The sequence below is a fragment of the Yersinia alsatica genome (assembly GCF_025133195.1).
GTDB classification, from domain to species: Bacteria; Pseudomonadota; Gammaproteobacteria; order Enterobacterales; family Enterobacteriaceae; genus Yersinia; species Yersinia alsatica.
The window spans coordinates 2,652,885-2,710,555 of record NZ_CP104006.1 but is presented as its reverse complement, the minus strand read 5'-3'; the positions used below and the strand labels follow the sequence as shown (position 1 = coordinate 2,710,555).

The following is a 57,671-nucleotide window of genomic DNA, read 5'->3' as shown; positions in this document are numbered from 1 at the left end:
TTTATTCAAGGAAAAAGCAGTGCTGATTGATTACCAAAGCCAGCGTCTGTCTGTTGCTGATACTACCCAAGCATTGGGCATTAATATGGCTGATGGGTGGGTTTCACTGCCGCTGCGGATGACGCAAGAAGGGGTTGCAATCAACGTGTTGAAGAATTCTAAAGAATACAACATGGTGGTTGATACCGGCGCAACCGTCTCTGTTTTTTGGAAAGAAAGAATTAAAAACCCTTTTGTTAGCATTTCTTGCCAAACGGTCATGGTTGGGATGGAACATGAAGGTTGTGTCGCCTCAGATTTTCAGCTTAATGAAAAAGGGGTCAAGGAAATTAGTTTCAATGCAGTCCTGTTAGACGGCGCATTTAATCAGATGGATACAGATGGGCTAATTGGCAAAAATTTTCTCGACAAATTTGCCTTATTAATCGATTTCCCTGCCAAAAAAATACTCATCAAGAAATTTAAAAACGCGTAAAGAAATACAGCCCTCTTGAGAGTTATTGAGACTTTCTGAGCACAAAAAAAGGGAGGCTTTCGCCTCCCTTTTGCACTCCCCATACCTGAATTAATGGTTACGAATGTATTCGTCCATATCTGTTTTCAGGTTATCAGATTTAGTCCCGAAGATAGCTTGAACGCCTGAGCCTGCAACCACAACGCCCGCAGCACCCAATTTCTTCAGACCAGCCTGGTCAACCTTGGATACATCCGCCACGCTAACGCGCAGACGAGTGATACAGGCATCAAGGTTAGTGATGTTTTCTTTACCACCGAACGCATTGACCAGTGCTGCTGACATTTCTGTGCCGCCTTGTACAGTTTGCTCAGTAGAGTTCTCTTCACGACCGGGTGTTTTCAGATCCAGTTTGGCAATCAGTACACGGAAGATGGTGTAGTACACCAGACCGTAGCAGATACCCACCAGAGGGAACAGCCAGATACGGCTGCTGTTGCCACTCAGGACGACGAAGTCAATCAAGCCGTGGGAGAAGCTGGTACCGTCACGCATCCCAAGCAGGATACAGATTGGGAACGCCAGACCAGCCAGAATTGCATGGATAACATACAAGATTGGCGCCACGAACATGAAGGAGAATTCGATTGGCTCGGTAATACCGGTTAAGAAGGAGGTCAGTGCCGCAGAGATCATAATCCCGCCCACTTTCGCCCGGTTTTCCGGTTTAGCGGAATGCCAGATTGCAATTGCAGCCGCTGGTAAGCCGTACATTTTGAACAGGAAACCGCCAGACAGTTTGCCCGCAGTTGGGTCGCCCGCCATATAACGAGGAATGTCACCGTGGAATACCTGACCCGCTGCGTTGGTGTATTCACCAATTTGCATTTGGAATGGTACGTTCCAGATATGGTGCAGACCGAATGGTACTAACGCACGTTCAACCACGCCGTAGATACCAAAGGCAACAACTGAGTTCTGATAAGCAGCCCACTGAGAGAATGTCTGGATCGCAGTGCCGATAGGTGGCCACACGAAGGACAGAATCACACCCACGAAGATCGCGGTGAAACCAGAGATAATCGGAACGAAACGTTTACCCGCAAAGAAGCCCAGATATTCAGGTAGCTGAATACGGTAGAAGCGGTTAAACATGTACGCGGCTATTGCACCAGCAATAATCCCGCCCAGTACCCCGGTATCAGCTAAATGCTTGGCAGCAATTTCTTCTGCTGGAAGATGCAAGACCAGCGGTGCGACAACAGCCATGGTTTTCACCATGATGCCGTAAGCAACAACTGCCGCCAACGCGGATACACCGTCGTTATTGGTAAAGCCAAGTGCAACGCCAATAGCAAAGATTAATGCCATGTTAGCAAAAACGGAACCGCCTGCTTCTGCCATTACGTGAGAGACTACCGTTGGTAGCCAGCTAAAATTCGCGGAACCGACACCCAGCAGAATACCTGCGATGGGTAAGACGGATACCGGTAGCATTAGCGATTTACCTACCTTTTGCAGGTTTGCAAATGCGTTCTTAAACATAGTTGAGTGAGCTCCTGAGTAAATAGTGCTTTTTCTGCTTTTTTCTCGCGTTTATTGGCATTACAAAGGGGGGAGTAAGCCTTTGCGAATAAGGGTGTCTAAAGCACCCTTTTAATTTTTACGAAGAGTAAAATAAATAGCCTGCTTAATGTTTGATGGCAGTCACGTTTCTTTCAAGAAAGCGCCTAATTTGATTCAAATCGCGCATTTTTTGTAAAAAAACGTCAATAAGCCCTGCCCTCACCCACTAAATCGGGTGAGAACATTACTCGTTTCGGCGATTAATTACGAGCTTAAAAAAAAGTATTATTAAGGAAGTTGCTGCGTATCACTGGAGAGGATCGACGATTCCAGATGAAACAACCGGCAGAAGTTATCTGTCGTGGCTTGAGCCAGGGATTCAAGACTTACGCCTTTCAGTACCGCCATATACTCTGCAACATCACGGACATAGGCCGGTTGGTTCTCTTTACCACGATGAGGAACTGGCGCCAGATAAGGCGAATCCGTTTCAACTAACAACCTGTCCAGCGGCACGTAGCGGGCAACATCTCGCAGTTGTTCTGCATTGCGGAAAGTCAGGATCCCAGAGAAAGAGATGTAAAAACCCAAGTCCAATAAGGTGGCTGCCGTCGCTTTATCTTCTGTAAAGCAGTGTAAAACGCCGCCGCACTCTTGTGCCTGTTCCTCACGCAAAATAGCCAATGTGTCTTCACGAGCATCGCGCGTATGCACAATGACCGGCTTATTTAATTTGCGGCCAATACGAATATGTTCGCGGAAAGAAGCTTGTTGCAGTGGGATATTATCTTGCTGATAGAAGTAATCCAGCCCGGTTTCCCCCATCGCAACTACATTATCTGCCGCTGCCAGAGTAGCAAGTTGCTGAAAATCATAGCCGCCATCAAGGTTCAGCGGGTGAACACCACAGGAAAACGCGACATTTTTTCGCGCCCCGATAAGGGATATCATAGCCGAAAAGCCCGGCAATGTGGTGGCAACCGCCAGAACAAAGCCGACATCTCGCGCCTGTGCTTTGGCTAATACATCATCGACACTGCTATGCAGCGTCTGGTAATCAAGGCTATCAAGGTGGCAATGAGAATCTACTAACAACATAATAATCCAAGTTTTCTAGGTATTTAATGAAGATGAGGTGGAATAGGCACCGGTCGTCAGGGCGGTTTCCCAGTTAAGCAGCAACTCGGTGAGCAATAATTCACGATTAACCCCCACCACCGTTAATAATTGATGGCGGCAATGGCTCAGTTGTTTCGCTGACTGAAGCAATACCGGTGTCGTAGCGGCTTGCGCCAACTGCTGTACCAGCGGTAATTGGTCCTGATTGACGGCGAACTCACCCGCGCCTTGTTGCCATTTCAGAGCATCAAGCACTAACGAAGAGAGCCATTGGATGCGCTCAGGGGCGTCATCATGGTTAAGCTGCGGCAACAACGACAATAAATCTGAACTGTTCAGTGCACTACCCAGCGCGCCACATAAGGTGGTTCTGATGCCCCAACGTTCGAGTTGCAGCAAACGCTCGGCCGCCAACGGCGCGCCCTCACTCAATTTCAGCGCAGCCAGCATCGAGATGGGTTCAGCCTGAATTTGCCGATTGAGCCATTGTAAACTGAGCGCCGTATCCGGGCAGGCCAGATGCCAGTAAAAACAGCGGCTGCGCAGAGTGGCTAACAAACTGGCAGGCTGATGGCAATCTAGCAGGAAATAGGTTTTCTCTGGCGGCTCTTCTAAGGTTTTCAGCAAGGCATTCGCTGCGGCATCGGTCAGCAACTCAGCATGAGGCAGCCACACCACTTTTGCCCCCCCTTGCTGGGCATGAGAATAGAGTTTTTCAATCTGTTGGCGCACCAACTCAACACCGATACTGCTTTTGCCTTTATCTGGCGCCAGCACATACCAATCGGGATGATTACCCGCCAACATTAGACGGCAGCTGTGGCATTCACCGCAGCTTTTCTCGCCTTGTCGCTGCTGGCACATCAACCAGCGGCTGATGCCATAAATTAGCGCTTCCTCGCCATTTCCGGGCAAAGAGTGCAGTAATAATGCATGATGACCACGCCCGGCAATCTGCTGCCCTACCCACTGACGGTAAGGCGCGGTAAGCCACGGGTACCATTTCATTACGCTGTTTCCCGGTTGATTAGCCACTGCTTAAGCACCTGACTGATAGATTCACTTACCTGTTCAATAGGCTGGGAAGCATCAATAGTTTTAATACTGGAATCTGCGGCGGCCAACTCAAGATAACGCGCACGAGTGCGTTCGAAAAAGGCCAATGACTCTTGTTCAATACGGTCTAATTCGCCACGGGCGCGAGCACGCGCGAGACCAACCACCGGGGGGAGGTCCAGATACAGTGTTAAATCGGGGCGAAACTCACCTAATACCGTGTCACGTAATGATGTCATCAGCTTGCTATCAATCCCGCGCCCTCCGCCCTGATAAGCCTGTGATGACAAATCATGGCGATCGCCGACCACCCAACTGCCGCGGGCCAGCGCCGGTTTGATAACATTTTCAACCAATTGCACCCGAGCGGCATATAACATCAACACTTCGGCTTTATCAGTCAGAACCTCACCGTCGATACCTTGCTTAATCAAATCACGCAGTTTTTCTGCCAGTGGCGTCCCTCCCGGCTCGCGGGTAAAGACAATATCGTTAATCCCCTGGGCGCGTAGCGTGGCAACCACGGTGTCTTTGGCGGTGGTTTTCCCTGCCCCTTCAAGCCCTTCAATAACGATAAATTTACTGTTCATTTTTATCCTTGAGCGATTGGCGATAAACCCGCACCGCTTGGTTATGGCTGGCTAAATTGGTGGTAAAAGTGTGCCCGCCCTTGCCGTCAGCCACAAAGTAGAGATAAGCCGTCTTGGCCGGATGAGCGGCAGCAGTTAACGAGGCCAGCCCCGGCATGGCAATCGGCGTCGGCGGCAAACCAGAAATTGTATAGGTATTATAAGGCGTCGGGGTATCTAAGTCTTTACGGCTAATGTTGCCATTATACTTATCGCCCATGCCATAAATTACCGTCGGGTCAGTTTGCAGACGCATGCCAATACGCAAGCGGTTGATAAATACTGACGCCACTTTGGTTCTTTCTTCATTGACGGCGGTTTCTTTTTCGATGATTGATGCCATGGTGACCAATTCACCCGGCGTTTTATAAGGCAACGATTTATCACGCCCTTGCCAAATTTCATCGACTGTTTTTTCCATCTTCACATGGGCACGTTTGAGCAATGCCAAGTCAGTGGTTCCAGCAGTATATGAATAGGTATCCGGGTAGAGCCAACCTTCAGGATGCTCGCTATCTTTCAGCCCCAGCAAGACCGCGATTTCCGCATCGCTCTTACCTGCCAATACATGCTTTATATATTTTGATTGCTGTAATTCATCCAGCCAATCACGCAGCCGCTTACCTTCCACAAAGCGCACCGTAAATTGTGCTTCTTTGCCGCTGGCGAGCAGCTCTAACATGCCGCGAACTGTCATTCCGGGGGGAAAACGGTAGGTACCCGCTTTAAATTTGGCCAACTCTGGCTCAATACGCAGTAACCATGGGAACCAGCGGGTGTTCTTAATCAGATGATCACGTTGCAGTAAATTCTCCAACCCAACCCGGCCGGTCCCCGCAGGGAGCTTGAATAGGGTCTCTTGCTGGATAGCCAATGGCTGGTCCGCAAAATCTTGTACTCTCTGGTAACCCAACAGCAGTAATCCCAAACAGATCACAACAAACAGGATTATTGCTCTGGTGCTTTTTATTTTCATCGGGCGGCCATCTTCAAATTAAAGGTAGTCATAAACACAAAGAATCAGAACTTTTGTCAACCATGACTCAGATATCACAGCAATGCTGGCTGAGAAAATCAAACAGCTGCCGCGAGTGATACTCCCTCTCGTGGGTGCGACTCACTGGCAGTATCGGCATCAGTGCATTACACAGCATAACTTCATCGGCATCGGCCAGCACCGCTGGAGGTTGCACCACCATCGTCACTGACCTGCCGAGAGCAGCCAGGCAGGCGATTATTCTCTGGCGCATAATGCCATCGACACCTGATTGACTCAGATCCGGGGTAAAGATTTCATCACCTTTGCGCCAGAATAAATTAGCCGCACAGCATTCCACCAGCATGCCTTCAGTGTCAAGTACCAGTGCCTCATCAGCCTCTGTGTGCTCAAGATGCGCACGAATCAAGACTTGCTCCAGCCGATTCAGATGCTTAATGCCAGCCAATAAAGGGCTGCGCGCCAAAGGAACAGGACTGAGTGCCAATACTATGCCCCGCTCACGCCAGCTATTATATTGAGTTGGATAATCACTAAGAGAAATAATTCTGGTCGGATGCTGACATGCAGTACCGCTATAGCCACGTCCGCCGGTTCCCCGGCTGATAATGACCTTTAGCACGCCATCTTCTGTATGATTTGCCGCCTCAACCATTTCCTTGGTCAATGCATTCCAATTTACCGCGGGCATCAATAGCCGCTCTGTCGCCTGCTGCAAGCGTAATATGTGTTTATCAAGCCACACAACTCGGCCACGAGAGACTCTTGCGGTAGTAAAACAGCCGTCACCAAACTGCACAGAGCGGTCTGAAGCTGAAATCAAACTTTGTTCAACACCATTAATCCAGAACATTCAGATTCTCTTTAAATGGAATGGGTACAGTATCAGATTTAAGCCAATAGCTATTTTAAGACAATTTTTATGGCGGGATGTTATGAAGAACGGGTGGTGAACTTAATAAAAGACCCGGAAAACCGGGTCTTTTAGCCACTGGCGCTTAACAGTTATGATTATACCTTACGGAAAACCAAAGAACCGTTAGTGCCGCCGAAGCCGAAGGAGTTACACAGGGTGTACTCCATATCTTTTACCTGACGAGCTTCATGCGGTACAAAGTCCAAATCACAACCTTCATCTGGGTTATCCAGGTTAATGGTTGGCGGAATGGCCTGATCACGCAAAGCTAACACAGTAAAGATAGACTCAACTGCACCTGCCGCACCTAACAAGTGCCCAGTCATGGATTTGGTGGAACTGACCATCACTTTATAGGCATCTTCACCAAATACAGACTTAACTGCCTGCGTCTCGGCTTTATCGCCAGCAGGAGTTGAGGTACCGTGGGCATTGATATAGCCGATTTGAGACGTGCTCACACCCGCATCACGTAAAGCATTAACCATGGCCAGAGCTGCGCCAGAACCGTCTTCCGGTGGCGAGGTCATGTGATAAGCATCGCTGCTCATCCCAAACCCAACAACTTCTGCATAGATTTTCGCGCCACGTTTCTTCGCGTGTTCGTACTCTTCCAGCACCATCATGCCAGCGCCATCACCCAGCACGAAACCGTCACGGTCTTTATCCCATGGGCGACTTGCTGCCTGTGGGTTATCGTTGCGAGTTGATAATGCTCGAGCAGCACCAAAGCCACCAACACCCAGTGGTGTACTGGCCTTTTCAGCCCCACCGGCCACCATAACATCAGCATCATTGTAAGCAATGATACGAGCTGCGTGACCGATGTTGTGCACACCAGAAGTACATGCTGTCGCGATAGAGATGCTTGGCCCACGCAAACCATACATAATGGTCAAGTGGCCGGCAATCATGTTAACAATGGTTGAAGGCACGAAGAATGGGCTGATTTTACGTGGCCCACCGTTCACCAGCGAGGTGTGGTTTTCTTCAATCAGACCCAAGCCACCAATACCAGAACCAATAGCGGCACCGATACGTGAAGCATTGGCTTCTGTTACTTCAAGCCCGGAGTCTTGCATGGCTTGCATGCCAGCCGCGACACCGTACTGTATGAAGGCATCCATTTTGCGTGCATCTTTACGCGAAATGTAATCTTCACAATTGAAATCTTTTACTAAGCCAGCAAATCGCGTTGCATAGGCACTAGTATCGAAATGGTCGATCAGGCTGATGCCACTCTGCCCGGCAAGAACAGCTTTCCATGTGGATTCGACTGTACTACCGACAGGAGACAACATGCCCAGTCCAGTCACAACAACTCGACGCTTAGACACGGTTGTCCTCCAAGGAGGGAAAATAACACTTAGGACAAAAAAAACTTAGGCGGTCGAGTGACCGCCTAACTATCTAAACTTAAAGCATGTACGCTTACTGCTGGTTAGCGTTGATAAAATCAATAGCTGCCTGAACAGTAGTGATTTTTTCTGCTTCTTCGTCTGGAATCTCAGTATCAAATTCTTCTTCCAGAGCCATTACCAGCTCAACGGTGTCCAGAGAATCCGCGCCAAGATCTTCAACGAAAGAAGCACTGTTCTTCACTTCGTCTTCTTTAACACCCAGTTGTTCAACGATGATTTTCTTAACGCGTTCTTCGATAGTGCTCATACTCTTAAATTTCCTATCAAAACTCGCTTTCGCGATGGTTTTCGTAGTGTATAAAATGTTGAAAAAGATGCAACTAAATCTCGGCTGGTCAAACCACGATTTTACGCTATTTTGCGGTTTTTACCTCAAATAACGCAAATACTTTCGTGATTTTTAAATCATATACATGCCGCCATTGACATGTAACGTTTCACCAGAGATGTAGCTGGCCTCGTCAGAGGCTAAAAATGCAACAGCGCTGGCGATTTCTTTTGCTTGCCCAAGCCGGTTAGCTGGTACTTGGGCTAAAATGCCTGCGCGTTGATCATCTGTCAACGCCGTCGTCATGTCTGTCTCAATAAAGCCAGGTGCCACAACGTTGACAGTAATGCCACGTGAAGCAACCTCACGCGCCAAAGACTTGCTAAAACCGATCAGACCCGCTTTAGCTGCCGCGTAGTTAACCTGCCCCGCATTGCCCATTGTCCCAACCACAGAACCGATGGTGATGATGCGCCCAAACCGCTTTTTCATCATAGCGCGCATTACCGCTTTTGACAGGCGGAATACGGAAGTCAGATCGGTGTCAATAATATCCTGCCACTCTTCATCCTTCATACGCATCAGCAGGTTATCACGCGTAATACCTGCATTATTCACTAAAATGTCGACTTCTCCAAATTCCGCACGAATCGTTGCCAAAACTGACTCGATTGACGCGGGATCTACGACATTCAGCATTAAACCTTTGCCATGCTCGCCCAGGTAGGCGCTAATTGCTTCTGCGCCCTTTTCACTGGTCGCCGTACCAATAACACGGGCACCACGTTCAGCCAATAATTCTGCAATCGCACGGCCGATACCGCGACTAGCGCCAGTTACTAGCGCAATTTTTCCTTCGAAGCTCATGTTACCCTCTTTCTTAGTTTTCAAGCGCGCTGGTTAGCGTGGCAACATCGTTTACCGGTGCTGCAGCTAAAGTATCAACGATACGCTTGGTCAAGCCAGTCAAGACTTTACCCGGCCCAACTTCTAACAGCAGCTCAACGCCTTCTGCTGCGATAAATTCAACACTCTCAGTCCAACGTACCGGATTATATAACTGACGCACCAGTGCGCTGCGGATAGCTTCTGGTGACACTTCAGTTTTCACATCTACGTTGTTAACAACAGGGAATAATGGTGCCTGGAATTCGATCTCTTCCAGTGCAATGGCCAATTTGTCCGCTGCGGGCTTCATCAGCGCACAATGGGATGGCACACTTACCGGCAGCGGTAATGCGCGTTTGGCACCGGCGGCTTTACAAGCAGCACCCGCACGTTCTACCGCATCTTTATTACCCGCAATGACCACCTGACCCGGTGAGTTAAAGTTTACTGGCGAGACCACCTGCCCTTGCGCTGACTCTTCACAAGCTTTAGCAATGGATTCATTATCCAAACCGATAATGGCATACATTGCGCCGGTACCTTCAGGTACCGCTTCCTGCATCAGCTTGCCACGTAACTCAACCAGACGAACCGCCTGTTTGAAATCCAGAACGCCAGCACAAACCAGAGCCGAATACTCACCCAGACTGTGGCCTGCCATCATCGCTGGCAGTTTGCCGCCCTGATGTTGCCAAACACGCCAGATAGCCACAGAGGCTGTCAGCAATGCTGGCTGCGTCTGCCACGTTTTGTTCAATTCTTCAGCTGGGCCTTGTTGCACCAGCTGCCAGAGTGAGTAGCCCAGAACAGATGAGGCTTCACTGAAGGTCTCTTCAACTATCGGAAATTGTGCGGCCAAATCAGCCAGCATGCCAAGGGATTGAGAGCCCTGGCCTGGAAATACCATTGCAAATTTTGACATTTTGCTTTCCTGTTAAATCAAAAGACTTTCTGTTAAATCAAAAACGAACCAGCGCAGAGCCCCAGGTAAAGCCGCCGCCAAACGCTTCTAGCAGCACTAACTGCCCACGTTGAATACGCCCATCTCTTACCGCTTCGTCCAGCGCAGCAGGTACAGATGCCGCAGAGGTGTTGCCATGACGATCAAGCGTGATCACCACTTTATCCATCCCCATGCCTAATTTTTTAGCCGTTGCGCTGATGATACGCAGGTTAGCTTGATGCGGTACCAGCCAATCCAGCGCTGAGCGATCCAGATTATTGGCCTGCAACGTCTCGTCCACAATGTGGGCAAGTTCCGTCACCGCAACTTTAAATACTTCATTCCCGGCCATCGTGACATAGGCGGGTTGGTCTTGTTGTTGGCGATCCTGATACGGTAACGCCAGCAAATCACCATAACGACCATCAGCATGCAAATGGGTCGAAATAATACCTTGTTCTTCAGATGCACCTAATACAACAGCACCCGCGCCATCACCAAACAGAATAATCGTGCCGCGGTCTTCAGGATTCAATGCGCGAGACAACACATCTGAACCAATGACGATGGCATTTTTGACCGCACCACTTTTAACGTATTGATCAGCCACACTCAGTGCATAGGTAAAACCAGCACAGGCTGCTGCTAAATCAAAAGAGGCTGAATCTTTAATGCCCAGCATTTGCTGCACCTGACAAGCCGAGCTTGGGAAAGCATGACTTGAGGAGGTGGTAGCAACGATAATCAGCCCGATATCGTCCTTATCAATACCGGCCATCTCCAGCGCTTTTTCAGCTGCATGGAAACCCATGGTTGCGACTGTTTCATCCAAACCAGCGATACGTCGCTCACGAATACCTGTCCGAGTCACAATCCACTCGTCCGAGGTATCCACCATTTTTTCTAAATCAGCATTACTGCGCACTTGTACGGGCAGATAACTCCCCGTACCGAGAATCTTAGTATACATGTACGATCAGTCACTCTTGGGTAATACCGCTTCAAGGCGCGCGGCAATCCGCTCAGGGACTTGCCGCTGCACCGCCTGCACAGCCTGTTCGATTGCGACGGCGAATGCTCGTTGATTCGCCGCGCCGTGGCTCTTGATTACGATGCCCCGTAATCCTAACAGACATGCACCATTATACTGGTCGGGGTTCAAATGACCGAACCGCTTCGCCACGCGTTTTTGCAGCCAACGCCCAATGAGTTTAAGCCACCAGGACTGTTTACCGCCATCGCCCGATGATTTGAGCAGTGACAAGAACATTCTTATCACACCTTCCATGGTCTTTAGAGTGACGTTACCCACGAAGCCGTCACAAACCATTACATCGGTCTTCCCTGTCAGCAGATCATTGCCTTCCAGGTAACCAATATAGTTGATCGCCGGTGTATTTTTTAATACTGCGGCGGCTTCGCGGATATTATCTAGCCCCTTGGTTTCCTCTTCACCGATATTCAGCAAAGCAACACGGGGGTTGGTTATCCCGACAACTTCTTCTGCCATCACCGAACCCATGACAGCAAATTGCACTAACATCGTGCTATCACATTCAACGTTGGCCCCTAAATCCAACACCACAGTTTTGCTGCGCTGTTGATTTGGGATGACGGTCATCAACGCCGGGCGCTCTATTCCATCCAATGGCTTGATAGTCATCTTCGCCAACCCCATCAATGCCCCAGTATTCCCTGCACTCACGCAAGCTTCGGCTTCGCCGTTTTTAACCAGTTCCAATGCTATGCGCATGGAAGTACCACGGCTGGCACGGATAGCTTGTGAGGGTTTAGCATCGCCAGCAATAACATGCTCAGCGGCGATTACCTGTAACCTTTCCAGCAACAAAGGATCGGCATTAACAAGTAACGGAGTGATGGTGTCGGGGTTCCCGACCAGCAGGAGTTTAAGCTGTGGATTAGAGGCCAGTGCCTGCAATGAAGCAGGCACTGTGACGCAGGGACCGAAGTCCCCACCCATTGCATCTAACGCTAGGGTTAGACAAGTCAAGGTATCGCCTTGCTAAAGATTAGCAAGTACTACTCAGCCGATAACCTTGCGGCCGCGGTAGAAACCGTCGGCTGTGATGTGGTGACGCAGGTGAGTTTCACCGGAAGTTTTGTCCACAGACAGAGTGGCAGTGGTCAGCGCATCGTGTGAACGGCGCATGCCACGTTTGGAACGAGTTGGTTTGTTCTGTTGTACGGCCATTGACCTTACTCCTTAATTACTTTCTTTAAACTGGCTAATACGGCAAATGGATTAGGTTTCTCCGCCTCTTCAGGCAGTTTGCCAAATACCATGTCCGCCTCGGACACTTCACAGTGTTCAGAATCATGTACCGGAACGACAGGCAGTGAAAGAATAATTTCGTCTTCAATCATTGCCAGCAGATCAACTTCGCCAAATTCGTCGACTTCGATCGGCTCGTACGCTTCCGGTAATGCTTCAGCCTGCTCATCATTGACGATCGGGCTAAAACAATACGTTGTATGAACATGGTGTGCAAACGTGTTACCACAGCGCTGACACATCAATGTTACATCGACGTCTGCATGACCTGTAATAACCGCCAGGCGCTGATTATCGATATTAAACGATAATGAGGCCACGACATCGCTGTCCACACTTACCACTGAGTCGGCTACACGTGTAACCTGCTCAGGTGAATAGATACCTGCGTAATCTAAACGTTTCTGAGCGGTACGAACCGCATCAATGGTCAGGGGTAATTTTACCTTTTGCATAGGGCGCGCATATTAACTTTGTAACGACATAGAGTCAAAGAAAAAGGCCTTTTTACCGCACCTTTCACCAATATTCGCTTCCGAAGCGGTAGACAGTTTAAAATGCCTGATAAAATTACGCTACGATTTATGGAAAATATTATGCCGCAACTGGTTCTTGCCTCAACATCATCTTATCGCCGTGCGCTGCTGGAAAAGCTGCAATTACCCTTTATTACTGATGCACCAGACGCAGATGAGACCCCATTACCCGCAGAAACCGCCAGTGCGTTGGTGCAACGATTAGCCTTGGCTAAGGCCAAAGCGTTGGCAGCACGTTATCCGCAGCATTTAATTATCGGCTCTGACCAAGTCTGTGTTATTAACGGAGAAATTGTTGGAAAACCGCATAACCATACAAATGCAGTCAAACAATTAGAACAAGCCAGCGGTCAATGTGTCACTTTTTATACTGGACTGGTGCTGCTAAATACAGCAACAGAAAGTCATAATTGTCTTTGCGAGACATTTGATGTTTATTTCCGCACGTTAAGCAAAGCAGAAATTGAAGGCTATTTAGTACGGGAACAACCGTGGAATTGTGCGGGTAGTTTTAAAAGTGAAGGTTTGGGGATTACATTATTTGATAGGTTATCAGGCCGCGATCCAAATACGCTCATCGGCCTGCCATTAATTGCCCTCACCCAAATGTTGATTGAGCAAGGGCTGAATCCATTACTGGTAAAATGACCGTTTTTTAAACTGCGGCTTTTTTACGTAATACCGACAGGCAATGGCGCAACTGATTATCTAATGGTGCTTCAATGCGCATTGTCTCTCCGGTATTAGGATGCTCAAAACGCAGGGCCGCCGCATGCAGGAACAAACGGTGTAGACCGGTCCCTTGCAATTGCTGATCAAATTCACGGTCGCCGTAACGATCATCAAAGGCAATCGGGTGGCCAGCATGCAGGGCATGAACACGAATTTGGTGTGTCCGGCCAGTAATGGGGCTGGCTTTGACCAACGTAGCATGTTCAAAACGTTCTTCTATTTTAAAGCGCGTTTCTGAGGGTTTGCCTTCGCTGCTGACTTTCACCATGCGCTCGCCACTCTGCATAATATTTTTAAGCAAAGGTGCCTGTACCGCTTTGCAATGAGGTTGCCATTGACCACGCACTAACGCTAAATAGTCTTTCTGCATTCCTTTCAAACGCAACTGTTCATGCAACGAACGTAAAGCCGAGCGTTTTTTGGCGACCAACAACACACCGGAAGTATCGCGGTCAAGGCGGTGGACCAATTCCAGGAAGCGAGCCTCCGGGCGCAATGCCCGCAATGCTTCAATAACGCCAAAACTCAAACCGCTGCCGCCATGCACCGCAGTGCCAGAAGGTTTGTTCAGCACTAACAGATAGTCATCTTCAAATAAAATGCACTCGGCCAGCGCGGCAACTTTATCAAGTTTAGCTGATACCTGAATCTCTTCGCGCTCAGCAACACGTACCGGCGGTACACGCACCACATCACCGTCAACCAGTTTATATTCTGGCTTAATACGCCCTTTATTAACGCGGACCTCACCTTTGCGAACGATTCGGTAGATCATACTCTTTGGCACACCTTTCAATTTAGTGAGCAAAAAGTTATCGATCCGCTGACCCGCTTCGTCGGCAGAAATGGTGATTAATTGTACTACTGGATTATTCGTTTTCATGGGGCGCGATTCTAAATACACCGAGGAATTAGCGCCACCCCTTTTTATGTGCTTAACTGTGAATCTGGCTATTTAAAGATAACGTTTGCGTGCATTTATTGTTTAATAAGACAACGATAGCCGTCAACACTGTGAAAACAGTAAAAGAATCTTTACGTAGGTAGGTAAAGTCATCTTGCTATATCAGTGTCAGCAATGGAATAATGTGATTAATTCTGCGTTGATTCTCGTTAGACCAAGAGACTAGTGGAATAATAAACTTTGCCTGATCACACAAAAACGCAGCAATGGCGTAAGACGTAATGTGAAATCAAGCAATTAGCGGGCTGCGGGTTGCAGCTTGGTCGGCAAGTGGGTAAAGCTCTGTTGTCTTATATTCAGAAGCTGCCCTTTATATAAAAGCGCTGTTTTTCAGAAAGAAACACAGGCTTACCGAAATAATGCGCCCCTATGCAGGCGACAACCGTGAGGTTGACGGCTTTGCTAGAAGACTCGGGGTCATCGGTTTACCCGACCATGAGGTTATTTTGCCCGCAGTTCTAATGACAATGTAAAAATAACGAGTAAGTTAAAGATGAAAAGAATGTTGATTAACGCAACTCAGCAAGAAGAGTTGCGTGTTGCCCTTGTAGATGGACAGCGGCTGTATGATTTGGATATTGAAAGCCCAGGTCATGAACAGAAAAAAGCGAATATTTACAAAGGCAAAATCACCCGAATCGAACCCAGTCTGGAAGCCGCTTTTGTTGATTACGGCGCTGAACGACATGGTTTCCTCCCACTAAAAGAAATTTCTCGCGAATATTTCCCTAGTAATTATTCCTCCCATGGCCGCCCAAACATCAAAGATGTGCTGCGCGAAGGCCAGGAAGTTATTGTTCAGGTTGATAAAGAAGAGCGCGGTAATAAAGGTGCTGCACTGACGACGTTTATCAGTCTGGCCGGTAGTTATTTAGTTCTGATGCCAAACAACCCACGTGCCGGTGGTATTTCTCGCCGCATCGAAGGTGATGACCGTACTGAACTGAAAGAAGCCTTATCCTCCCTGCAATTGCCTGATGGCATGGGTCTGATTGTGCGTACCGCAGGTGTTGGTAAATCTGCTGATGCGCTGCAATGGGACTTATCATTCCGTCTTAAGCACTGGGATGCGATAAAAAAAGCCGCTGAAGGTCGCCCTGCGCCATTCTTGATTCATCAGGAAAGTAACGTGATTGTCCGTGCTTTCCGTGATTATCTGCGCCCGGACATCGGCGAAATCCTGATCGATAACCCAAAAGTTCTCGAACTGGCTAAAGAGCATATCGCTGCACTGGGTCGCCCTGATTTCAGCAGCAAAATCAAATTGTATAGTGGTGAAATTCCATTATTCAGCCACTACCAGATTGAGTCACAGATTGAATCTGCATTCCAACGTGAAGTGCGTCTGCCTTCCGGTGGCTCTATCGTTATCGATACCACAGAAGCCTTGACCGCGATTGATATCAACTCCGCGCGAGCAACTCGTGGTGGCGATATCGAAGAAACCGCTTTCAATACCAACCTTGAAGCGGCAGATGAAATTGCCCGTCAGTTACGTTTACGTGACTTGGGTGGCCTGATTGTTATCGACTTTATCGATATGACCCCGGTGCGCCACCAGCGTGAAGTGGAAAACCGGTTACGTGATGCCGTCCGTCAAGACCGCGCGCGTATCCAGATTGGCCGCATCTCACGCTTTGGTTTACTGGAAATGTCCCGTCAGCGCCTCAGCCCATCACTAGGTGAGTCGAGCCACCATGTGTGCCCACGCTGTAGCGGTACCGGTACCGTACGTGACAACGAATCTCTGTCACTTTCTATTCTGCGTTTGATTGAAGAAGAAGCGCTGAAAGAAAATACCCATGAAGTTCACGCGATTGTGCCGGTACAGATTGCCTCGTACCTGCTGAACGAAAAACGTGAATCCGTTAATGCCATCGAAAAACGCCAAGGCGGTGTACGTGCAGTGATCGTGCCAAACGATCAGATGCAAACCCCGCATTATTCGGTGCTGCGCGTCCGTAAAGGTGAAGAAGTTCCTTCTCTCAGCTATTTGCTGCCACAACTGCATGAAGCAGAAATGGCACAACCGCAGGAAGAAGCTGCTATTGAACGCAAACGTCCAGAACAACCGGCGCTGGCAACTTTCTCTCTACCAACTGAAGTGCCACCAGAAGCCACGCCTGCTACTGCGACGGTTAAGCCAACAGTGGCACCACAGGCTGCGGCATCAACAACGCCAGAGCAACCAGGCTTCTTTAGCCGTCTGTTCAGTGGCCTGAAGGGTATTTTCGCTGGTTCAGCAGAAGCTGAAGTCAAACCGGTTGAAGCTGAAAAAACTGAAACCAGCGAAAATCGCCGTAATGACCGCCGTAATCCTCGTCGTCAGAACAATGGCCGTAAAGATCGCAATGACCGCACACCACGTGAAGGTCGCGATAACTCAGGCCGTGACAACACCAATCGTGATAATTCCAATCGCGAAGGCCGTGAAGATCAGCGTCGCAACAAACGTCCTACTCAACAAGCTGCGGCACCACAGGCACAGACTGAAGTGGTTGATGCGGATAAAGCACAGCGTGAAGAGCAGCAGCCGCAGCGTCGTGGTGATCGTCAACGTCGTCGTCAAGATGACAAACGCCAGGCTCCACAAGATGTTAAAGCTAAAGTTGATGTTGCCGAGGTCAGTGTTGTAGAAGAGGTACAGCAGCCAGAGCAAGAAGAACGTCAACAGGTAATGCAGCGCCGTCAGCGTCGCCAATTGAATCAGAAAGTCCGTATTCAATCTGCCAATGATGAGCTGAATGTTTTGGAAAGTCCTGCTAGCGAGCCGGTGGCTAACATTGCCGCGCCAATCGTACAGGAAGAAGTGAAATTATTGCCACAAGCAACCCCTCAAGCTGATGATGACGTGGCTAACGATCGTAATGCCAATAATGAAAATGGCATGCCGCGTCGTTCTCGCCGTTCACCTCGCCATCTGCGTGTCAGTGGTCAGCGTCGTCGTCGCTATCGTGATGAACGTTACCCGACACAGTCTGCTATGCCTCTGGCGGGCGCTTTTGCCTCTCCAGAAATGGCATCGGGCAAAGTGTGGGTGCGTTACCCAGTAGCTCAACCGATCGAACAAGCCGCCTTTGTGGAAAATCCGGTTGAAGAGCAATTGCCTGTAGAGCAAGTGCAAGAAGTTGCAGTCGCCGCCGTTACTACTCCGATGATTGCAGCCCCTGTCGTCGTCGCTCCGGTTGTTACCACGGTTGCTGAAGTTGCCGCTCCGGCCCCAACCCCAGTAGCATCGCAGCATAAACCAGGCGGTTCTTCATCTTCAGCTGCAGCTGTACCTGGCCGCGCACCTGTGGTTGTCGAGCCAGCGATTGCTGTTGAAGCTGTAGCACCAGTGGCTGAAATTGCACCTGAAACTGAAGCCATCGCCGCAATTGCACCTGCTCCAACCGCGGTCGAGCCTGTAGTTGAAGAGACAGTAGTTGAAGAAACTGTAGCTGCGGAAACTGTGGTTGAAGAGACCATCGCGCCAGCAGCTGTAGTTGAAGAGACAACAGTTGAAGAGACGGCGGTTGAAGCCACTGTAGCGGAAGAAGTTGCAGTGGAAGAGACGGTTGTGGCAGCACCAGCACCAGAAGTTATTGCTGAAAAAGCCCCAGTTGAAGAAACCGCCGCGACTGAAACGCCAGTGGCAGAAGTTGCCGCTGAAGAGCAAATCGCGAGCGAAACTGTTGCAGAGAATGTGACTGAAGAAGCGAGTGTTACTGAACCAGTAACCGATGCCGCGCCAGTTGTCGTATCTCAACAGCCAGTGGTTGCTCAGCCTGACGGCGTGTTATTCAAGCACTATGCTTCAGCTCCAATGACTAAAGCTCCGGCACCTGATTATGCTCCGGCATCACCAGCCCAAGGCCATTGGGAACGTCCAGCCTTTGATTTTGCAGGTAAAGGCTCTGCGGGTGGTCATGCTGCAGCAACGCAGGCAACAGCACCAGCGACAAAACCACAATCGGTCGATTAATCGCCGCTTGAACAATACAAAAACCCGCCATCCGGCGGGTTTTTTATTTTGATGAGATTCTCAAGCAATCTGCTTCACTTTCTTTATCTCAATGCTCTCAAGCTTGCCTTCTATCGATTTGACAAACTCTTTGAAGTGCGCAGTTTTATTATGTTTTTCCAATGCTTCGTCAGATTCCCAGCGCTCGAAAAACACAAAAGAACCTGGTTTATCGCTTTCGGCATGGAGATCATATTGCAGATTTCCTTGCTCCTCACGGCTGGGTTCTATCACTTGATAAACCGCAGCTTTAACCGCAGCAGTAAATTCAGGTTTTGCCACTAAACTGGCGATGACACGGACTTCCATAGTTATTCTCCCATGTTATACATTCAATTAGCGTATTTGATGGCTAATTAATCGCTCACCCTGTCGGGCAAATTTTACCCCGAGCCCCTCTATAAGATGCCCTTTTTACATTGTTTTCAACTTAACCCTAACAATCAGATGCATCCTGAGCACTTTCCGCTTATCCTTAGACCCCGCCAGAAACAGCATAAAAACCCCGATATCTCATCATGACTGCGGAGCCCGTTGAATGACTGCACAATCTAACACCCTGAAAATTCGCCGCCCAGATGACTGGCATATTCACTTACGTGATGACGAAATGCTCAGTACCGTGCTGCCCTATACTTCCGAGGTGTTCGCCCGGGCCATCGTTATGCCAAATCTGACGCCACCGATTACCACAGTCGATAGCGCGATTGCTTACCGGGAACGTATTTTAGCGGCCACACCGGCGGGCCATAAATTCACGCCATTAATGACGTGCTACCTGACTAATACACTGAAAGCGAGTGAACTGACGCGTGGTTTTACAGAAGGCGTATTTACCGCAGCCAAGTTATACCCTGCCAACGCCACCACCAACTCAACGCACGGTGTATCAGATATTCCGGCAATTTATCCTCTGTTTGAACAAATGCAGAAGATCGGCATGCCATTGTTGATCCACGGTGAAGTGACGGATGCAGCAGTCGATATTTTTGATCGTGAAGCGCGTTTTATTGATCAAATTCTGGAACCGATTCGCCTTAATTTTCCTGAATTAAAGATTGTCTTTGAGCATATTACCACCAAAGACGCTGCCGATTATGTGCTGGCAGGCAATCGTTTCCTTGGGGCTACCATTACTCCACAGCACTTGATGTTTAATCGCAATCATATGTTGGTGGGTGGGATTCGCCCTCACCTGTTCTGCTTACCCATACTGAAACGTGGTACTCACCAAGCGGCATTGCGCCAAGCGGTGGCCAGCGGTTCTGAGCGTTTCTTCCTTGGAACTGACTCTGCACCTCATGCCAAACATCGTAAAGAGTCTTCTTGCGGCTGTGCCGGTGTCTTCAATGCACCATCTGCGTTACCGGCTTACGCCACCGTGTTTGAAGAGATGCATGCATTGCAACATTTGGAAGCTTTCTGTTCCTTAAATGGCCCACGCTTCTATAACCTGCCTGTTAACGAAGATTTTGTTGAGTTGGTTCGGACTCCGTTCCAACAACCAGAAGAAATCCCATTGGGAAATGAATCAATTATTCCTTTCCTCGCTGGCCAAACTATCAATTGGTCAGTAAAAGCCTAATAATTTTCACTGTGGGGAAGCGCCCTTCTCTACAGTAAAATTTTTTATCTCTGCTAGTTGCGGCCTGAATATTTATACTGTATAAATAAACAGTATAAATATTCGGAGGGCCAAATATGCGTGTTGAAGTCAGTATTGATAAAAGAAACCCATTACCCGCAGGTGCTATCGAAGCGCTAACTCATGAATTGAGTAAACGACTGAATACCAAATTTCCGGACACCAGTACCGCCGTACAAGTGCGCTATGCGGGTGCTAATAATCTGTCTGTTTTAGGCGGAGCCAAAACAGATAAAGATCTAATCTCTGAAATATTACAAGAAATATGGGAAAGCGCTGACGATTGGTTTGATGCAGAGTAACCCACAGTAATGCTGTTTTGCCGGGGAGTCGCTCCTCGGCTTTTTTATATACATATTTAAACTGCGCATTGTTATTTTCTTCTTGTCACTTTCCTCGTCGCTTAATTAATCATCAGAAAATAAATAATTTGTAAAGATCTGTGGATAATCTCCAAATTTAGCGGCGGTTGCGTATACTAAAAAAGCTCACTCAGTATTGAGCCGCATTGATCCTCGTTAGTCACTCCAGTCAGTAACTACTATATAAGGGGTCTTTATGGACAGAAATGATGAAGTTATCCAGACTCACCCGCTCGTAGGTTGGGATATCAGCACTGTAGATGCATATGACGCGATGATGATACGTCTTCATTACCTGTCTTCCATGGATCAACCGCCAGAAGATGCACTCGTTGATAGAACACTCTGGCTGACGACTGATGTTGCACGCCAATTAATAAATATCTTAGAAGCAGGCATTGCTAAAATTGAGTCATCAGAATATCAAGATTTGGATTATCGTAAGCATTAATTCTTTATGCCAGTTCATTTTCAGCGTTGTAAAAAGGCACCCGTGAATATCACTTGGTGCCTTTTTATTAACCGCTTCCACCCTAATATGGCTAACATCCCTTTTTCTCCTCTAAGTCCCGTGTTATTACTATCGTTTTAATTTTTATCGCTCGTTGCTAGCTTTCATTTTAATATCTCTGTTCAATGCCACGATAAAGATATGCGGCAAATCAGAGAGTGCTAAATAAGGCCTGCAGTGATATTCCCCAAGGTGGAAAATATGGACTACGATTTGATTGTCATTGGTAGCGGCTCTGTTGGCTCTGCCGCAGGTTACTACGCCTCACAAGCCGGTTTAAAGGTGTTGATGATTGACAGTGCAATGCCACCACATCAAACGGGAAGTCACCATGGCGATACCAGAATCATTCGCCATGCTTATGGTGAAGGCGAGAAATATGTTCCCTTAGTATTACGCGCCCAAGCCTTGTGGAATCAACTGTCGTCCCAAACAGGTGAAAAGTTATTCCAGGACTGTGGCGTGCTCAATTTGGGGCCAGATGATTCGCTTTTCCTGCAAAATGCCCAACACAGCGCCCAACAATATAATTTGCCAGTAGAAACCTTAAGTGCAACACAGGTGCGTGAAAAGTGGCCAGTGTTTACCGTGCCGGACAATTATATTGGTGTGTTCGAACCGCAAGCGGGTTTTCTGCGTTCTGAATTAGCCATAAAAACCCTGATCAAAGCCGTGACTGACGCCGGTTGTGGCATTCTCTTCAACTGCCCTGTCACTGCGATTGAGCCGTTAGATGACGGTGTCGATGTCGTGACCATAGATGGCACCTACAGTGCCCGTAAAGTGGTTGTTACCGCTGGGACTTGGGTCAAAGAGCTGCTACCAGAGTTGCCGGTGACAGCAGTGCGCAAAGTCTTTTCCTGGCATCATGCCGATGGTCGCTACAGTGAAAATAACCATTTCCCAGCATTCACCGTCGAAACTCCGGATAATATCCACTATTACGGTTTCCCTTCACAAAATGATGAGCTAAAACTCGGTAAGCACAATGGTGGACAACCCATTGAATCTGCCGCGCAGCGGAAACCTTTCGGCAGTTATGCCGAAGATGGCACTGAAGTTTTTGGCTTTTTACGCAATTTTTTACCTGGCGTTGGCGTCTGCCTCCGTGGAGCCGCCTGCAGTTATGATATGAGCCCTGATGAAGATTTCATCATCGATACCTTACCTGATAACCCCAATATCATGGTGGTAACTGGCTTAAGTGGTCATGGCTTTAAATTTGCCACTGCTCTGGGTGAAGTCGCAGCGCTATTTGCACAAGACAAAGCCTCGCCTATTGATATTTCAGCATTTTCCTTGTCTCGCTTTGCGAGTTTGTAGTATCAGTACGCACAAATTATTCTCATGACGCCTGCCGATGACCATTTCTATTTCAAATGAGTCATCGGTATTTTATTCAATTTGCTGACATTTTCTTTTTAGTGTGAAATACTGCTATTCAAATTATTATCAGGTAGTTTATTCGTTATATCCGCAAAAAAACCTCGTAAATCCCGAATTGACGTCTTAGTCGTCAGGGGATTACCTTATCCTTGTATGCAGTCAGGTATGGTTGCTGTTAGACAAGGATGTATGTCACATGAAAATATTAATTATCGACGAATGCTTTTATACCCGTTCTGGGGTAAATACTTATTTAAATAACGCTATATCTCTTAATTTAATGGATGTGCCTACCGTTGCCCAGGCAACATTGGCTATTCACGATTTTAATCCTGAGATAATAATTGTTAATCTTACGCAATATTGTCGATTCGGTGGACATTGCCCTTTATTAGAGAAATTTATCAGTTGCTGTAGTAGTGCAAAGGTTTATATTTATCTGGATGCATCATACCCATTTAGTGAAACACCTATTCCTCTTACTGATTCAGTCTCAATCCTGGCTAAAAGGCATTTGCCTGAGCTATTAAAAATGTTATCTGGCTCTTCAGATGATATCGGTGAAGAACTCCCATCATGCTCCTCATCACTGTTCAGCCCGCAAGAACATAAAGTCATGTGTTATTGGATGACAGAAATGCCTAATTATCGTATCGCTAGAAAGTTGAATATTAGCGACAGCACAGTTTACTCACACAAACGTCATATCACCGAGAAAATAAAAGTCAGAAATCGTCTGGAACTGTGTTTTATTTATAACGTCTTTAAGTATTTATACTGAGGTTATTTATATAACCAAGTCGTCTTCTATAAAAAACATGACAGAATTAATTGATAAATGACCTTGGCGAGTGAATGTAGCTAACCCCCTGCAATTTCAGGTTCGAAGAGTATATAATGGGGGATAATTTTAGCCGCAGGCAGTCGCATGTTAAATAAATTGCTCTCAATGGTTATCAATAATGTGCGGGAGCATCTGGTGCTCTATATCTGCTTATGGCTGATTCTGCTAGCACTAGATATTTATTTCTTTTTCTATTAATTCAGGCTTCCAACATCTTACTTATTTTCAGTCAGGGCCAGCAGATATCCATCTATCTGTGGCCCTTTTCGGCTTAAGCTCGCATTATCAGCTAACTTTATCCGACTCGATTTTAGCCGGTTTACCATCACTCAGTAACACCGCAAATTTATAACCGGCAGGCGTTAACTCAAGTGCAATCTTGACAATAATAGTCAAAGGTACTGAAAGCAACATACCTACCGGCCCCAATAGCCATCCCCAGAAAATTAACGATAGGAACACCACCAGCGTTGATAAACCTAAACCCCGCCCCATCATCCGTGGGTCAATGATGTTACCGCCAATCAAGTTAATGAGAATATAACCGCAGGTAACGGCAAACGCATCGGCAAAACCGTTAAAGAGTAAGGCTTGAATGATGGGCGGAATGGCGGCTAATACTGACCCGATATTGGGAATGTAATTCAAAACGAAAGCCAGTAACCCCCACAGGAAAGCAAACCTCACCCCCATCGCCGCCAGGAATAACCAAATAACAATCCCTGTTGCAATGCTAATAATGGTCTTAATGACCAGATAATGTGTCACGCCATTCAGTGCGCGTTTGAGAATCGCATTGCCTTTTTCTGGATTATCAAACATCAACTGCATTTTATAAGGCAGGCGTTCCACTTCAAATAACATAAAGACCACGGTCATTAGCAGCAAGAACGTGCTAGCCATAGCACCAGACAAGTGGCTAAGCAGGCGGGTAATAAAGTTCATGGCGGTACTGGGATCGACATGCTTCATAATGTCATCCACCGAGAACTCAATATTAAAGCGCATTGAGAATTCTTGCAGATCGCGCATTTTCTCCAGCATCATGCCGCGATATTGCGGTAATGAGCGGGCAAATTCATTGAGTGAAGAACCTAAGCGACTAAAGAGTAATGCCATCAGTAATACAATAATGGTGACTAATAAGACAATCGCCAATGTTCGGGGGATTTTTATTCTCTGTAATAATTTAACCAAAGGGTTCAATACGATAGCGAGGAAGATCGCCAATAAAAACGGCACTACAATAGGTGATGCGGCCTTAATTCCAGCCATAATCACTACCAGCATTGCCAACATTGCAACTAACCGTAAACCTTGGTTACTTACCACAGGTGTTGTCATTATCAATCCTTGTATTGGAACCGCCACCGCTCAAAATGGCAAAAAAAAGACGCTACCGGATAAAATAACCGACAACGTCTTATTTTAATAGCACAGCCAGCAGGTTAAGTGATGTATTTCCTTTCAACCTCAAGTTGCAGCAGTGTTAGCTGCAATACCGATAACTTTAGGTATGATTATTTCTTGTCTGTGCTGTTATCTGGCACTGGAATATGCATTGTTGTTTGTAGCAATCCCTTCGACTTATTAAAAATCTTAATGCCATTTTCGCGCCCTGCCCGGCGAGAACGTTGTTCTTCCTGCGGCAGCTGCAATTCTTCCTGGCAAATCTCGCTACAACAACCTTCGAATTTTGCCGCACAACTTGGGCACTGAATAAACAGTAAGTGGCAACCATCATTCTTACAGTTAGTGTGTGTATCACATGCCGTTCCACACTGATGGCAATGCGCAATCACATCCTCAGAGATCCGCTCGCCCATCCGCTCATCAAACACAAAGTTTTTACCGATAAATTTCAGCGGCAACCCCTGTTCTTTGGCTTTACGGGCATATTCAATAATCCCGCCTTCAACGTGATAGACGTTTTTGAAGCCATTATGCAGCATATAAGCACTGGCTTTTTCGCAGCGAATCCCGCCGGTGCAATACATAACAATATTCTTATCTTTGTCATGTTGGAGCATATCGACCGCCATAGGCAGTTGCTCGCGGAAGGTATCTGATGGCACTTCTATCGCGTTTTCGAAATGACCCACTTCGTATTCATAGTGATTACGCATGTCGACAAATAGGGTATCAGGGTCATCAATCATCTGATTAACCTGATCGGCCTTCAAATAGTGCCCGATATTGCTGGGATCGAAACTGTCATCATCGATACCATCAGCCACAATACGTTCGCGAACCTTCATGCGCAGCACCCAAAATGACTTACCGTCATCTTCATGAGCAACATTTAGCCGTACTTGGTTCAACGCCGGATGTGAAGCAAACAGCGCGACTTTAAATTCGTCATAGCGATTAGCGGGTACGCTAATTTGTGCATTAATCCCCTCTTTTGCCACATAAACCCGGCCAAAAACACCGAGCTTAACAAATTGGCTATAGAGGTTATCGCGGAAGGCTTTTGCATCTTCCAACGTGAAATATTTATAAAAAGAAACTGTGGTACGCGGTTCGGTTTCAGCCAACATGCGCGCTTTAAGTTCCTCATTAGAAATTCGGTTATGTAACACTGGCATGGTGTACGTTCCTGTTTTTCAGAGAGGTTACTGATAATAGTTTATTACTGCTCAATGGGTTACGTAACTACGTAAACAGCTAACCACGGTAAATCATCGCGCAATAGAACTGATATTCTGGCACCGGTCACCCCGTGCGGCACATATAATACCCGAAACATCGCCATCACACATCTTTAGCGTTTTTTGCCATAGAGCAAAACTTGACGCCAACGGTAATTACCGATATTCCTGTTTTATTCCTTTCAGCGCTAATGAGTAAAATAATGCGCGCGATTTGTTATGGTCTTGCCGCTTCGTTGTTTTTTGCTTTTACTTTTATTCTTAATCGCGCCATGGATCTCGGTGGGGGGAGCTGGGTTTGGAGCGCCGCACTGCGTTTTATTTTTATGGCCCCCATGTTGTTGTTATTGGTATTGCTGCGCGGCCAGCTAGTACAAAGTCTGCACCATTTATACCAATATTGGCCGGGCTATCTGCTGTGGAGCACAGTCGGTTTCGGGCTATTCTATGCCTCACTCAGCCTGGCGGGTGCTTATGGCGAGGGCTGGCTGGTTGCCGGTTCTTGGCAAATAACCATTATTGCTGGCTCTCTGTTGATCCCACTTTTTAAGCAACCAATATCGACTCCTGCTGGCTTACAACGGGTGCGAGGGAAAATCCCCTTTAAAGACCTGCGCTGGTCACTGTTGATTCTCCTCGGCGTAGCATTAATGCAGTGGCAACATGCCCAAACACTCAGCCTACAACAAACTTTATGGTGTATTTTGCCGGTAACTTTGGCGGCATTTATGTATCCATTAGGTAATCGCAAAATGATGGATATCTGCCAAGGCGATGTGGATACCTTACAGCGGGTGCTCAATATGACCCTCGCCAGTTTACCTTTTTGGTTGTTGCTGTCGTACTACGGTTGGTCACAGACCGGTTGGCCGTCAGCGGCACAAATCAACCAATCCTTGCTGGTCGCGTTGTTCTCTGGCGTCATCGCCACTTTGCTGTTTTTTGCCGCCACCAATCTGGTTAAAAAAGATTATTCGAAACTGGCGGCGGTGGAAGCCACCCAATCCGGGGAAGTGCTGTTTGCTTTACTTGGCGAGATGCTTTGGCTGGCAGCGCCACTGCCGACGGGGTTATCGCTGTTGGGGATGGGATTAGTGATGGTAGGAATGATTGTGCACAGTATCGCGCCATTCATTGGCCGCCGGGCGGCTTTTAAAGCTCCAGTGACTATTTGCCGCGAGGAGCGCGATCAGTAAAACCGGAGGCGACAACCCCCGCCAGCAGTGCAATGGCGGCCGCAATCAGTAATGATTTGCTCTGCCAATCGGCACCGAAGTAGCCCAACAGACCGCCAAGTACCAGTAAGCTGGCACTGAGTTTCGCCACTGACATTGGCTGTTTTCCCGTAATTATTAGCATCGCTAATTTATACACTGAAAACATCCTGATTTAGAAATAATAAATCCCTCTTTAACTGCGAGGGATTTATACACACTCATGACAAAGCCACCACTCGATGCTGCCGCCCGACTAGAAATTCATGTCCATTAGCTTATCAATTGTAATTTGGCCGGTAACCCCTGCCGCACCGCCGCGCCGCTCACCCAATCCAGCCAAGTGTTAGGCACTTCGCGCGTTGGATCAGTAAAACCTAAATCATTCAAATTGGTTCCTTGACCAATGCGCGGGTCTGCCGCCATTTTTACCCCATCCAGTAAATGGGTTCTGGCCCCCATTTCACGATGTCCATAACCATGCTCAATAGCAACAACACCCGGCATTACGCCATCCAATAAACTGACCTGAACTTCCATCTGGCCCCCCGGTGTCATCAGTTGCACCACATCACCGTGTTGTATCCCATAGCGGCGGGCATCAGACGGATTAATCGCCACCAAATTGGTCGCTTTAACCGCCCGTAAGCGCTCAATCATCGCGGTAGAGCTGCTCATCAGATGGGATTTAAACGACATCAAGCGCAGTGGCCAGTCCGTCGCCGGGTAATGTTCAAACACATCCGAGCCATCAGCCAGACGAGGAGGATACCAAGTCGGGCAGCCGCTATAGCGCTCACCGGTAATGGCATGATGATGTTTCGCTACATTCTCATTCCAGATTTGCAGGGGTTTTTTCCATTGCGGGCCGGTGGCATCGCCATTCCAACTTTTCTCGTAAGGAGCAAAGCGCCCGCCACGCGCCAACAAATACGCCACTCGGCGCTGCTCATCAGCTTGTAAACTCTGTTGCAAAGCGGGCCATAAACGATCCACACCGGTTAGCCGCAGTTCATCATCTACTGCTGGTGGCAGTGGTTTTTCACCACCATAAGCAATATTCGCCGCCGCCCGTAAGTAATAATCTTCTGCCCGATCCAGCGACAAATAATTACCTTGGTTGTCTTGCATCGCATTGGCACCAAAGCCCGGTAATTGCAGGGCTTTGGCCACCGCAATCAAGAAGCTTTCCATTGCCACCGGCTCGCCCTGCGCAGTGCGAGCAGTGCGCGACTCGACCACCGGCCACCGGGCAGTACTGGCTTTTACCAACACTCCGGCCCAAGGTGCACTGAATCCCCAGCTCTCGAAATTGTGGGTATCCGGCACGATATAATCCGCCAAGGCGGTGGTTTCATTCATAAAAGCATCAATGGCGATAAACAGCGGTAACTGACGCGGATCTTGCAGTTTTTCCTCAATCAGATTGCGCAAACCCGCGACCCCATACAGCGGGTTGGTCATATGGCTTATCCAAGCTTTCAAGGGATAAGGATAACCTGCCAGTGCCGGAGCTAGCTGTTCAGTTAATTGCCCGCCGACAAAGGGATACCACGGCCCACGAGCCGGATAACCCGGCTGGCCTTGCTGAATTTTTTGCTGATACTCTTCTGATTTTTCATAAGGTTGCTTGCTGCGCGATAGCGGTAAACCTTTTGGCTTCACCATGCCGGTGAAGGTTGCCAGTTGGTAGCGCGGCCCATCAGCAAAACCATCAAATTTGCCGCCACCGACCGACACCCCCCCTTTCAGGTTTAGGTTGCCAATCATCGCATTCAGCATCATGACGGCCCAAGTGGTATAAAAACCATTGCCGCCCATCATGCCGCCATGAGAAATCACCGCCGCCTGACGCTGATAAGCTGTGAACTCGCGCGCCAAGCCGATAATCGTGGTTTCCGGCACGCCGCATTGCTGACTGTATTGCGCCAGTGAAAAGCGGGCGGCAGCTTGCTGGAGGCATGCCATACCCGATTGCACATTAACACTTTGCCCATCATGCAAAGTGACTTGCCGCGTGACGAACAGCTCCGCTTGTAGTGCTTGTGCCGCCGGTTGTAAGGTGCCATCAGTCGCTTGGACTAATATCGGGCTTTCTTCTCCCTCGGCCACTGGCTCGCCACTTAGCTGGCTAGCCCGCAGAAACTGCCCTGCCAATGGATGCGTTTCGGTGGTGATAACCAAGTGGCTGGCATTGGTCCAACTGCGTTCACCAGCCGCTTGCATTGCGGCCTCTCCGGGCAGCGCCAGATAGCTGCGATTAAAGCGATTTTGTTCGATAATCCAGTGGAGCATCCCCATCGCCAGCGCCGCATCGGTGCCGGGCAGTACTGGCACCCAGCGGTTATGCTGATTAGCCAAGGTGGTGGTGAGCGGCAAGGCGGGCGCGACGACCACATAGTTAAAGTCATCGCGTTGGCGGGCATTGGCTAGCTGACGCCCTTGGCGTTTAAATGGGTTACCCGATTGCGCCGGTGAGGTGCCCAAAAACAGCGCAAAACGCACGTTATCCCAATCGGGCTTAACATGGGCATTTTTGTCTAAATCCCCCATCAGCGCGCCAGAACCGGCACGATAAGCCAGCCCACAATAGGCACCGTGGCTGCCCAGGTTTTTAGTGCCAAATGCCTGGTTAGCAAAGCGCTGGATAAAAGCATCGCGCCCATCATCACCGGCATTGGTCACCAGCAACTGATTCGCTTTCGGCCCGAGCGACGGCTGCTTCGCATCAATGGGGGTGACTAAATCACGGATCGCCCGCAGCCCCTCAACCGGCCCCTCGCCGAATAGATCACCGCCGTCAGTGACCTCGGCCACTAATTGTTCAAAACTAATACGCTGCCATTGGCCACTGCCCCGTGGCCCAACCCGCTTCATCGGCTTAGTGATGCGATACGGACTATCGACCCCCTCCAGCAAAGTCGCGCCTCTGGCACAGGCGGTTGAACGCCCGGCCAGACCTTGCTCGCCGCCCAACCGTTGCAGCGCCTCACTCAGAGGTAACTGATAAGGGAAATGGTGGTCATGAGATAAGGGATGATAAGGGTTGCCAGCGATGCGCAAGATTTTATTCTGTTGGGTATCAACACGCACTCGCAAGCCACACAGAGTCCAGCAGCCGAAACACTGAGTCATCGAAACCGCCTGTTGCGGATTGGCCTGCCACTGTTGCCCCACCCTCCCTTCGAGCGGCAAAGCATTGGCACTGATAGGGTCAAGAGTGAGCTTTCCCGCACTGCCATCCATCAGCCCGGCCAATGTTTTTCGTGCCACGGCATGATAGCTGGCACCAAATGCCACCACGCCCCCCAAGGCCAGACTGCCTTTTAACCATTGACGCCGTGTGGACTTAGCCATGATGTATTTCCCCTTCAGCTCGGTTTGCGCCTGATACTTTTTGCTCAAGCCATCTGACACTTTCACGGATAGCAATGATTGCTGCTACCCATAATCCGAAAGTGCCGATAATTGCCAGCAATCCTTCACTGCCGAGCGGCAGGGAATAAGGATTAGCTAACACGTTGTATTTAGGCAATGTTTGCGTTTGCATCAGCAGCAACCACCGCACCGACCAGCATAATGTCAAGGCGACTACGACCTGTATCGCCACCACGAAGACCGGTAATCTCTTATTCCACATCAATAAGGCCAGCCCGAACAGTGCCAACCACAACATGAGTGGGAATGCGGCGGTGAGCGGGGACTGAACCGCCCACTGACGTAAAGCTTGCGCTGAAGGATTATCACCACTGGCCCACAGCAGAGTAACCAGCGCCAGTAGCGCTAAGTTTGCGAATTGCCAACCGGCCAGTGATGGTTGATATTGCGGCGCCCGCCATAACCACATTGCCAACAAGGGCGGGATGGACTGACAAGCAGTCAGGAAAATAAACAGCGGTAGCCACCAACTGAACCACAGCGGCTGGGCGCGTAATACCGATACCTCGCGGCCGGTATAAAGCAAAATACTGATAGCAGAAAGTGCACCAAGCAGCGCTAATCCACTGAGTAACCGCGGCAAAGGTTTTGCTTTCAGTCGGCTATAAATCAGTGCCAGAAAATAACCCACGACACAAAGACTAAACAGCGGCAAAAAGAGGGAACCCCATGACATCCACGACCACGGAGTAAAGTGCACGTAAAAATGCCAGACGCGCGCGGGTTGATGCAGGTCCGCATTAAGTGCCAATGGCGCCACCACCACCGCAGTGACGGCCAGCATCAGCGCGGCGAACTCCAGTTGACTTTGTTGCGCGGATAAGACCCCCCGGCGCGCCAGCATCCGCTGCCCACCGGCAAATAATACCGCCCCACATGCCAAGCCAATAAAGAAGAAATACTGCACCGCCCACGGCAACCAGGCGATATCTTGTGGCCGAGCTAAAATTTCGCGGATCATAGGTGGACCTCCTGCCAGAGTGCGGGCTGGCCCTGTAATGGGCGCGTAAATACCTCGTCTAATCCGAGATAAAATACCTGCGGATGAGTACCTTGTTCCGGTTTCAACACTTTGATGTCAACGGCATGCTCTAACAGCATTTTACGTAATGTGCTGTTGCCATCACGTAAGTCCCCAATAATTCGCGCCCCACCGACGCAGGACTCCACACAGGCAGGCAATAGCCCGGCATCAAGACGATGAACACAAAAAGTGCATTTATCGGCAGTTTGAGTGCTGTGGTTGATAAAGCGCGCTTCATAAGGGCAGGCCTGCACACAATAGGCACACCCCACGCAGCGGGTATTATCGATAACCACAATGCCATCTTGCCGCTGATAAGTGGCTTGCACCGGGCAAACCGGCACGCAAGGCGGGTTGTCACAGTGATTGCACAGGCGAGGTAGCAATACGTTAGTCACACTTTCAGCACCCGATAATGCAATCTGATACTGATTGACCGTGGTGCGGAACTGGCCCTGTGGCAGTTGGTTTTCAATGGCGCAACTGACAGTACAGGCTTGGCAGCCAATGCAGCGGCGCAAATCAATCAACATGGCATAACGCCGTTTGATATCACCGTGTTTTCGTATCGGCTCCATCTGCCAGCCAGCATCTGCCAGTGGTACCAGCGCAGCTCCGGCGGTTAATACGCCCAGTCGCTGTAGAAATGCTCTTTTCCCTTGGTCCATTTTTCTTCTCATCTTTCTAATAAGAATCTTCTTGGTAAAGGGATTGTAGAAATTGATAAACAGAAGCCCTATTGTGGTTTTCCACATTCCCTTTAGGGACTTGATCCAGGACAATTGCGCACCGCGATCGGGATCATAAAAAGGAACATGCATGAACTTCAGAGTACTGGCGATAATGCTGTGGTTGTGTGTTTCTACCGCTGATGCCCGAGATTGGACGATTGGTGTTTTGGCATTACGCGGGGATGCGCAGGCGCAAGCCCATTGGCAACCGCTGGTCGACAGTCTGAATCAACAATTACCGGAGCAGCATTTTCAGTTATTGCCACTGGATTTATCGGCGATGAAAAGCGCCGTGGAGCAGAACCAAATTGATTTTCTGCTCACCAACCCGGCGCAGTATGTACAGATTGATAATCACTATCCCCTGCGCTGGCTGGTTTCTTTACGTTCCAGCCATGAACCGGATGGCACCAGCCGTAATGTGATTGGCAGTGTCATTCTGGTGCGTGCAGACAGCGACATTCATTCGCCACAGGCTCTTGTCGGTAAGCGCGTCGGTGCCGTTTCCCCCGAGGCCTTTGGCGGTTATTTATTGGGATACAAAGCGTTACGCGATGTAGGGCTGCAACCCGAGCAGGATTTTAAGTTACATTTCACCGGCTTCCCGGTTGATGCTTTGATTTATCTCCTGCGCGACCGCGCAATTTCCGCTGCCATCGTTCCTACTTGCTTGTTGGAAGATATGCAAGCCGAGGGGCTAGTCCATGCAAGCGACTTTCGGCCATTGCTGGCAAAACAGCCAGCTATCCCCTGTATTACCAGCACCGAACTGTACCCTAATTGGTCATTTGCCGCGCTCGCGCAGGTTCCTGATCAGCTCGCCGATAATGTAACGCGGATTTTGCTTAACCCCGCGAACAGCCAAGCCCCACAGTGGGGAGCGCCCTCGTCCACCAGTCAGGTAGAAAGTCTATTGCGCGCGGTGAACCAACACCCGCAACAGCCGCATTTTTGGCAGCAAGTTCTCGACTGGGCGCAACAACATCGGCTACTGATCGCCGTTATCACTCTGGTTTTACTGCTACTGGGAGCCAATCATATTTGGGTCGCTTTTTTGGTGCGCCGCCGCAGCCGCCAATTAGAGCAACTACACCAGCAACTACGTATCAGAGAAAGTGCGCTGGAACAGGCTCAGCGCCTGAGTATTCTCGGTGAAATGGCCTCGGGATTTGCGCATGAACTGAATCAACCGCTCAGTGCCATTCAGCACTATGCCGATGGCTGCGCCATTCGCCTGCAAAGGGAACAAGCCGGTCATCCATTGCTGCCGATTCTGGCGCAAATTAGCCAACAGGCCCAGCGCGGCGCCGACACCATTGCCAACCTGCGCCTATGGGCAGGAAAAACACCGGCGCAATCGCCAGCAACTCAAAGCATCACGGCAAACCAGCCGCTGCACGAACTGCTGCCGCATCTGTGGCAGTTATTGGGGGCTGAGCAGCACCAGCCACCTTGCCAGTTGCATACCGATATCCAACCACACATAAAGCTGAAGTTACCTCCGACACTGCTGGATCAGGTTTTGTGTAATCTGATAACCAACAGTTTGCAGGCCGGTGCCCGCCAGTTGTGGTTTAGTGCTCATCAACAAGCCGACGGGACGATACTGACCTTGCAAGATGATGCTGGCGGTTTAACCGCTGAACAACTCAGCCAACCCTTTACGCCGTTTCGCTCCACCAAGCGTGATGGCCTCGGCCTGGGATTGGTTATTTGCCAACGACTGATAAGCAGTCAGGGCGGAAATCTATCGCTACGTAACCCTATTGCTCCCAATGGTAATATCGGGCTGCAAGTGACACTGACCTTTCCCCTTAACCCAAGCAAGGAGCTGACTTTTGTCTCTGATTCATCTGGTTGATGACGATATTGCCGTCACTGATGCCTGCCGTTTTTTACTGGAAAGCCTGGGCTACAAAGTAAAGGTGTGGCATGACGGCGAACAATTTCTCGCTCAAGCTGACTTACATCAGTCCGACGTATTATTGCTGGATATTCGCATGCCATTACTTGATGGCACACAGGTTTATGCCCGGATGCGCCAGTTAAACAGCACACTAGCGGTGATCTTCCTCACCGCACATGGCGAGGTGCCGCAAGCAGTGGAACAGATGAAGCTGGGGGCGGTCGATTTCTTGCAAAAACCGGTTGCCACTGCGCCATTGATGGCGGCGTTGCAGCAAGGATTGCGGCAATCGGAGCTACTGATGAGCCGTTGGCAAGTACAACAGCGCTATGCCTTGCTGACCCCCAGGGAACAGATGATTGCTCAATGGGTTATGCAGGGATTGATTAATCGCGATATCGCCGACAAAGCTTGTGTCTCCGTCAGAACAGTAGAAGTCCACCGCGCGAAAGTGATGGAAAAAATGGCGGTCAGCAGTTTAGCGGAACTGGTCAGCATCCTTAATCCGATAAAATAGCCACATTACCGTTGGCTAATTAACCATCAAATATGTGATTTCGCTGACGAAAATTTCTGTAAAAAAGCATAAAAATGGCTTTTTGGTGCGGTCTTTTTTCCTGTAAGCCCCTAAAAATGCCAGAATAGTCTACCTTAAAATGACAGATGAGCAGGTTGGCACAGGGCTGGATCCAACGTCCGCCATCAATAATAGCAAGTTAACTGTCCGCATGAATTACAATGACGCTGAGAACAGATATGCAAGTTCCTTCTTTTGATCGTTCACTACTGCACCCACGTTATTGGCTGACCTGGCTCGGCCTCGGTATTCTCTACTTGTTGGTGCTACTCCCCTACCCGGTTATCTACACTATGGGTACCTCGCTGGGCCGTTTTTCTATGCGTTTTCTCAAACGGCGCAAGCGCATAACGCAACGCAATCTGGAGCTGTGTTTTCCTGATATGCCCCAAGCGGAGCGCGATGAACTGCTGGTTAAGAATTTTGAATCCGTCGGTATGGGGCTATTTGAAACCGGTATGGCGTGGTTTTGGCCCAACTGGCGCATTCAGCGCTGGTGCAGTGTTAGCGGGCTGGAGCATATCCAACGAGCACGCGATGAAGGTAAAGGAGTGTTACTGATCGGCTTGCATTTCCTGACGTTAGAGTTGGGTGCACGTATTTTTGGTATCTACAATCCGGGTATTGGCGTCTATCGCCCTCATGACAATAAAGCTATGGATTGGATGCAGACATGGGGCCGGATGCGGTCGAATAAAGCCATGCTGGATCGCAAGGATCTGAAAGGAATGATTCGTAGCCTTAAACAAGGCGAGATTATCTGGTATGCCCCAGATCATGATTATGGCCCACGCAGCAGTGTCTTCGTGCCGCTATTTGCTGTCGATCAAGCCGCAACCACCACTGGGACTTACCTGCTGGTGCGTATGGGTAAACCTGCCATTATCCCGTTCACACCGCGCCGTTTGCCTAATGGCAAAGGGTATCAACTGATTTTACAACCTGCGGTTGAGAACTTCCCTCTGGATAATGAAGTTGAGGCGGCGGCCTTTATGAACAAAGTGGTGGAAAAAGAGATTGTTCGGGCCACAGACCAATATATGTGGCTTCACCGCCGCTTTAAAACCCGGCCAGAGGGCGCGCCTTCACTGTATGAGTAATCGCTTAGATGAAAAAGATATTACAAATAATAATGAGAATTAGTTTATATCAGTTTTTTTGATACAATCTGTCAGTTTTATCCGCTAGAAAGATAGTATTTATCTGACTGATAATGCAAATAATTAATCTTAGTTATTATCTGGTTATTTTTTTCTTGATAAGGATATACACATGCTAGCAACGCTCAATCTCTGGTTCACGCGGTTAACTAATCACCCGGACGGCGGCAGACTATTATTGCGCCTTACGTTCGGTATTTTGATGCTATTTCATGGTGTGGCAAAAATTCAGCACGGTACTAGCTGGATAGCAGAGTCTTTACAAGCTCAGGGCATTCCGGGCTTTGTCGCTTATGGCGTTTACATTGGCGAGATTATTACCCCGCTGCTGATTATTCTGGGCCTGTTTACTCGCCCAGCGGCGTTTATTTACGCCGTTAATTTATTGGTTGCCGTATTGATGGTAGGTACCGGTAAATTCTTTACCCTGACTCAGGTTGGTGCTTGGGGTCTGGAAAACGAAGCTATGTATTTCTTGGGCGGCGTTGCCATTATGCTGCTGGGTAGTGGCCGTTATTCCATTACCAAGAACGAAGCTTACCGCTAAAAATCTGCGCTAATGCCGGATGTGATATTGAGCCACTCTTGCGCTAGCGGAGTGGCTTTTTTCATGTCTTTATGTTGATAAAAACCATACTGAATATAACATTAAGACCAATGAGTACTAATTTGTTATTCCCCAAACGAATAAGCTTATCCCACTGTTTCAAACCACCTTTCCATTTTAATAAAAACTAACATTCATCTCATTGATGTAAATGGACTATGGGCGCATACTTACCTTGCTAACTGTTTTCTTCTTGTGCTTTGTTGCCCCTTCAAACGCCCCTATCGACGAATAAAGAGACACAAAGCAATCACTTGCTTAATCGGTAATTTATGACCTCGGCTCCACAACCTATTAACTGGAAAAGAAACCTATTTGTCACCTGGTTAGGCTGTTTTCTAACCGGCGCGGCATTTAGTTTGATCATGCCCTTCCTGCCACTTTATGTGGAGGAGTTAGGTGTGAGCGGCCACCAGTCATTAAACATGTGGTCCGGTTTGGTCTTCAGCATCACTTTCCTGTTTTCTGCTATTGCCGCGCCATTCTGGGGCAGCCTTGCCGACCGGAAAGGCCGCAAAATCATGCTGCTGCGCTCAGCGCTCGGTATGGGGATTGTGATGGTATTGATGGGGATGGCACAGAATATCTGGCAGTTCTTGGCACTGCGAGCACTGCTGGGGCTATTGGGTGGCTTTATTCCTAATGCCAATGCACTCATTGCCACTCAAGTTCCTCGCAACAGAAGTGGCTGGGCTTTGGGGACGCTGTCAACCGGCGGGGTCAGCGGCGCATTAATTGGGCCATTGATTGGTGGGCTCTTGGCCGATAACTATGACTTGCGCCCGGTATTCTTTATTACGGCCGGGGTTTTGTTCGCCTGTTTTGCTATGACATGGCTGTATGTCAGAGAGCAATTTGCCCCAGTACTGAAAAAAGACATGCTCAATGGGCGGCAAGTATTTAACTCGCTAAAAAATCCGAAGTTAATCCTCAGCCTGTTTGTCACCACCATGATTATCCAGATTGCCACCGGTTCTATCGCGCCGATCCTGACGTTATATGTGCGTGAACTGGCGGGTGATATTCATAATCTGGCATTTGTCAGCGGCATGATTGCTTCGGTGCCCGGTGTTGCCGCGCTGATGAGTGCGCCGCGCTTGGGAAAACTGGGCGATAAAATCGGCCCGGAACGTATTTTGATTGCCATGCTGGCGCTCTCCATCTTGATTCTGATCCCGATGGCTTTTGTTCAGACGCCGCTACAACTGGGCATTCTGCGCTTTTTATTAGGCGCAACTGATGGCGCATTGCTGCCCGCGGTACAGACGCTATTAATTTATAACTGCACTAATCAGGTGGCTGGTAGGATTTTTAGTTATAACCAATCATTTCGTGATGTCGGTAATGTCAGTGGCCCACTATTAGGTGCGGCGGTTTCCGCCAGCTATGGCTTCCGTGCCGTGTTCTGTGTCACGGCGGTCGTCGTGCTGTTTAACGCGATTTATTCTTACTGGTGTTTGCAGCGCCAGCCACTAAAAGCACGGCAGCGTGAAGTTCAACAACCGCAAGACAGTTGAAAATAAGCCGCTGAACCAATAAAACCTTCAGTTTTCATTTTAACTTATTGATAAATATAATTAATAAGTCCACATTTCATTAGAAAATATCACGTATTATTGTAGCGAAAAGCGGTTAAAGCCAGAAACATAACCCTGATAAATGCGATGCGTGTCGACTTTTCATCTAAAAATACGATATAACCCCGATGGACACAAAAAAATGACGTTATTATTGCGTTAAATTCTACTGTAACGAGTGTTAAGCCTGAGAACCGGCCGCAGTGCCAAAAGGGTGACATTCGATGATGGTTTATTCGCTCATTTTACGGCGATTCTATGGGAAGACTTTATGCAAACCTCTGTTAACAACCAAAGCGGTCGTACGTTCTTTGGTCATCCTTATCCGCTCAGCGGGCTGTTTCTTTCCGAAATGTGGGAGCGTTTCTCGTTTTACGGCATCCGCCCCCTCTTAATTCTATTCATGGCCGCCACAGTATTTGATGGTGGTATGGGTCTGCCGCGTGAACAAGCTTCGGCTATCGTCGGGATTTTTGCCGGTAGCATGTATTTGGCAGCATTACCCGGTGGTTGGCTGGCTGACAACTGGCTTGGGCAACAGCGGGCGGTATGGTACGGCTCTATCCTGATTGCGCTGGGTCATCTGTCGATTGCTATGTCCGCCTTCTTTGGTAATGACCTGTTCTTTATCGGCTTAGTGTTTATTGTGCTGGGTACTGGCCTGTTCAAAACCTGTATCTCCGTGATGGTCGGGACGCTGTATAAGCCCGGCGATGCTCGTCGTGACGGTGGTTTCTCACTGTTCTATATGGGTATCAATATGGGGTCGTTTATTGCGCCACTGCTCTCCGGTTGGCTGTTGCGCACCCATGGCTGGCACTGGGGCTTTGGTATCGGCGGGATTGGTATGCTGGTGGCATTACTTATCTTCCGTGGCTTTGCTATCCCGGCGATGAAACGCTATGACGCAGAAGTTGGCCTGGACTCAAGCTGGAATAAACCCACCGTTCAACGTCAGGGTGTGGGCAAGTGGGTTACCGCCATCATGGCCGTGGTCGTGGTCATCATAGCCTTGATTTCTCAGGGCGTTATCCCGATTAACCCGGTGTTGATTGCCAGCTTACTGGTATATGTTATCGCCGCTTCCGTTACCCTCTATTTTGTCTATTTGTTTGCTTTTGCCAACATGAGCCGTAAAGACCGCGCCCGCCTGCTGGTGTGCTTTATTCTGTTGGTGTCAGCGGCATTCTTCTGGTCAGCTTTTGAACAGAAGCCAACTTCATTTAACCTGTTTGCTAATGACTATACCAACCGTACTGTTATGGGTTTTGAGATCCCAACAGTCTGGTTCCAATCGATAAATGCACTATTTATTATTCTGTTGGCACCAGTATTCAGTTGGGCATGGCCTGCGCTGGCGAAGAAGAAGATTCAACCGAGCAGTATCACTAAATTCGTCATTGGTATCTTATGTGCCGCTGCGGGCTTCGCCGTAATGATGTATGCCGCGCAGCATGTGCTTAACAGTGGTGGTGCCGGTGTTTCGCCATTGTGGCTGGTGATGAGTATTCTGCTGCTGACGCTGGGTGAATTGTGCTTAAGCCCTATTGGGCTGGCGACGATGACGCTACTGGCACCAGACAGAATGCGCGGTCAGGTCATGGGGCTATGGTTCTGTGCCAGCTCACTGGGTAATCTGGCGGCGGGTCTGATTGGTGGTCATGTTAAAGCAGACCAGCTTGATATGTTGCCAACCCTGTTTGCCCGCTGCTCAATTGCTTTAGTTATCTGTGCGGCCGTGTTGATCTTGCTTATCGTGCCTATTCGCCGCTTGATGAACAATACTCAGGGCCAACAAGCCGCCTAATAGTTATTGCTCAACCAAGCTCGATTCAAAAACCCGTCCTTGTGGCGGGTTTCTTTATGGCAAGTTTATATTAGTGAAATAGCTATAGCGCCCACCCTCGTTGCTGCAATACCACTCGATAACCATCAGGATCCTCAAAGGTTTTTCCGCTCACATCCCAATAAGGGTTATAAGATGTTACTGAGTTAAAACCAGCGACTAACATTTGTTGGCATTGACTGGCCCACAACTCCTCGTCCGGTATATAAAATACCAATAAGTTGTCCTGCGTCGGTGCCCTTCCTACCTCAACGCCACGGTGATGAGTAAATTCTAAATGATAGGCGTGGTGCGGATGACCAAGAATGACGCCATCGAATCCCTGATGATCAGTAAAGCGGCCTAATGGGGTGAACCCCAGACCACAGCAATACATCTCACTGACAATTTCAAGGTTATCTGTCGGTCTGGCAACCCGCATTATCGAGGCTGACGCTAATACCGGTGGATGAGTGGTGGCTGGTTTGACTGGCATCTATATCGCTCCTACTGTTATTCGTAGGGGCCGTGGCTGGCATCAATGGGGAGCATAAAAGTATCAACAATCATTGATAGGGGAACATCAATCACCGTGACATATTTCCATGGCCCCTCGCGCATATCCCATTGCACTCCGGGATAATATTGGTGTCCATGCCCCTGCCCCGGCACTGTACGGCTGATAATGCTACCGCAGCCGGACAACAGCATCAGACTTGTCCCCAGCAGTAAGCTTCGTATCAGGCCAGACCGGCGATTGATTGGTTTAAACATGGGACTCACACAATTTGCAGTTCAGATAATGAATGCTTTCAAATTCAGGACTGAATGTAGTTTATCATAGTGGCGTGTTAAGAAGCCGTGCAGCGAGTGTTAAGAGACGGCCTGATTAGCTGTAAAAAAAAACGGGCAATACATGCTGTAGGCCCGTTTTCTATTTTAGTATTACCGGATTAGCTACTTAGCTGCCGGGAACGCCTTCATATTATGCGCCAACTGGCGATAATATCCGTTCCAGACTCGATATTGCTCCGGCTGCTGCCACACTTGCTGGTGCAAACGCGCAATCAGTACCGGATCACTGAGCAGTTCCAGTCGCTGTAATTTAGCCAGTTTCTCTGGCCCAGCTTCCAGCGCCTGCGCTACCCGCTCGGTACGCACCTGTTCGATAATCGCGCGAGTGTGATGACGCGCAGTTGCCATGGCACAAACCAACGCGTTATATGATGGGTTCATCACTGCATGAAAGAAGCCATTACTGAGCGCACGCTGATGGTTAAGCTTCAGATACTCTTCCGTCGCCACCAATTCCCGTGGTGGACTATATTCTTCCGGGATCAGGAACAATTTAGCCCGTTTACTGGCAAGCCCCAAAGTGCGGCGGCTAGACAGAACCGAAACTACTGGCGAGAGAATCAACGAAAAGACAATCGGCGATAGCCACCACAAGAAGCGCAGATCCAGCCAGGCCACTCCACCCGCCCAGACCAAACCCAGTAATAGCTGTGGCCCATGACGCACCATCGCTTCACTCCAGGGAGTGGCATCATCATCACGCTGCGGTGAATTCCATTGCACTGACCATCCGAGGAAAGCGCTGACCACGAATACGGTGTGGAATAACATCCTAACCGGTGCCAACAATACTGAGAACAGCATTTCAGACAACATCGATATCAGCAGGCGTATTGCCCCACCATACTCTTTCGCCCCTTTCGCCCAGATCAAAATGATGCTGAGTAACTTAGGCAAGAACAGCAAAACCAAAGTGGTGGAGAACAGCCCGATGGCCAGTTCTGGCCGCCATTGAGGCCAAACCGGGAACAACTGACGTGGTTGCAAGAAATATTGCGGCTCCATTAGGGTATGTACTGCTTGCAGCGCAGTACACAGCACCAGGAACATAAACCACAACGGTGCCGACAGATATGACATGACGCCGGTGAGGAACACGGCCCGATGAACCGGGTGCATACCTTTAACCAAGAACAACCTGAAGTTCATCAAGTTGCCGTGGCACCAACGGCGGTCGCGTTTTAGCTCATCAAGCAAGTTAGGTGGCAATTCTTCATAGCTGCCCGGCAAGTCATAAGCAATCCACACCCCCCATCCGGCACGGCGCATTAATGCCGCTTCCACAAAGTCATGAGACAAAATAGCGCCAGCGAATGAGCCTTCACCGGGCAAAGGTGCCAGCGCGCAGTGCTCAATAAAAGGTTTTACCCTAATGATGGCGTTGTGGCCCCAATAATGGGATTCGCCCAATTGCCAGTAATGCAGGCCGGCAGTGAACAGCGGGCCATAGACTCGGGTCGCAAATTGCTGAACGCGGGCATACAGCGTATCCATACCGGATGCTTTCGGCGCAGACTGAATGATGCCAGCATTCGGATTGGCTTCCATTAGCCGCACCAAGCCAGTCAAGCAGCCACCACTCATTACGCTGTCAGCATCCAGAATCACCATATAGCTGTACTGACTGCCCCAGCGGCGGCAAAAGTCATCGATATTGCCACTTTTACGTTTAACCCGACGGCGGCGGCGGCGATAGAAAATACGGCCATGACCATCAACATCGCGGCACAGTTCCAACCAGGCTTTCTGCTCTGCTACACAGATATCAGGGTCATAGCTGTCGCTCAGCACATAAATATCGAAGTGCTCAAGCTGCCCCGTCGCGGCCACAGACTCATAGGTTGCCCGCAGCCCGGCGAATACTCGCTCTACATCCTCATTACAGATAGGCATAATCAGCGCAGTTCGATGCGCGGGATTTAACGCTTCATCCCCTTTAATGGTGGAAGAGATGCTGTATTTATCTTTGCCAATCAATAATTGCAGGAACCCCATCAGCGCAGTCCAGAAACCGGCAGAGACCCAGCAGAACAGAATGGCGAACAGAATAAGGATGCCGGTTTGCAGTAAATAAGGCAGCAATTGCATCACCGACACCTGCCAGTTCTGTTGCCAGATCTCGAAAGGATCGATTAATGCCCAGCCCTGATAAGGCAGAATGGTCTTCATATAGCTGGTAGCTATCGTGGTTTGCAGCACGATCAGTATCAGCAGGATATAGCGGCGCAGCGAACCCACGCTACGCCACTTTTTCTCAGCCGCCGCTTCTTCATGGCTCTGTGCCCGTGAAACAGGGCTGCGACCCAGCAATGAATCCCAAAAACGTCCTACTGGATTGGTGCGCCATGCTTGCGGTGCCATGCTGGTGCGGTTGATCGGCGGCATAGCATGAATAACCGTGCGCCCTTCTGCATCTTGCGCTAATAGCTTGCCATCATTCAGTGCATCCGGCCATGCAGCTTGCAAACGCGCATCAACGGAAGCCAACGCGCTGTCTTGCTCACTACAGGTGGGTTCAGATTCAGACATGCTGGCCGCCAGTTGCTGATGCAACAGAGGGATGGCATCCGGTGTGCTATCAAGTAGCACATCCTCAGGTAAAGCATCACGTAGCGCCCCTTGCTGCTGTGCAGTCAGGGGCAAGTCCGCAATGTAATCCTGTACAGGGGATTGATTTGACTTATTCATCGGCAGGTAGCTGATAGCTCCAGGTTTCAGTCAGGGTTTTATCGCCATTAACCAGCGCAGCGCGCATCTCTATCGGTTTTTTGGCATCCTTAACTTTTAGCCGCAGTGTCAAACGCCAGCCCTTAGTGACTGGGTTATAGCGGACAGAGTTTTCAATCAACTCACCGTTTTCATCAACACTCACCTGCGAGGCCAGTGGTGCATTCTCATCAAGTGATTTCAGCACTGGGCCGACAAAATCAACCAGGAAAGCCACACTGCCATCGGGTTGGCGAATCAGATTTGACTGTTTCACATCACCGGTTGAACGTAGAGTCTGTTTCACATAGGCCACTTCCGGTGAATGTAATTTCTCTTCATCACGGGTGAAATGCAGACGGTAGTTTAGATCCAAGGAGTTCTTCGCATCTGGCAACACGTCAGGTGTCCAGAACGCGACGATATTATCGTTGGTTTCATCGGCCGTTGGGATTTCCACCAGCTCAACTTTACCTTTACCCCAGTCACCGCGCGGCTCCACCCACGCACTTGGGCGCAGATCGTAGCGGTCGTCTAAATCCTCATATTGCGAGAATTCACGGCCACGTTGCAGCAGACCGAATCCTTTAGGATTTTCCACCGTATAGGTACTGACTGACAGATGTTTCGGATTGTTCAGTGGTCGCCAGATCCATTCACCATTGCCCGCATGAATAGAAAGACCATTCGAATCATGCAGTGCCGGACGATAGTTCAGCACAGTAGACGGCTGGCTCGGGCCAAATAGGAACATACTGGTTAATGGTGCAATCCCCAGTTTCTCAACTTTATCGCGCAGGAAGACTTTGGCTTGCACATCAATAGTGGTATCGCGCCCCGGATAAATCACAAAACGGTAAGCACCAGTGGCGCGCGGGGAATCCAGTAAGGCGAAAATCACCAAATGTTTATCATTAGGTTTTGGCCTTTCAATCCAGAACTCACGAAAACGTGGGAACTCTTCACCAGAGGCCAATGCCGTATCAATGGCCAACCCACGCGCAGAAAGGCCATATACCTGACCTTTACCAATCACGCGAAAATAGCTGGCACCCAACATACTGACGATTTCATCTTTTTTATCCGCCTTGTTAATCGGATAAAGCACTTTAAAACCGGCAAAGCCCAAATTCTTCACTGAATCAGGATCGTGTTTGACCGAGCCGAAGTTAAAATAATCCGGGCTATAATTGATAGGTTTTACACTGGTGGCGGTAACTTCATTAATCTGCACCGGGGTATCGAAATACATCCCCTGATGATAAAACTCTAACTTAAATGGCGTATCCAGTTTGGTCCAATATGACTTGTCATGGTTGAACTGAATCTGCTGGTAGTCGGCAAATTTCATTTCTCGAAATTGCGATGGAAGATTACTTTTTGGTGCTTCAAAGCTTTTACCCGCCAGAGCCTGTGCCTGTTTAGCCACATCATCTAATGAGAAAGCCATTGCGTGAGAAGTGAATAATGATAGCAGGAGAGTGATCCCCAGCCATTTGACGCTATTCGCGCGCGACCCTTTTGACATTCTATTGACGTTCGACAAAATATTAACTTGCACATCTCCCCCTAAATCACAACAGCCAAATTATTGACGGTTTATCCAGCAGGGCAAGCAGATAAATCCAGGTTATTGTTACGCCCGGAGTTAAACCGCCAGCTCATTGTGTAAACCAGTGGCTAAGCCACAAGCCTAGCAAGCCAGGCTAAAATACGCTATGGAAAATTATTAACCCTTATAGTAGTGTTTCTCGTCGCACTGATCCATTGATAACGTATATAGTTATCAACGAATATTTATTATAAAGAAAAAACCTCGGGCAAAATCAGATACGTTATTCTAATTCCGATAACAAATAGCGAATAAGTATGAAAAAAAACACTAACCAGCGGGAGTACTTTCTAGACGCAATACGCGCCTATTTGATGTTACTCGGCATTCCTTTTCATCTTTCTCTTATATACTCCAGCAATCATTGGGCCGTTAACAGCAGCCACCCGTCACTGCTATTCACTATACTGAATGATTTCATTCATGCCTTTCGCATGCAGGTTTTTTTTGTTATTTCAGGCTATTTTTCCTTCATGTTATATCAGCGTTATGAGCGCCAGCGCTGGCTTCAGGTCCGCCTGGAGCGTGTGGTTATTCCGTTAGTTACCGCCATCCCACTCATTACATTGCCACAGTTCTTCTTGCTCAAGAACTACACCGATAAATTACAAGATTGGAATTCATTTACAATTTATCAAAAAATAAATATTGCTATTTGGGAAGTTGTTTCGCACTTATGGTTTTTGTTAACCCTCGCATTACTGACCGGTATCTGCTTTTATCTGTTCCAGAAAATGAAGAATAAAAAACACGCAGTTCCTTCGGTGATAAAGGGAATGAATAATATAGGAAAAATCTCACTATCATTGTTTCTATTTGTATTTATTTATTCAGTAATACGCCGGATCATATTTCTCCTTAACCCAGAAATACTCTTTAATAGCGTCTTCAATTTCTTTGTTATGGAGACACTATTTTATCTGCCTTTCTTTTTGCTGGGTGCCTACAGTTTTATCTATCCTCCACTTAAGCAGGTATTTCTCAGGTTTTCACCGGGTGCGTTAGTGGCCTCAGTACTATTGTTCTGTGCTTATTATCTGAACCAACACATTAATACTTCTGAGTTTTTTGCTTTCGAGTTGGACCTTATTATCAAAGCATTAATGGGCGTGACTATGACAAACGTTGTCTACTCTTTTGGACATCGACTGCTCAATTATCCGTCACCACGTATCACTTATCTGGTTAACGCCTCGCTCTTCATCTATCTGGTACATCACCCATTAACCTTAATATATGGTGCCTTTATTACGCCACAAATTGACAATAATGGCCTGGGTTTCATACTTGGAATGGTCTTTGTTTGTTTGATTTCGTTTGTGCTATACGAGGTTCATCGCCGTATTCCTGTGCTGAAATTCTTGTTTTCTGGTAAGCCACAGCAGCAAACGGCGTAATCAAAGTATTATCCAAACGAATAATGTTATTGCTAAGCAATCTATGTATCTACATACCGTTTTGGCCATAAAACCGCTACACTGTCAAACCATCATGTAGATGCGGGATGGCAAGTGCCTCACTGTGCGCTCTGTTTTCAGAGCAACTATCCTGTTGATTCCTTAGCGGGATTTGTTTCACTTGCAGTGACAACAAAAAGAGGAATTGTGATGAATAAGCAAGAATCTATTGAGAATAATCCCACATCTGATACTACGTCCGTCACCGAGTTCAGCGCCCTGTTGGCCTTAGTTAGCCGCCTAAGCGGTGCACTGGACAGCGCGATAACGGGTAAAGATCGCAGTGTATTAGTCCATGAGCTGTCACAACTTTCTGTCGATACCCTGCCTGAGCAGGAAAAAATAGTCACCGCCGAGGCCCTACGCAGAGCGTTAGCAACCTTAAAACGTGATTAGTTTATAAACCAACGCTCACCCTTGATTCCCCGCTGGGCGATTAAAGGTGAGCGACCTGGCGGTTATCTGTACAATTCTGTTCTTATCCTCTTTCCTTCCCCACCGTCATTGTCATTACGGCGTCAATAACACATTGAATTAGGTCATATCTTCCCATCGATTCCAGCAAATCTGTGTATAATAATTTTGCTCGCCCTTCATTTATTTCGTTTACATCAGGAGATCTTCCACCTTGGACGCCATCACTATTAATAGCCTTTTTTTGATCGGCGCTGTGCTGGTAGGAGCCAGTATTTTACTGAGCTCACTCTCTTCTCGGTTAGGTATCCCCATCCTGGTCATCTTTCTCGGCATCGGTATGTTGGCGGGGACCGATGGCATTGGTGGCATTGCTTTCAATAACTATCCCGCCGCCTATCTGGTCAGTAACCTGGCGCTGGCGGTAATTCTACTTGATGGTGGTATGCGCACCCGGGCTTCATCCTTCCGCGTCGCGCTCTGGCCGGCTCTCTCACTAGCCACGGTGGGTGTGTTAATCACCGCAGGCCTGACCGGTTTGGCGGCGGCTTGGCTATTCAACCTAGATATTATTCAAGGCTTATTAATCGGTGCCATCATAGGTTCCACGGATGCAGCCGCCGTATTCTCCCTATTAGGTGGCAAAGGCCTCAATGAGCGCGTCAGTGCAACTCTGGAGATAGAATCGGGCAGCAATGATCCAATGGCGGTATTTTTAACCATAACCTTAATTGCCATGATTTCCGCCGGTGAAAGCAGCCTCAGTTGGATGTTCTTGGTGCACTTAATTCAGCAATTTGGTTTAGGGATTTTCATCGGGCTGAGTGGCGGCGGATTACTGCTCTTGCTGATCAATCGGATAGAATTACCGAATGGTTTATACCCACTACTGGCGGTCAGCGGCGGGATTTTAGTCTTTGCACTCACCACCGCAATGAATGGTAGCGGCATCTTGGCGGTCTATCTCTGCGGCCTGTTGCTCGGCAACCGCCCCATCCGTAACCGGGCTGGAATTTTACAAACCTTTGACGGCCTGGCATGGCTCAGTCAGATTGGCATGTTTGTCGTCTTGGGGCTGCTGCTTAACCCGAGTGAGTTGTTACCGATTGCCATTCCGGCGCTGATCCTCTCCTTGTGGATGATTCTGTTTGCCCGCCCGCTGTCGGTATTCATTGGTTTGCTGCCATTCCCAAGCTTTAATTTGCGTGAGCGAATCTTTATTTCATGGGTGGGCTTGCGTGGCGCGGTGCCGGTTATTTTGGCCGTATTCCCAATGATGGCGGGAATACCCAATGCAAATCTATTCTTTAATGTCGCCTTTTTTGTCGTGCTGGTTTCACTACTATTGCAAGGGACCAGTTTGTCATTTGCCGCACGCAAGACAAAACTCGTGGTGCCTCCGGCCTTGGCTCCGGTCGCGCGGATTGGTTTAGACATTGATAAAAATAATCAGTGGGAGCAGTTTATTTATCAACTAAGCTCCGACAAATGGTGCATCGGTGCCGCCTTGCGTGACTTGAAAATGCCGCAAGAAACCCGAATTGCAGCACTGTTTCGGGGCAAGGACTTGCTGCATCCAACCGGCAGCACCCGCCTGAAAGAAGGCGATATCTTGTGTGTTATCGGTCAGGAGCATGACTTACCGGCATTGGGGAAACTGTTTAGTCAGTCGCCTAGTATCCAGTTGGATGAGCGTTTCTTTGGTGATTTCATTCTTGATGCGGATGCAAAACTCCATGACATCTCCCAGATTTATGGCCTTAATCTGGAACCTGGCATCGATAAGCAGCAAACTCTGGGCCAATTCGTGCTCTATCTCTTTGGTGGTGAACCGGTTATTGGTGATCAGATTGAGTGGGATGGCCTGACTTGGACAATTGCCGAAATGGACTCTGATCGTGTCAGCCGCGTTGGGGTTAAAATTGTGACGGATAAAGCCTGATTTCCTCGTTACTTATTATCTTAGGCATGCCACAACTCACGGTGGCATGCCCAAATTATCGCTCAATCATTGTCATTCGACATTAATCATCCAGCCCACACCAAATTTGTCGGTCAGCATGCCGAAGCCTTTGGCCCAGAATGTCGCACCAAACGGCATAATCACCTGCCCTCCTTCAGATAAACGCTTGAACAGATCTTCACCTTTGCCCATATCTGCCACATTAATTGAAAGTGAATAACCTTTATGTGGGCTATCACCCTCATCAGGGCAACCATCAGAGGCCATAATGACATTGCTACCGATTTGCAGACGGGCATGCATGATGGACTCAGGATCAGTACTGGGAGGACAACTCTCAGGGTTGGGAATTTCTTTATAACGCATCATGGCAACCACATCGCCCCCTAATTGCCGAGCATAAAAGTTGACCGCTTCTTCGCAGTTGCCATTAAAAAACAGATAAGGCTGAATCAGCATGATTTTGCCCTCTTTAGAGACCCACGCACCGCAATCATTGTGGTGTGTGGGCCAGATAGTTATCACTAGCAATAATTGCTGGCAGTGACTTGTTAGTGTAGTTCTGGGCAGAATAAAGAGGAAAATAATGTGTGTACTTTAAATAATAGTCTTGTTATTCAAGGTAAAAAACTAGGTTTTGCTCTGCTTAATCCGATTAACCAAGATAATCCCCACGCAAACCAGGACCAACGCAATAGCATTTTTCCACTCTAAAATACTTTCGTTCAGGAAAATGGCCGACAGAACCGCACCAGAAACCGGAATAAGGAAATTGAATGGGGCCACCATGCCAACCCGGTTGTATTTGAGCAATAAGCTCCATAAAGCAAATGCAGCCGACGATAACAGCACCAGATATGCCAGCAATAATAGTGCCTGCCAACCAAACTCACTCAAGTTGCCACCGAACAAATAGCCACCGACCGTCAAGACCAGTCCGCCAATAGCCAGCTGGTAACCTGTCATCACCGTCGTATCCATGGTTTGTGAGATTCGTTTACCATAAATACTGGCCGCCGAAAGAATAAAAGCTGCCAATACAACACAACCCTCCCCCATCAGGGAAAAATTAAAATCCATCAAGTCGGAGCCGAAATTAACCACCATGACACCGGCAAAGCCCAATGCACAGCCAATGATTTTATTGAATGTTAGCCGGTCATTTTTATAAATGTAATGCGCTAATAGCACACTAAAAAATGTGCCTGTTGCATTCATAATCGAACCTTTTACTCCGGTGGTATATGCCAGACCAATATAAAAAAATACATACTGCAAAGCGGTCTGTGTTAACCCCAAAATAGCAATTTGCTTATATTGGCCTTTTTTAAGGCGACCAATGGCTTTACCACTAGCAATAGCAAAAAGAAGTAACACAATGCCGGCCAATAAAAAACGATACCCGGCAAACACCATTTTGCTCGGAATATCATCTGGCGCGATATGAAATAGCGCATAACCATTTTTAATAGCAGGATAAGCGCTGCCCCAAAGTAAACAACAGAAAGTCGCCACAAGAAAAACAAATTTTTTATTGGTAAAAAGCGGAGGACTACTGTCCACGTCAACATCCTTTTCGATAAAGAAATGAAACATTGTTTCGTTATAACCATTTCTCACCCAAAAGTCCTGTCTGATGTCACTTTTTCTCTAAAAAGATTGAGGTAATCCAATTACATCACACCAATAGCCCATATCAAGCCCAAAAAGATGTAAAGGTTGAGTCGCCTGCCGAATAATTGTACAGTGATGTGGACTTTTATTTACCATTCACCTGAAAATTTAGCATCGTTCAATGTTTGCACTGATAGGCAAAGATCGTGTACGATGTTGTTTTAATTAAATAACTTTGGTTTTTATTATGTTAAAACTCTTTAACGTAAACTTTAATAATATGCCTGAAAGAAAGTTAGACGAGGTCTTTTCACTCAGAAAAATAACATTTAAAGATCGACTCGACTGGAAAGTAACTTGCATTGATGGCAAAGAAAGCGACCAATATGATGATGAGAATACCAACTATATATTGGGCACCATAGATGACACTATTGTCTGCAGTGTCCGATTTGTTGAGATGAAATATCCGACAATGATCACCGGACCATTCTCACCTTACTTTGCTGATATTGATTTGCCGATTGATGGATTTATTGAATCCAGTCGCTTTTTTGTTGAGAAAGCATTAGCAAGAGATATGGTAGGTAATAATAGTTCTCTTAGCACAATACTTTTTTTAGCTATGGTTAATTATGCTAAAGACCATGGGTATAAAGGGATATTAACTGTCGTCAGTCGCGGCATGTTTGTGCTACTTAAACGTTCCGGCTGGAATATTACGGTAGTGAACCAAGGTGAGTCAGAGAAAAATGAAGTCATTTATCTTTTACATCTTGGTGTCGATGTTGATAGCCAACAAAAACTCATAAATAAAATACGTAGAATACATCAAATCGAGCCTGGTATTCTTGAAAATTGGCCACTGATCGTACCCAATATCATAAAATAGATTTAATTAATTTTAACTCGATGCCAAGTCTTATTGCATGCTTGGCATTTAAAACGCCAAGTTTTCTGACAACATTACCAATATGGAATTTAACTGTACTTCTTTTTATTCCTAGTATAATTGATATTTCAGAATAAGTTTTACCTACACTGGCCCAATATAATATTTCGTTTTCTCTAGGAGAGAATATATCCCGCTCTATTTTATTAGAGCCTGATTCATTTTTTTCGGTACTATTATGATAGAGCCCTAACATTTTCTCATGGGTAAGAATGAGCAACATTTGGATTTTTTCTTTATTTGTTTCAATGCTTTCATCAAAATAGATACTATCGTCGCTACCATTAGAAATACTTAGCGTCGCCATATTGTTACTATTATCATGGAGTACAAAAGTATAACCATTAATAATGTTATATTCTCTGGCTAGCTTAAATACTGCCGAATCTGTTGATTTCTTGTTGATAACCGAGTTGTCATCCCATGCAAAGGGGGCAACTTTGTCTTTCGCCGTCAAAATAACTGGATCAATAAGATGATAACTATTTTTTTTGTATTTTTTTACCCAATCTAATGGATAGTTAGAGATAATTGTAGGATGCAACGGTGTTTTCTTATTCATAACTAAATAAGAATAACGAAGATCACCATAAGACTTTATTCTTCTTTGAATATAGTTTCTGATGTCTTCATTAATACTTTCATTATCAAAATAATCAATTATCATAACAAACCAAATTTACCTGATGCGTAGTGCCACAGTACAATTTTATCACATTGTTTTCAATAGAAAATACGGTATAAGATATCCTCACAGAAATTTCTTATATGAAATTAGCTAACAACATAAAACGAAAAAAACCTAGACCAAAGGATAGTTTTGGAAGCTAGACTTAAGGTCAGCTATTATTATAGCCCTATGTTAATTAAACTGTTTTTGCTTTACAGAATTAGTTTCAAATATAATAGAACTAATATCTTAGCGCACTAATGCTAAGAAAGTTAGTCTGCGATGAATATATTTTCGCCAATACCAGGGACTTTAGTCCACCAACACCAAGTTTTACCCTGCCGTCTGGATGGCTTTACATTCAGATGGCTACTATCCTTCTGAAATCTAAATTCCATATCCAATAACCATCCTGCCAGTTTAACCTTCAGACCAATATGCCATCCCACAGCACTATCATTCTTCATTTAACTGTCTGTTATTAAATAATTTTAATCTAATTATCATATTTATTTTACTGCTAACATGGCTCACTAACGCCCTTGTGCAACAGCATCAATAACCTCAGAACGAAAAAAAAACCTTTAATGGCATAATAAACATTAAACAAATTAATGTAATCTTGATAAACTTGACTTAAGTCATGTCATTAACTCAAATTAATCGTATGATAAATAAACGGTTATAATGTTTCCCTGGTGTTGGCCGAATTGGCATCCCTTACCAAATGAGATTGGTAAGGGTTTTTTTTGCCTATTATTTGAGCTTAAACCGCTATTTAACAAAACCCAATAATTGCCACCACACGAAGCCCACAGTCATTGTTACCAATGAAAGTGCTCCCCCCCGCCTTGATCACCAAGCTGGCAATATCGATTTTATTATTGAGGCTCTGCGTAAAGAGGATACTTTGCTAGCTTCAAGCAAAATGCTCCCCTTAGCCGATGGCAGATAAGGGGGCATCTCAACAGTGTGTTGACTTGCCGAGCTTATTTTCCTTGTTGGCGGAACTCCGTCACGGTATCCCAGGCAACTTGTTGCAGCGCCCGGGCGGTCTGTTCTGTCATGTCACTATCAACTGGCAATGCGCCGCCAACAGGGGATTGGTCATAAATCGTAGCAAACAACACCGCGGCGGCCAGATAAGTACCCGCTAAAGAGGGATGATTACCATCACTGTGATACAAATCTATTTCTGGATGGGCTTTGATTGCACGGCTAAATGCCAGGCCGATCGGAGCCACATACCCGCCAGTTTTACTGGCAATATCGATATAGGCTTTGGCCAGTTTATCTGTTTGTTCTTGTTTATCCTTATTTGCCCATGTCATGAAATAAACAACTTTAGATCCTGCTTTATGAGCGGTATCCGCCATAGCAGTGGCTGAGTCAGTGAAATATTGGCGTGAGTCTGCTTTAGCCGAAATAGGCTCCATAGAGTTGCCCTGTAGAACAACAACATCCCATTTCTGGAGCGAATTTTGGAAACTCAAGTTAGGGATGTGCCAGCCTAATTGTCCGCTGGAAATAGTTATCCCACGAAAGGCATATCCTTTAGCCTCATCGGATAACAGTGAACGGCTTAAATCACGCAGTCGGGTATTCACATGATTGTTGTAATGCATATATGAATTTCCGTAGAGCGCGAATGTTTTCCTTTCGCCATCCATTTTCGCCTGAGGCTGCGGCGCAATAATCGTATCCGCCCGAGCACTGGCTATCGTGATTAACCCACATGCCAACATTAACATTAGCTTTTTCATTATATTTATCCTTAGAAGTCGTAACGTAATCCGAGAATAATGGCATCATCGTTTATTTTGAGATTGTTATTCGCCAGCACTTTGTCATAGGTCAACGAGAGATAAGCATTCTTCGCCACAGTTAACTGAGCTTCTGCTCTCCAGCCCTCTTTCTCATATATGTCTTTACCATCCTCATCCAGGAAGCTATATCCACCTAGAATTTTAATATTTTTAAACTGATACGAGGCCACTGAGTCGAAGCTGAAATAATCATTATCAGATTTATTATCGCGCTCGATAGAGATCTTTCCTGCGGTGATCGCCAGAGACATAGCATTATAATCAAGCTGCAATCCACCCATTATCTGCTGGTGTTTCTTGCGACCATCAGTAGTCTTTTTCTGCGGGTTATCTTTACGGTTAAACTCACTGGCAGCAATGGCTGGCGTTATTTTCAAGTCACCAAATTTAATCATTTTTCGATAACTAATCATCATGCCGTTATCGAGCCCTTCATTGTCGCTGTTAGCATTACCGGCAACATAAGCCGCTTGAATCTGGTGCCCATCAAATTGACCATTCCATTGGAGAGTACCGTCCTGACGGTTATATTGGTAGGACGTATCAATGGTGCTAATACCGTAGTTATATACATTTGGTGTAAAGTTTTTATATTTATCAGTCATTCTCATCACCTGATATAGCGGGTTCTGAGTACGGCCACCAATTAATTCACCGTAGCGCGCATGAGATAAACCGAGCCAGGCATAACGTGCATCCAGATCTCTATCTTTGGTTTTATTGTCGTTTTTCTCGGTACGTAACTGCCACTCCAGGCGGCCGATAATTTTAGTATCTTCAAGCAGTGAAAGGTCGCGGGTTACATAGATACCTAAACGCCCGCCTAGTTGATTCCGTACATCGTCCCCGGCAAATGAAGAATCACCATGAGCAAATTGATACTCCAGGCGTCCATAAATATCTAGCGTCGTTCCTTTATCCTTGTAAACATTAATCGCAAAGGCTGATGAACTCATACAGGTTAAAAGAATAATCGGCATTATTTTAATTTTCATAATTTACCTATAATTAAAAGCGAATAAAGCACCCCAGTCAGAAGCTCTCAACTGATAAGAAGATAAAAAACATTTTTATCGTGAATATTATTAAGATCAAAAAAATAATGTGAGGTATGGGAATATTTATTTCTCACTTTAAAACGTGATAATCCGCTCAAAAAATTATTCAAACAGGATTTAAATCACTATTTCCCAGTTCAATTTAATAAGTGATAAATAAAAGTTAAGTAATATTTCTCCCGCAGTACGCCATAAAAAGGTGGTAATAAGTATTTTGTGTTAAGTTTGTCACGTTTTTAGGAATAAAACGGGGTGAGTAGGGGGGAAATTCATATTCTCATTTTTATGATCAGAAATTTAGACCAGACTTTCGGTCATCAATTGGATATAAATAGAAACAACTCACTGATATCGTTCATCTACTTATTTTGGAGTCAATAATGCGGGGTAGTCATAGTTCAGTATTTGATTCAGAACTGTATTCATCCTTGTTCACTCACCCTGAAATGAAACAGGTTTGGTCTGATGAAAACTTAATTCGCTGCTGGCTGGAGTTTGAAATGGCGGTAGCCCGCGTGCAGGCTGAATTAGATATAATTCCAGCACAGGCCGCTGAAGAAATTGTCGCTACTTGCCAATCGTTAAATGTTGATTGGCCGCGACTGGCCGCAGAGACACGTTCCGTTGGCATGGCGATAAAACCGCTGGTTGACCAAATAACGGATGTCGGTACACCGCTGGTGAAAAAATATCTGCATTGGGGCTGTACGACTCAGGATTTATTGGATTCCGCACTAGCGATGAGAATGAAGCAGACATTGCTGTTGCTGCGCCGCCAGCTTATTGAACTGGGCGAATGCTTAAAAACTATGGCGCAGGAACATAAAGCGACCGTGATGGTGGCCAGAACCAATTCTGTAGATGCCTCAGCAACCACCTGGGGATTACAGGTCAGTAGTTACCTGAGTGAGTTAACCCGCCATATTCATCGTCTTGATAATCTCTACCCAACTGCCATTACCGGTTTATTTGGCGGGGCGGTGGGCAATCTCGCCTCCGTGGGACATGACGGCATAGCGACCCGAAATAACTTAATGAAATTATTAGGTTTATCTTCACCTATAGGAATGATGAATGCCAGTCAGGATAACGTGGTGCAGGTGGTCCAGTTTTTTGCTCTGGTACACGGTACCCTGTGTCGGATTGCCAATGATGTCGAAACCATGGGAAGGCCATCCTTTGGAGAAGTCAGAGAGGGTGAAGGCGGCGGCGGCTCCAGTACTATGCCGCACAAAACCAACCCTCGCGCCAGCAATATGATCCAAACACTGTCTCGCATGGGCTGGATGTATGCCTCTGGTGCCACCAATTTGCTGGATCAGCAGGATGTGCGGGCCGCGTCGATGCGCGTATTAAACTGGACCCTGCTACCTGAATCGGCGTTAAGCCTCTCCACCAGCCTTGATCGTGCTTGCCGCCTTATCAGCCATTTGGTGATTGACAAACAGCGCATGGCGGACAACTTCAACATATCGAAATATTTCATTATGTCGGAGTCGGTATCAATGAGATTGGCTGACAAAATTGGCCGGGATCAGGGCTACAACATCATGAAAAATCTATTAAAAGAGGCTGATGGTACCCAAGATTTACAGCAGTTGGCGCTCAATAATGCTCAGATTCGTGAATTCTTAACAGAAGAAGAGATTATTACCGCCTGTGATCCCTCATCCTATCTTGGCTGTAATGATGAATTGATTGAGGAAACATTGGCATTCTTTGATGCCACTGAAAAGAATTTGGTCGGTTGATAGAGTAAAGACTCCCCTAAGCATGGCTCTTGGGGGAATCTTTACTCACCTATTTAGGGAGTGGAGAAAAGAGTTCGAAAAAGACAAATAGCTCTTCCAACTGCTCAAAGTTCCCCTCTCCTTCCCCTTTTTCATAGGCCAGATGCAGGACGAGTTCGACAAAAAAGAAACTGATAATTCTGCTTTTAAAAACTGACTGTACGTCGCTTGGCAACACAAACTGTAGATTACAGAATTTGCCATAAGGATTGGATTCAGAATTGGTTATCAACACCACTACCGCATCCTTCTTGCGAAACCACTCTGTTACTCGAATCACGACTCGGTTAAACCGGTAATAAGAAAAGGTGATCAGAACATCTTTACTGGATAAATTAAGCAAATCTTTAGGTAAATCACCGACATCCACCGAGAGCAGCGTCACTTTGTCCCTAAAGTATTTAACCAGAGTGGTGAAATGCTTAGCCATAGCATGAGACGAAGAAGGCCCAATAACATAGAGATGTCTGTCAGTATCCAAAATAAGACTGATAAACTCATCCAGACTCTC

General features: G+C 47.5%; 53 protein-coding genes (2 of these 53 cut by a window edge). 21 read left to right on the top strand and 32 right to left on the bottom strand.

The genetic code is table 11. The features are described 5' to 3' along the window. A protein-coding gene (locus tag N0H69_RS11920; RefSeq protein ID WP_050151091.1) for an aspartyl protease family protein crosses the window boundary here: on the top strand, positions 1-475 show its 3' portion. The gene continues 443 nt to the left of window position 1, outside the view; 475 of the gene's 918 nt are visible here — the last part of the coding sequence; its start codon lies beyond the left edge, outside the window; the stop codon is at positions 473-475. Positions 476-565: 90 nt separating this feature from the next. Here the strand turns inward: N0H69_RS11920 and ptsG are convergent, their stop codons facing one another. The 14 genes from ptsG to yceD form a co-directional block, all read right to left on the bottom strand. Next, positions 566-1,999, bottom strand: coding sequence for a PTS glucose transporter subunit IIBC (ptsG, locus tag N0H69_RS11915; RefSeq protein ID WP_050109062.1), 1,434 nt, complete (start codon positions 1,997-1,999; stop codon positions 566-568). A 309-nt stretch (positions 2,000-2,308) separates the two neighbouring features. After that, positions 2,309-3,118: a metal-dependent hydrolase gene (locus N0H69_RS11910; RefSeq protein WP_050151090.1), complete on the bottom strand. Its 810-nt coding sequence runs from the start codon at positions 3,116-3,118 to the stop codon at positions 2,309-2,311. Positions 3,119-3,133: 15 nt separating this feature from the next. Continuing rightward, positions 3,134-4,147, bottom strand: coding sequence for a DNA polymerase III subunit delta' (gene holB, locus N0H69_RS11905; RefSeq protein WP_050151089.1), 1,014 nt, complete (start codon positions 4,145-4,147; stop codon positions 3,134-3,136). Then, positions 4,147-4,785, bottom strand: a complete 639-nt coding sequence (gene tmk, locus N0H69_RS11900) for a dTMP kinase (protein WP_050109059.1) — start codon at positions 4,783-4,785, stop codon at positions 4,147-4,149. The genes holB and tmk overlap by 1 nt, the downstream gene beginning before the upstream one ends. Further along, positions 4,775-5,800: an endolytic transglycosylase MltG gene (mltG, locus tag N0H69_RS11895; protein WP_050151088.1), complete on the bottom strand. Its 1,026-nt coding sequence runs from the start codon at positions 5,798-5,800 to the stop codon at positions 4,775-4,777. The genes tmk and mltG overlap by 11 nt, the downstream gene beginning before the upstream one ends. A 67-nt stretch (positions 5,801-5,867) precedes the next feature. Beyond that, positions 5,868-6,674, bottom strand: a complete 807-nt coding sequence (gene pabC / locus N0H69_RS11890; protein ID WP_050151087.1) for an aminodeoxychorismate lyase — start codon at positions 6,672-6,674, stop codon at positions 5,868-5,870. Positions 6,675-6,832: 158 nt separating this feature from the next. After that, positions 6,833-8,074, bottom strand: a complete 1,242-nt coding sequence (gene fabF / locus N0H69_RS11885; RefSeq protein WP_072077481.1) for a beta-ketoacyl-ACP synthase II — start codon at positions 8,072-8,074, stop codon at positions 6,833-6,835. Positions 8,075-8,168: 94 nt separating this feature from the next. Beyond that, positions 8,169-8,405 carry an acyl carrier protein gene (gene acpP / locus N0H69_RS11880; protein ID WP_002220787.1) on the bottom strand — a complete coding sequence of 79 codons (237 nt, stop codon included), beginning with the start codon at positions 8,403-8,405 and terminating at the stop codon, positions 8,169-8,171. Between the two features lie 153 nt (positions 8,406-8,558). Then, positions 8,559-9,293, bottom strand: a complete 735-nt coding sequence (gene fabG, locus N0H69_RS11875; RefSeq protein WP_050109055.1) for a 3-oxoacyl-ACP reductase FabG — start codon at positions 9,291-9,293, stop codon at positions 8,559-8,561. A 13-nt stretch (positions 9,294-9,306) separates the two neighbouring features. Beyond that, a complete protein-coding gene (gene fabD / locus N0H69_RS11870; protein ID WP_050109054.1) occupies positions 9,307-10,236 on the bottom strand; it encodes an ACP S-malonyltransferase in 930 nt (309 codons plus the stop codon). A 37-nt stretch (positions 10,237-10,273) separates the two neighbouring features. Beyond that, complete coding sequence (locus N0H69_RS11865; RefSeq protein ID WP_050109053.1) at positions 10,274-11,227, bottom strand: beta-ketoacyl-ACP synthase III; 954 nt, start codon at positions 11,225-11,227, stop codon at positions 10,274-10,276. A 6-nt stretch (positions 11,228-11,233) separates the two neighbouring features. Further along, entirely contained in the window at positions 11,234-12,268 is a 1,035-nt protein-coding gene (gene plsX, locus N0H69_RS11860; RefSeq protein WP_072077480.1) for a phosphate acyltransferase PlsX, read from the bottom strand. Between the two features lie 33 nt (positions 12,269-12,301). Beyond that, a complete protein-coding gene (gene rpmF, locus N0H69_RS11855; protein ID WP_002210931.1) occupies positions 12,302-12,469 on the bottom strand; it encodes a 50S ribosomal protein L32 in 168 nt (55 codons plus the stop codon). Between the two features lie 5 nt (positions 12,470-12,474). Next, positions 12,475-13,005 (bottom strand): 23S rRNA accumulation protein YceD, encoded by a 531-nt coding sequence (yceD, locus tag N0H69_RS11850; RefSeq protein ID WP_004709643.1) that lies wholly within the window; start codon positions 13,003-13,005, stop codon positions 12,475-12,477. A gap of 141 nt (positions 13,006-13,146) precedes the next feature. Here yceD and N0H69_RS11845 point away from each other — a divergent pair, with 141 nt between their 5' ends. Beyond that, entirely contained in the window at positions 13,147-13,734 is a 588-nt protein-coding gene (locus tag N0H69_RS11845) for a Maf family protein (RefSeq protein WP_050151085.1), read from the top strand. Between the two features lie 7 nt (positions 13,735-13,741). On the opposite strand, the gene rluC is transcribed toward N0H69_RS11845, so the two are convergent. Next, positions 13,742-14,701: a 23S rRNA pseudouridine(955/2504/2580) synthase RluC gene (gene rluC, locus N0H69_RS11840; RefSeq protein WP_050109181.1), complete on the bottom strand. Its 960-nt coding sequence runs from the start codon at positions 14,699-14,701 to the stop codon at positions 13,742-13,744. 574 nt (positions 14,702-15,275) lie between these two features. Here rluC and rne point away from each other — a divergent pair. Then, positions 15,276-18,746 (top strand): ribonuclease E, encoded by a 3,471-nt coding sequence (gene rne / locus N0H69_RS11835; RefSeq protein WP_050296554.1) that lies wholly within the window; start codon positions 15,276-15,278, stop codon positions 18,744-18,746. 60 nt (positions 18,747-18,806) lie between these two features. Here the strand turns inward: rne and N0H69_RS11830 are convergent, their stop codons facing one another. After that, on the bottom strand, positions 18,807-19,094 hold the full coding sequence (locus N0H69_RS11830) for a putative quinol monooxygenase (RefSeq protein WP_050109049.1): 288 nt from the start codon (positions 19,092-19,094) through the stop codon (positions 18,807-18,809). Between the two features lie 229 nt (positions 19,095-19,323). Between N0H69_RS11830 and pyrC the strand changes: the two genes are divergently transcribed. The 6 genes from pyrC (at position 19,324) to N0H69_RS11800 (ending at position 23,731) form a co-directional block, all read left to right on the top strand. Next, entirely contained in the window at positions 19,324-20,370 is a 1,047-nt protein-coding gene (gene pyrC / locus N0H69_RS11825) for a dihydroorotase (RefSeq protein WP_050121066.1), read from the top strand. Between the two features lie 116 nt (positions 20,371-20,486). Continuing rightward, positions 20,487-20,732 carry a DNA damage-inducible protein I gene (gene dinI, locus N0H69_RS11820; protein WP_050109047.1) on the top strand — a complete coding sequence of 82 codons (246 nt, stop codon included), beginning with the start codon at positions 20,487-20,489 and terminating at the stop codon, positions 20,730-20,732. Between the two features lie 256 nt (positions 20,733-20,988). Continuing rightward, positions 20,989-21,243, top strand: coding sequence for a biofilm formation regulator BssS (gene bssS / locus N0H69_RS11815; protein WP_050109046.1), 255 nt, complete (start codon positions 20,989-20,991; stop codon positions 21,241-21,243). Positions 21,244-21,504: 261 nt separating this feature from the next. Further along, positions 21,505-22,626 (top strand): N-methyl-L-tryptophan oxidase, encoded by a 1,122-nt coding sequence (solA, locus tag N0H69_RS11810; RefSeq protein ID WP_050109045.1) that lies wholly within the window; start codon positions 21,505-21,507, stop codon positions 22,624-22,626. Positions 22,627-22,885: 259 nt separating this feature from the next. After that, positions 22,886-23,470: a LuxR C-terminal-related transcriptional regulator gene (locus N0H69_RS11805; protein WP_050135482.1), complete on the top strand. Its 585-nt coding sequence runs from the start codon at positions 22,886-22,888 to the stop codon at positions 23,468-23,470. Positions 23,471-23,617: 147 nt separating this feature from the next. Further along, the gene (locus N0H69_RS11800; RefSeq protein ID WP_072077479.1) at positions 23,618-23,731 is read left to right on the top strand and encodes a DUF2770 family protein; all 114 of its coding nucleotides are present in this window, start codon (positions 23,618-23,620) and stop codon (positions 23,729-23,731) included. Positions 23,732-23,818: 87 nt separating this feature from the next. Here the strand turns inward: N0H69_RS11800 and N0H69_RS11795 are convergent, their stop codons facing one another. Together N0H69_RS11795 and trhO are read right to left on the bottom strand one after the other, a co-directional pair. Beyond that, positions 23,819-24,877, bottom strand: a complete 1,059-nt coding sequence (locus N0H69_RS11795) for an AI-2E family transporter (protein WP_050121063.1) — start codon at positions 24,875-24,877, stop codon at positions 23,819-23,821. Between the two features lie 176 nt (positions 24,878-25,053). Continuing rightward, positions 25,054-26,121 carry an oxygen-dependent tRNA uridine(34) hydroxylase TrhO gene (trhO, locus tag N0H69_RS11790; RefSeq protein ID WP_050151083.1) on the bottom strand — a complete coding sequence of 356 codons (1,068 nt, stop codon included), beginning with the start codon at positions 26,119-26,121 and terminating at the stop codon, positions 25,054-25,056. 266 nt (positions 26,122-26,387) lie between these two features. Here trhO and N0H69_RS11785 point away from each other — a divergent pair, with 266 nt between their 5' ends. Beyond that, a complete protein-coding gene (locus N0H69_RS11785) occupies positions 26,388-27,380 on the top strand; it encodes a DMT family transporter (protein ID WP_050151082.1) in 993 nt (330 codons plus the stop codon). On the opposite strand, the gene N0H69_RS11780 is transcribed toward N0H69_RS11785, so the two are convergent. The 4 genes from N0H69_RS11780 to ttrB all read right to left on the bottom strand — a co-directional run bounded on the left by N0H69_RS11780 (position 27,352) and on the right by ttrB (position 32,528). Then, the gene (locus N0H69_RS11780) at positions 27,352-27,516 is read right to left on the bottom strand and encodes a hypothetical protein (RefSeq protein ID WP_172665423.1); all 165 of its coding nucleotides are present in this window, start codon (positions 27,514-27,516) and stop codon (positions 27,352-27,354) included. The two genes, N0H69_RS11785 and N0H69_RS11780, sit on opposite strands and share 29 nt — an antisense overlap. A gap of 155 nt (positions 27,517-27,671) precedes the next feature. Beyond that, entirely contained in the window at positions 27,672-30,755 is a 3,084-nt protein-coding gene (gene ttrA / locus N0H69_RS11775; protein WP_050151081.1) for a tetrathionate reductase subunit TtrA, read from the bottom strand. Beyond that, entirely contained in the window at positions 30,748-31,797 is a 1,050-nt protein-coding gene (gene ttrC / locus N0H69_RS11770; RefSeq protein WP_050151080.1) for a tetrathionate reductase subunit TtrC, read from the bottom strand. Before ttrC ends, ttrA begins: the two co-directional genes overlap by 8 nt. Beyond that, complete coding sequence (gene ttrB, locus N0H69_RS11765) at positions 31,794-32,528, bottom strand: tetrathionate reductase subunit TtrB (protein ID WP_050109037.1); 735 nt, start codon at positions 32,526-32,528, stop codon at positions 31,794-31,796. The genes ttrC and ttrB overlap by 4 nt, the downstream gene beginning before the upstream one ends. 151 nt (positions 32,529-32,679) lie before the next feature. Here ttrB and ttrS point away from each other — a divergent pair, with 151 nt between their 5' ends. From ttrS to N0H69_RS11735, 6 genes are all read left to right on the top strand, one after another. Next, positions 32,680-34,452 carry a tetrathionate respiration histidine kinase TtrS gene (gene ttrS / locus N0H69_RS11760; protein ID WP_050151079.1) on the top strand — a complete coding sequence of 591 codons (1,773 nt, stop codon included), beginning with the start codon at positions 32,680-32,682 and terminating at the stop codon, positions 34,450-34,452. Then, on the top strand, positions 34,430-35,014 hold the full coding sequence (ttrR, locus tag N0H69_RS11755; protein ID WP_050151078.1) for a tetrathionate respiration response regulator TtrR: 585 nt from the start codon (positions 34,430-34,432) through the stop codon (positions 35,012-35,014). Before ttrS ends, ttrR begins: the two co-directional genes overlap by 23 nt. A gap of 239 nt (positions 35,015-35,253) precedes the next feature. Further along, positions 35,254-36,174 carry a Kdo(2)-lipid IV(A) acyltransferase gene (locus N0H69_RS11750; protein ID WP_050151106.1) on the top strand — a complete coding sequence of 307 codons (921 nt, stop codon included), beginning with the start codon at positions 35,254-35,256 and terminating at the stop codon, positions 36,172-36,174. A 172-nt stretch (positions 36,175-36,346) separates the two neighbouring features. Then, the gene (locus N0H69_RS11745) at positions 36,347-36,781 is read left to right on the top strand and encodes a DoxX family protein (RefSeq protein WP_050109034.1); all 435 of its coding nucleotides are present in this window, start codon (positions 36,347-36,349) and stop codon (positions 36,779-36,781) included. A 332-nt stretch (positions 36,782-37,113) separates the two neighbouring features. Continuing rightward, positions 37,114-38,358 (top strand): multidrug efflux MFS transporter MdtG, encoded by a 1,245-nt coding sequence (gene mdtG / locus N0H69_RS11740; protein WP_050151077.1) that lies wholly within the window; start codon positions 37,114-37,116, stop codon positions 38,356-38,358. 331 nt (positions 38,359-38,689) lie between these two features. Next, on the top strand, positions 38,690-40,225 hold the full coding sequence (locus N0H69_RS11735) for a peptide MFS transporter (RefSeq protein ID WP_050109032.1): 1,536 nt from the start codon (positions 38,690-38,692) through the stop codon (positions 40,223-40,225). Positions 40,226-40,307: 82 nt separating this feature from the next. On the opposite strand, the gene N0H69_RS11730 is transcribed toward N0H69_RS11735, so the two are convergent. The 4 genes from N0H69_RS11730 to N0H69_RS11715 all read right to left on the bottom strand — a co-directional run bounded on the left by N0H69_RS11730 (position 40,308) and on the right by N0H69_RS11715 (position 45,332). Next, positions 40,308-40,739, bottom strand: a complete 432-nt coding sequence (locus N0H69_RS11730; RefSeq protein ID WP_050109031.1) for a VOC family protein — start codon at positions 40,737-40,739, stop codon at positions 40,308-40,310. A 17-nt stretch (positions 40,740-40,756) separates the two neighbouring features. Then, positions 40,757-41,017 (bottom strand): YceK/YidQ family lipoprotein, encoded by a 261-nt coding sequence (locus N0H69_RS11725; protein ID WP_072077478.1) that lies wholly within the window; start codon positions 41,015-41,017, stop codon positions 40,757-40,759. 183 nt (positions 41,018-41,200) lie between these two features. Beyond that, on the bottom strand, positions 41,201-43,786 hold the full coding sequence (gene mdoH / locus N0H69_RS11720) for a glucans biosynthesis glucosyltransferase MdoH (protein WP_050151076.1): 2,586 nt from the start codon (positions 43,784-43,786) through the stop codon (positions 41,201-41,203). Then, complete coding sequence (locus tag N0H69_RS11715) at positions 43,779-45,332, bottom strand: glucan biosynthesis protein G (protein WP_050151105.1); 1,554 nt, start codon at positions 45,330-45,332, stop codon at positions 43,779-43,781. Before N0H69_RS11715 ends, mdoH begins: the two co-directional genes overlap by 8 nt. Positions 45,333-45,673: 341 nt before the next feature. Here N0H69_RS11715 and mdoC point away from each other — a divergent pair, with 341 nt between their 5' ends. The 3 genes from mdoC to N0H69_RS11700 all read left to right on the top strand — a co-directional run bounded on the left by mdoC (position 45,674) and on the right by N0H69_RS11700 (position 49,229). Further along, positions 45,674-46,813 carry a glucans biosynthesis protein MdoC gene (mdoC, locus tag N0H69_RS11710; RefSeq protein ID WP_050151075.1) on the top strand — a complete coding sequence of 380 codons (1,140 nt, stop codon included), beginning with the start codon at positions 45,674-45,676 and terminating at the stop codon, positions 46,811-46,813. 210 nt (positions 46,814-47,023) lie between these two features. Continuing rightward, entirely contained in the window at positions 47,024-47,269 is a 246-nt protein-coding gene (locus tag N0H69_RS11705; RefSeq protein WP_050121049.1) for a hypothetical protein, read from the top strand. Positions 47,270-47,501: 232 nt separating this feature from the next. Next, positions 47,502-49,229, top strand: a complete 1,728-nt coding sequence (locus N0H69_RS11700; RefSeq protein ID WP_050109027.1) for a potassium/proton antiporter — start codon at positions 47,502-47,504, stop codon at positions 49,227-49,229. A 72-nt stretch (positions 49,230-49,301) separates the two neighbouring features. Here N0H69_RS11700 and N0H69_RS11695 read toward each other — a convergent pair whose 3' ends face one another. Continuing rightward, the gene (locus N0H69_RS11695) at positions 49,302-49,709 is read right to left on the bottom strand and encodes a VOC family protein (protein WP_050151074.1); all 408 of its coding nucleotides are present in this window, start codon (positions 49,707-49,709) and stop codon (positions 49,302-49,304) included. A gap of 171 nt (positions 49,710-49,880) precedes the next feature. Beyond that, positions 49,881-50,813 (bottom strand): DMT family transporter, encoded by a 933-nt coding sequence (locus N0H69_RS11690; RefSeq protein ID WP_050109025.1) that lies wholly within the window; start codon positions 50,811-50,813, stop codon positions 49,881-49,883. Between the two features lie 298 nt (positions 50,814-51,111). On the opposite strand from N0H69_RS11690, the gene N0H69_RS11685 reads away from it, so the two are divergent. Next, positions 51,112-51,756 (top strand): acyl-homoserine-lactone synthase, encoded by a 645-nt coding sequence (locus N0H69_RS11685; protein WP_050109024.1) that lies wholly within the window; start codon positions 51,112-51,114, stop codon positions 51,754-51,756. Here N0H69_RS11685 and N0H69_RS11680 read toward each other — a convergent pair. The 3 genes from N0H69_RS11680 to N0H69_RS11670 form a co-directional block, all read right to left on the bottom strand. Continuing rightward, a complete protein-coding gene (locus tag N0H69_RS11680; RefSeq protein ID WP_050109023.1) occupies positions 51,746-52,483 on the bottom strand; it encodes a helix-turn-helix transcriptional regulator in 738 nt (245 codons plus the stop codon). The genes N0H69_RS11685 and N0H69_RS11680 overlap by 11 nt on opposite strands. 992 nt (positions 52,484-53,475) lie before the next feature. Continuing rightward, the gene (locus tag N0H69_RS11675) at positions 53,476-54,249 is read right to left on the bottom strand and encodes an SGNH/GDSL hydrolase family protein (protein WP_050135515.1); all 774 of its coding nucleotides are present in this window, start codon (positions 54,247-54,249) and stop codon (positions 53,476-53,478) included. A gap of 11 nt (positions 54,250-54,260) precedes the next feature. Beyond that, positions 54,261-55,307, bottom strand: a complete 1,047-nt coding sequence (locus tag N0H69_RS11670; RefSeq protein WP_050121039.1) for a porin — start codon at positions 55,305-55,307, stop codon at positions 54,261-54,263. Positions 55,308-55,750: 443 nt separating this feature from the next. Here N0H69_RS11670 and N0H69_RS11665 point away from each other — a divergent pair, with 443 nt between their 5' ends. Further along, positions 55,751-57,121: a class-II fumarase/aspartase family protein gene (locus tag N0H69_RS11665; protein ID WP_050121038.1), complete on the top strand. Its 1,371-nt coding sequence runs from the start codon at positions 55,751-55,753 to the stop codon at positions 57,119-57,121. Between the two features lie 49 nt (positions 57,122-57,170). Here the strand turns inward: N0H69_RS11665 and N0H69_RS11660 are convergent, their stop codons facing one another. Continuing rightward, on the bottom strand, positions 57,171-57,671 hold the 3' portion of the coding sequence (locus N0H69_RS11660; protein ID WP_050109018.1) for a MurR/RpiR family transcriptional regulator. Its footprint extends 387 nt past the window's final position; only the last 501 of its 888 coding nucleotides appear in the window; its start codon lies beyond the right edge, outside the window; the stop codon is at positions 57,171-57,173.

Excerpts from the sequence above, each read along its gene's own strand:
- ptsG (WP_050109062.1), bottom strand. The coding sequence starts at position 1,999 with ATGTTTAAGAACGCATTTGCAAACCTGCAAAAGGTAGGTAAATCGCTA.
- N0H69_RS11910 (WP_050151090.1), bottom strand. The coding sequence starts at position 3,118 with ATGTTGTTAGTAGATTCTCATTGCCACCTTGATAGCCTTGATTACCAG.
- holB (WP_050151089.1), bottom strand. The coding sequence starts at position 4,147 with ATGAAATGGTACCCGTGGCTTACCGCGCCTTACCGTCAGTGGGTAGGG.
- tmk (WP_050109059.1), bottom strand. The coding sequence starts at position 4,785 with ATGAACAGTAAATTTATCGTTATTGAAGGGCTTGAAGGGGCAGGGAAA.
- mltG (WP_050151088.1), bottom strand. The coding sequence starts at position 5,800 with ATGAAAATAAAAAGCACCAGAGCAATAATCCTGTTTGTTGTGATCTGT.
- pabC (WP_050151087.1), bottom strand. The coding sequence starts at position 6,674 with ATGTTCTGGATTAATGGTGTTGAACAAAGTTTGATTTCAGCTTCAGAC.
- acpP (WP_002220787.1), bottom strand. The coding sequence starts at position 8,405 with ATGAGCACTATCGAAGAACGCGTTAAGAAAATCATCGTTGAACAACTG.
- fabG (WP_050109055.1), bottom strand. The coding sequence starts at position 9,293 with ATGAGCTTCGAAGGAAAAATTGCGCTAGTAACTGGCGCTAGTCGCGGT.
- fabD (WP_050109054.1), bottom strand. The coding sequence starts at position 10,236 with ATGTCAAAATTTGCAATGGTATTTCCAGGCCAGGGCTCTCAATCCCTT.
- N0H69_RS11865 (WP_050109053.1), bottom strand. The coding sequence starts at position 11,227 with ATGTATACTAAGATTCTCGGTACGGGGAGTTATCTGCCCGTACAAGTG.
- rpmF (WP_002210931.1), bottom strand. The coding sequence starts at position 12,469 with ATGGCCGTACAACAGAACAAACCAACTCGTTCCAAACGTGGCATGCGC.
- yceD (WP_004709643.1), bottom strand. The coding sequence starts at position 13,005 with ATGCAAAAGGTAAAATTACCCCTGACCATTGATGCGGTTCGTACCGCT.
- N0H69_RS11845 (WP_050151085.1), top strand. The coding sequence starts at position 13,147 with ATGCCGCAACTGGTTCTTGCCTCAACATCATCTTATCGCCGTGCGCTG.
- rluC (WP_050109181.1), bottom strand. The coding sequence starts at position 14,701 with ATGAAAACGAATAATCCAGTAGTACAATTAATCACCATTTCTGCCGAC.
- rne (WP_050296554.1), top strand. The coding sequence starts at position 15,276 with ATGAAAAGAATGTTGATTAACGCAACTCAGCAAGAAGAGTTGCGTGTT.
- N0H69_RS11830 (WP_050109049.1), bottom strand. The coding sequence starts at position 19,094 with ATGGAAGTCCGTGTCATCGCCAGTTTAGTGGCAAAACCTGAATTTACT.
- pyrC (WP_050121066.1), top strand. The coding sequence starts at position 19,324 with ATGACTGCACAATCTAACACCCTGAAAATTCGCCGCCCAGATGACTGG.
- dinI (WP_050109047.1), top strand. The coding sequence starts at position 20,487 with ATGCGTGTTGAAGTCAGTATTGATAAAAGAAACCCATTACCCGCAGGT.
- bssS (WP_050109046.1), top strand. The coding sequence starts at position 20,989 with ATGGACAGAAATGATGAAGTTATCCAGACTCACCCGCTCGTAGGTTGG.
- solA (WP_050109045.1), top strand. The coding sequence starts at position 21,505 with ATGGACTACGATTTGATTGTCATTGGTAGCGGCTCTGTTGGCTCTGCC.
- N0H69_RS11805 (WP_050135482.1), top strand. The coding sequence starts at position 22,886 with ATGAAAATATTAATTATCGACGAATGCTTTTATACCCGTTCTGGGGTA.
- N0H69_RS11800 (WP_072077479.1), top strand. The coding sequence starts at position 23,618 with ATGTTAAATAAATTGCTCTCAATGGTTATCAATAATGTGCGGGAGCAT.
- N0H69_RS11795 (WP_050121063.1), bottom strand. The coding sequence starts at position 24,877 with ATGACAACACCTGTGGTAAGTAACCAAGGTTTACGGTTAGTTGCAATG.
- trhO (WP_050151083.1), bottom strand. The coding sequence starts at position 26,121 with ATGCCAGTGTTACATAACCGAATTTCTAATGAGGAACTTAAAGCGCGC.
- N0H69_RS11785 (WP_050151082.1), top strand. The coding sequence starts at position 26,388 with ATGCGCGCGATTTGTTATGGTCTTGCCGCTTCGTTGTTTTTTGCTTTT.
- N0H69_RS11780 (WP_172665423.1), bottom strand. The coding sequence starts at position 27,516 with ATGTCAGTGGCGAAACTCAGTGCCAGCTTACTGGTACTTGGCGGTCTG.
- ttrA (WP_050151081.1), bottom strand. The coding sequence starts at position 30,755 with ATGGCTAAGTCCACACGGCGTCAATGGTTAAAAGGCAGTCTGGCCTTG.
- ttrC (WP_050151080.1), bottom strand. The coding sequence starts at position 31,797 with ATGATCCGCGAAATTTTAGCTCGGCCACAAGATATCGCCTGGTTGCCG.
- ttrB (WP_050109037.1), bottom strand. The coding sequence starts at position 32,528 with ATGGACCAAGGGAAAAGAGCATTTCTACAGCGACTGGGCGTATTAACC.
- ttrS (WP_050151079.1), top strand. The coding sequence starts at position 32,680 with ATGAACTTCAGAGTACTGGCGATAATGCTGTGGTTGTGTGTTTCTACC.
- N0H69_RS11750 (WP_050151106.1), top strand. The coding sequence starts at position 35,254 with ATGCAAGTTCCTTCTTTTGATCGTTCACTACTGCACCCACGTTATTGG.
- N0H69_RS11745 (WP_050109034.1), top strand. The coding sequence starts at position 36,347 with ATGCTAGCAACGCTCAATCTCTGGTTCACGCGGTTAACTAATCACCCG.
- mdtG (WP_050151077.1), top strand. The coding sequence starts at position 37,114 with ATGACCTCGGCTCCACAACCTATTAACTGGAAAAGAAACCTATTTGTC.
- N0H69_RS11735 (WP_050109032.1), top strand. The coding sequence starts at position 38,690 with ATGCAAACCTCTGTTAACAACCAAAGCGGTCGTACGTTCTTTGGTCAT.
- N0H69_RS11730 (WP_050109031.1), bottom strand. The coding sequence starts at position 40,739 with ATGCCAGTCAAACCAGCCACCACTCATCCACCGGTATTAGCGTCAGCC.
- N0H69_RS11725 (WP_072077478.1), bottom strand. The coding sequence starts at position 41,017 with ATGTTTAAACCAATCAATCGCCGGTCTGGCCTGATACGAAGCTTACTG.
- mdoH (WP_050151076.1), bottom strand. The coding sequence starts at position 43,786 with ATGAATAAGTCAAATCAATCCCCTGTACAGGATTACATTGCGGACTTG.
- N0H69_RS11715 (WP_050151105.1), bottom strand. The coding sequence starts at position 45,332 with ATGTCAAAAGGGTCGCGCGCGAATAGCGTCAAATGGCTGGGGATCACT.
- mdoC (WP_050151075.1), top strand. The coding sequence starts at position 45,674 with ATGAAAAAAAACACTAACCAGCGGGAGTACTTTCTAGACGCAATACGC.
- N0H69_RS11705 (WP_050121049.1), top strand. The coding sequence starts at position 47,024 with ATGAATAAGCAAGAATCTATTGAGAATAATCCCACATCTGATACTACG.
- N0H69_RS11695 (WP_050151074.1), bottom strand. The coding sequence starts at position 49,709 with ATGCTGATTCAGCCTTATCTGTTTTTTAATGGCAACTGCGAAGAAGCG.
- N0H69_RS11685 (WP_050109024.1), top strand. The coding sequence starts at position 51,112 with ATGTTAAAACTCTTTAACGTAAACTTTAATAATATGCCTGAAAGAAAG.
- N0H69_RS11680 (WP_050109023.1), bottom strand. The coding sequence starts at position 52,483 with ATGATAATTGATTATTTTGATAATGAAAGTATTAATGAAGACATCAGA.
- N0H69_RS11675 (WP_050135515.1), bottom strand. The coding sequence starts at position 54,249 with ATGAAAAAGCTAATGTTAATGTTGGCATGTGGGTTAATCACGATAGCC.
- N0H69_RS11670 (WP_050121039.1), bottom strand. The coding sequence starts at position 55,307 with ATGAAAATTAAAATAATGCCGATTATTCTTTTAACCTGTATGAGTTCA.
- N0H69_RS11665 (WP_050121038.1), top strand. The coding sequence starts at position 55,751 with ATGCGGGGTAGTCATAGTTCAGTATTTGATTCAGAACTGTATTCATCC.